General features: G+C 75.5%; 54 protein-coding genes and 3 tRNA genes (1 of these 57 only partly in view). 29 read left to right on the top strand and 28 right to left on the bottom strand.

From position 1 onward, the window contains the following. A protein-coding gene (locus ACI79F_RS09485; RefSeq protein WP_456544320.1) for an aminotransferase-like domain-containing protein crosses the window boundary here: on the top strand, positions 1-854 show its 3' portion. 556 nt of this gene lie to the left of the window's left edge; only the last 854 of its 1410 coding nucleotides appear in the window; its start codon lies beyond the left edge, outside the window; its stop codon occupies positions 852-854. Beyond that, entirely contained in the window at positions 851-1846 is a 996-nt protein-coding gene (locus ACI79F_RS09480; RefSeq protein ID WP_456544319.1) for a D-alanine--D-alanine ligase family protein, read from the top strand. The genes ACI79F_RS09485 and ACI79F_RS09480 overlap by 4 nt, the downstream gene beginning before the upstream one ends. Positions 1847-1959: 113 nt before the next feature. Here the strand turns inward: ACI79F_RS09480 and ACI79F_RS09475 are convergent, their stop codons facing one another. The 8 genes from ACI79F_RS09475 to rpmH form a co-directional block, all read right to left on the bottom strand. Beyond that, positions 1960-3000 (bottom strand): ParB/RepB/Spo0J family partition protein, encoded by a 1041-nt coding sequence (locus ACI79F_RS09475; RefSeq protein ID WP_456544318.1) that lies wholly within the window; start codon positions 2998-3000, stop codon positions 1960-1962. Beyond that, the gene (locus ACI79F_RS09470) at positions 2997-4082 is read right to left on the bottom strand and encodes a ParA family protein (protein WP_456544317.1); all 1086 of its coding nucleotides are present in this window, start codon (positions 4080-4082) and stop codon (positions 2997-2999) included. The genes ACI79F_RS09475 and ACI79F_RS09470 overlap by 4 nt, the downstream gene beginning before the upstream one ends. Before the next feature lie 91 nt (positions 4083-4173). Beyond that, the gene (rsmG, locus tag ACI79F_RS09465) at positions 4174-4845 is read right to left on the bottom strand and encodes a 16S rRNA (guanine(527)-N(7))-methyltransferase RsmG (protein WP_456544316.1); all 672 of its coding nucleotides are present in this window, start codon (positions 4843-4845) and stop codon (positions 4174-4176) included. After that, positions 4842-5429 carry a Jag family protein gene (locus tag ACI79F_RS09460; RefSeq protein ID WP_456544315.1) on the bottom strand — a complete coding sequence of 196 codons (588 nt, stop codon included), beginning with the start codon at positions 5427-5429 and terminating at the stop codon, positions 4842-4844. Before ACI79F_RS09460 ends, rsmG begins: the two co-directional genes overlap by 4 nt. Positions 5430-5510: 81 nt before the next feature. Beyond that, entirely contained in the window at positions 5511-6599 is a 1089-nt protein-coding gene (gene yidC / locus ACI79F_RS09455) for a membrane protein insertase YidC (protein ID WP_456544314.1), read from the bottom strand. Then, entirely contained in the window at positions 6592-6978 is a 387-nt protein-coding gene (gene yidD, locus ACI79F_RS09450) for a membrane protein insertion efficiency factor YidD (protein ID WP_456544313.1), read from the bottom strand. The genes yidC and yidD overlap by 8 nt, the downstream gene beginning before the upstream one ends. Next, complete coding sequence (gene rnpA / locus ACI79F_RS09445) at positions 6975-7343, bottom strand: ribonuclease P protein component (RefSeq protein ID WP_456544312.1); 369 nt, start codon at positions 7341-7343, stop codon at positions 6975-6977. The genes yidD and rnpA overlap by 4 nt, the downstream gene beginning before the upstream one ends. A 1-nt stretch (position 7344) precedes the next feature. Then, positions 7345-7482, bottom strand: coding sequence for a 50S ribosomal protein L34 (gene rpmH / locus ACI79F_RS09440; RefSeq protein ID WP_089305879.1), 138 nt, complete (start codon positions 7480-7482; stop codon positions 7345-7347). Between the two features lie 701 nt (positions 7483-8183). Here rpmH and dnaA point away from each other — a divergent pair. From dnaA to ACI79F_RS09405, 7 genes are all read left to right on the top strand, one after another. Continuing rightward, positions 8184-9929 carry a chromosomal replication initiator protein DnaA gene (dnaA, locus tag ACI79F_RS09435; RefSeq protein ID WP_456544311.1) on the top strand — a complete coding sequence of 582 codons (1746 nt, stop codon included), beginning with the start codon at positions 8184-8186 and terminating at the stop codon, positions 9927-9929. Between the two features lie 959 nt (positions 9930-10888). After that, positions 10889-12040 (top strand): DNA polymerase III subunit beta, encoded by a 1152-nt coding sequence (dnaN, locus tag ACI79F_RS09430; RefSeq protein WP_456544310.1) that lies wholly within the window; start codon positions 10889-10891, stop codon positions 12038-12040. 112 nt (positions 12041-12152) lie between these two features. Continuing rightward, positions 12153-13088, top strand: a complete 936-nt coding sequence (gene gnd / locus ACI79F_RS09425) for a phosphogluconate dehydrogenase (NAD(+)-dependent, decarboxylating) (protein ID WP_456544309.1) — start codon at positions 12153-12155, stop codon at positions 13086-13088. Between the two features lie 87 nt (positions 13089-13175). Continuing rightward, a complete protein-coding gene (gene recF / locus ACI79F_RS09420) occupies positions 13176-14342 on the top strand; it encodes a DNA replication/repair protein RecF (protein WP_456544308.1) in 1167 nt (388 codons plus the stop codon). Continuing rightward, positions 14339-14839 (top strand): DUF721 domain-containing protein, encoded by a 501-nt coding sequence (locus tag ACI79F_RS09415; RefSeq protein WP_456544307.1) that lies wholly within the window; start codon positions 14339-14341, stop codon positions 14837-14839. The genes recF and ACI79F_RS09415 overlap by 4 nt, the downstream gene beginning before the upstream one ends. Before the next feature lie 81 nt (positions 14840-14920). After that, positions 14921-15910 (top strand): hypothetical protein, encoded by a 990-nt coding sequence (locus ACI79F_RS09410; protein WP_456544306.1) that lies wholly within the window; start codon positions 14921-14923, stop codon positions 15908-15910. A 9-nt stretch (positions 15911-15919) separates the two neighbouring features. Continuing rightward, entirely contained in the window at positions 15920-17734 is a 1815-nt protein-coding gene (locus tag ACI79F_RS09405; RefSeq protein ID WP_456544443.1) for an ABC transporter ATP-binding protein, read from the top strand. 133 nt (positions 17735-17867) lie between these two features. On the opposite strand, the gene ACI79F_RS09400 is transcribed toward ACI79F_RS09405, so the two are convergent. Continuing rightward, a complete protein-coding gene (locus tag ACI79F_RS09400; RefSeq protein WP_456544305.1) occupies positions 17868-19409 on the bottom strand; it encodes an SDR family oxidoreductase in 1542 nt (513 codons plus the stop codon). 129 nt (positions 19410-19538) lie between these two features. On the opposite strand from ACI79F_RS09400, the gene ACI79F_RS09395 reads away from it, so the two are divergent. From ACI79F_RS09395 to ACI79F_RS09365, 7 genes are all read left to right on the top strand, one after another. Further along, complete coding sequence (locus ACI79F_RS09395; protein WP_456544304.1) at positions 19539-20963, top strand: APC family permease; 1425 nt, start codon at positions 19539-19541, stop codon at positions 20961-20963. 249 nt (positions 20964-21212) lie between these two features. Then, the gene (gene gyrB / locus ACI79F_RS09390) at positions 21213-23261 is read left to right on the top strand and encodes a DNA topoisomerase (ATP-hydrolyzing) subunit B (RefSeq protein ID WP_456544303.1); all 2049 of its coding nucleotides are present in this window, start codon (positions 21213-21215) and stop codon (positions 23259-23261) included. Positions 23262-23374: 113 nt separating this feature from the next. After that, positions 23375-25843, top strand: coding sequence for a DNA gyrase subunit A (gene gyrA, locus ACI79F_RS09385; protein ID WP_456544302.1), 2469 nt, complete (start codon positions 23375-23377; stop codon positions 25841-25843). 164 nt (positions 25844-26007) lie between these two features. Beyond that, the gene (locus ACI79F_RS09380; protein ID WP_456544301.1) at positions 26008-26583 is read left to right on the top strand and encodes a DUF3566 domain-containing protein; all 576 of its coding nucleotides are present in this window, start codon (positions 26008-26010) and stop codon (positions 26581-26583) included. A gap of 59 nt (positions 26584-26642) precedes the next feature. Next, positions 26643-26716, top strand: a tRNA-Ile gene (locus ACI79F_RS09375). An 83-nt stretch (positions 26717-26799) separates the two neighbouring features. Next, complete coding sequence (locus ACI79F_RS09370; protein WP_456544300.1) at positions 26800-26943, top strand: DLW-39 family protein; 144 nt, start codon at positions 26800-26802, stop codon at positions 26941-26943. A gap of 37 nt (positions 26944-26980) precedes the next feature. Then, positions 26981-27053 (top strand) — tRNA-Ala (locus ACI79F_RS09365). Positions 27054-27219: 166 nt separating this feature from the next. On the opposite strand, the gene ACI79F_RS09360 is transcribed toward ACI79F_RS09365, so the two are convergent. Further along, positions 27220-27966: an ANTAR domain-containing protein gene (locus ACI79F_RS09360; protein ID WP_456544299.1), complete on the bottom strand. Its 747-nt coding sequence runs from the start codon at positions 27964-27966 to the stop codon at positions 27220-27222. Between the two features lie 295 nt (positions 27967-28261). Further along, complete coding sequence (locus tag ACI79F_RS09355) at positions 28262-29590, bottom strand: alpha/beta hydrolase domain-containing protein (RefSeq protein ID WP_456544298.1); 1329 nt, start codon at positions 29588-29590, stop codon at positions 28262-28264. Positions 29591-29885: 295 nt separating this feature from the next. On the opposite strand from ACI79F_RS09355, the gene ACI79F_RS09350 reads away from it, so the two are divergent. Both ACI79F_RS09350 and ACI79F_RS09345 read left to right on the top strand, forming a co-directional pair. Beyond that, positions 29886-30422: a peptidylprolyl isomerase gene (locus ACI79F_RS09350; protein ID WP_456544297.1), complete on the top strand. Its 537-nt coding sequence runs from the start codon at positions 29886-29888 to the stop codon at positions 30420-30422. A 50-nt stretch (positions 30423-30472) separates the two neighbouring features. Continuing rightward, entirely contained in the window at positions 30473-31327 is an 855-nt protein-coding gene (locus ACI79F_RS09345; protein WP_456578897.1) for a rhomboid family intramembrane serine protease, read from the top strand. 13 nt (positions 31328-31340) lie between these two features. Here the strand turns inward: ACI79F_RS09345 and ACI79F_RS09340 are convergent, their stop codons facing one another. Continuing rightward, the gene (locus ACI79F_RS09340) at positions 31341-31748 is read right to left on the bottom strand and encodes a PH domain-containing protein (protein ID WP_456544295.1); all 408 of its coding nucleotides are present in this window, start codon (positions 31746-31748) and stop codon (positions 31341-31343) included. Between the two features lie 418 nt (positions 31749-32166). After that, positions 32167-32433 (bottom strand): cell division protein CrgA, encoded by a 267-nt coding sequence (gene crgA, locus ACI79F_RS09335; protein WP_456544294.1) that lies wholly within the window; start codon positions 32431-32433, stop codon positions 32167-32169. A gap of 150 nt (positions 32434-32583) precedes the next feature. Between crgA and ACI79F_RS09330 the strand changes: the two genes are divergently transcribed. Then, a complete protein-coding gene (locus tag ACI79F_RS09330; RefSeq protein ID WP_456544293.1) occupies positions 32584-33375 on the top strand; it encodes a DUF881 domain-containing protein in 792 nt (263 codons plus the stop codon). Between the two features lie 40 nt (positions 33376-33415). After that, entirely contained in the window at positions 33416-34066 is a 651-nt protein-coding gene (locus tag ACI79F_RS09325; RefSeq protein WP_456544292.1) for an aminodeoxychorismate/anthranilate synthase component II, read from the top strand. 71 nt (positions 34067-34137) lie between these two features. Here the strand turns inward: ACI79F_RS09325 and pknB are convergent, their stop codons facing one another. The 7 genes from pknB to ACI79F_RS09290 all read right to left on the bottom strand — a co-directional run bounded on the left by pknB (position 34138) and on the right by ACI79F_RS09290 (position 43656). Next, entirely contained in the window at positions 34138-36096 is a 1959-nt protein-coding gene (gene pknB, locus ACI79F_RS09320; RefSeq protein ID WP_456544291.1) for a Stk1 family PASTA domain-containing Ser/Thr kinase, read from the bottom strand. Between the two features lie 109 nt (positions 36097-36205). Then, positions 36206-37975 (bottom strand): serine/threonine-protein kinase, encoded by a 1770-nt coding sequence (locus ACI79F_RS09315; RefSeq protein ID WP_456544290.1) that lies wholly within the window; start codon positions 37973-37975, stop codon positions 36206-36208. After that, positions 37975-39417: a peptidoglycan D,D-transpeptidase FtsI family protein gene (locus tag ACI79F_RS09310; RefSeq protein ID WP_456544289.1), complete on the bottom strand. Its 1443-nt coding sequence runs from the start codon at positions 39415-39417 to the stop codon at positions 37975-37977. Before ACI79F_RS09310 ends, ACI79F_RS09315 begins: the two co-directional genes overlap by 1 nt. After that, positions 39414-40847, bottom strand: a complete 1434-nt coding sequence (locus ACI79F_RS09305) for an FtsW/RodA/SpoVE family cell cycle protein (protein WP_456544288.1) — start codon at positions 40845-40847, stop codon at positions 39414-39416. Before ACI79F_RS09305 ends, ACI79F_RS09310 begins: the two co-directional genes overlap by 4 nt. Continuing rightward, complete coding sequence (locus ACI79F_RS09300; protein WP_456544287.1) at positions 40847-42232, bottom strand: PP2C family protein-serine/threonine phosphatase; 1386 nt, start codon at positions 42230-42232, stop codon at positions 40847-40849. The genes ACI79F_RS09305 and ACI79F_RS09300 overlap by 1 nt, the downstream gene beginning before the upstream one ends. Positions 42233-42329: 97 nt before the next feature. After that, positions 42330-42791 carry an FHA domain-containing protein FhaB/FipA gene (locus tag ACI79F_RS09295; protein WP_456544286.1) on the bottom strand — a complete coding sequence of 154 codons (462 nt, stop codon included), beginning with the start codon at positions 42789-42791 and terminating at the stop codon, positions 42330-42332. Between the two features lie 40 nt (positions 42792-42831). Next, positions 42832-43656 (bottom strand): FhaA domain-containing protein, encoded by an 825-nt coding sequence (locus tag ACI79F_RS09290; protein ID WP_456544285.1) that lies wholly within the window; start codon positions 43654-43656, stop codon positions 42832-42834. 167 nt (positions 43657-43823) lie between these two features. On the opposite strand from ACI79F_RS09290, the gene ACI79F_RS09285 reads away from it, so the two are divergent. Beyond that, positions 43824-43909 (top strand) — tRNA-Leu (locus ACI79F_RS09285). 58 nt (positions 43910-43967) lie between these two features. Here ACI79F_RS09285 and ACI79F_RS09280 read toward each other — a convergent pair. The 8 genes from ACI79F_RS09280 to ACI79F_RS09245 all read right to left on the bottom strand — a co-directional run bounded on the left by ACI79F_RS09280 (position 43968) and on the right by ACI79F_RS09245 (position 50902). After that, positions 43968-44363, bottom strand: a complete 396-nt coding sequence (locus ACI79F_RS09280) for a universal stress protein (RefSeq protein ID WP_456544284.1) — start codon at positions 44361-44363, stop codon at positions 43968-43970. A gap of 29 nt (positions 44364-44392) precedes the next feature. Further along, positions 44393-45037, bottom strand: a complete 645-nt coding sequence (locus ACI79F_RS09275) for a response regulator (protein WP_456544283.1) — start codon at positions 45035-45037, stop codon at positions 44393-44395. After that, a complete protein-coding gene (locus ACI79F_RS09270; RefSeq protein WP_456544282.1) occupies positions 45034-46992 on the bottom strand; it encodes an ATP-binding protein in 1959 nt (652 codons plus the stop codon). The genes ACI79F_RS09275 and ACI79F_RS09270 overlap by 4 nt, the downstream gene beginning before the upstream one ends. 32 nt (positions 46993-47024) lie before the next feature. Then, positions 47025-47735, bottom strand: coding sequence for a hypothetical protein (locus ACI79F_RS09265; RefSeq protein WP_456544281.1), 711 nt, complete (start codon positions 47733-47735; stop codon positions 47025-47027). 113 nt (positions 47736-47848) lie between these two features. Further along, positions 47849-48244 (bottom strand): universal stress protein, encoded by a 396-nt coding sequence (locus ACI79F_RS09260; protein ID WP_456544280.1) that lies wholly within the window; start codon positions 48242-48244, stop codon positions 47849-47851. Between the two features lie 64 nt (positions 48245-48308). Further along, positions 48309-49124 (bottom strand): universal stress protein, encoded by an 816-nt coding sequence (locus ACI79F_RS09255; RefSeq protein ID WP_456544279.1) that lies wholly within the window; start codon positions 49122-49124, stop codon positions 48309-48311. A gap of 13 nt (positions 49125-49137) precedes the next feature. Beyond that, positions 49138-49644, bottom strand: coding sequence for a DUF1707 SHOCT-like domain-containing protein (locus ACI79F_RS09250; protein ID WP_456544278.1), 507 nt, complete (start codon positions 49642-49644; stop codon positions 49138-49140). A 94-nt stretch (positions 49645-49738) separates the two neighbouring features. After that, positions 49739-50902, bottom strand: coding sequence for an acyl-CoA dehydrogenase family protein (locus ACI79F_RS09245; protein ID WP_456544277.1), 1164 nt, complete (start codon positions 50900-50902; stop codon positions 49739-49741). Positions 50903-50999: 97 nt separating this feature from the next. Between ACI79F_RS09245 and ACI79F_RS09240 the strand changes: the two genes are divergently transcribed. The 8 genes from ACI79F_RS09240 to ACI79F_RS09205 all read left to right on the top strand — a co-directional run bounded on the left by ACI79F_RS09240 (position 51000) and on the right by ACI79F_RS09205 (position 56832). Beyond that, positions 51000-51605 carry a TetR/AcrR family transcriptional regulator gene (locus tag ACI79F_RS09240; RefSeq protein WP_456544276.1) on the top strand — a complete coding sequence of 202 codons (606 nt, stop codon included), beginning with the start codon at positions 51000-51002 and terminating at the stop codon, positions 51603-51605. A gap of 10 nt (positions 51606-51615) precedes the next feature. After that, positions 51616-52095 carry a GNAT family N-acetyltransferase gene (locus ACI79F_RS09235; protein WP_456544275.1) on the top strand — a complete coding sequence of 160 codons (480 nt, stop codon included), beginning with the start codon at positions 51616-51618 and terminating at the stop codon, positions 52093-52095. Positions 52096-52218: 123 nt separating this feature from the next. Next, the gene (locus tag ACI79F_RS09230; RefSeq protein WP_456544274.1) at positions 52219-52617 is read left to right on the top strand and encodes a DUF3224 domain-containing protein; all 399 of its coding nucleotides are present in this window, start codon (positions 52219-52221) and stop codon (positions 52615-52617) included. A 29-nt stretch (positions 52618-52646) separates the two neighbouring features. Then, entirely contained in the window at positions 52647-53576 is a 930-nt protein-coding gene (locus tag ACI79F_RS09225; protein ID WP_456544273.1) for an aldose epimerase family protein, read from the top strand. Continuing rightward, positions 53576-54295, top strand: coding sequence for an MOSC domain-containing protein (locus ACI79F_RS09220; RefSeq protein WP_456544442.1), 720 nt, complete (start codon positions 53576-53578; stop codon positions 54293-54295). Before ACI79F_RS09225 ends, ACI79F_RS09220 begins: the two co-directional genes overlap by 1 nt. Beyond that, positions 54292-54516: an RNA-binding S4 domain-containing protein gene (locus ACI79F_RS09215; protein ID WP_456544272.1), complete on the top strand. Its 225-nt coding sequence runs from the start codon at positions 54292-54294 to the stop codon at positions 54514-54516. The genes ACI79F_RS09220 and ACI79F_RS09215 overlap by 4 nt, the downstream gene beginning before the upstream one ends. Further along, a complete protein-coding gene (locus ACI79F_RS09210; protein WP_456544271.1) occupies positions 54513-56045 on the top strand; it encodes an RNB domain-containing ribonuclease in 1533 nt (510 codons plus the stop codon). Before ACI79F_RS09215 ends, ACI79F_RS09210 begins: the two co-directional genes overlap by 4 nt. Positions 56046-56067: 22 nt before the next feature. Next, positions 56068-56832, top strand: a complete 765-nt coding sequence (locus tag ACI79F_RS09205) for a nitrilase-related carbon-nitrogen hydrolase (protein WP_456544270.1) — start codon at positions 56068-56070, stop codon at positions 56830-56832. Positions 56833-56985: the final 153 nt, after the last annotated feature.

The raw sequence follows: 56985 nt of genomic DNA, 5'->3' as shown, positions 1-56985 counted from the left end.
AGGCGCTGCTCGAGTGCCGGGCCAACGGCGACCGGGTGAAGTTCCTCTACACGGTGCCGAACTACCACAACCCGGCCGGCGTGACGCTGTCCGAGCCGCGGCGCGAGCAGATCATGGCCATCGCCGACCGGTACGACCTGCTGGTCGTCGAGGACAACCCGTACGGCCTGCTCGGGTTCGACCGCGAGCCGATGCGGGCGCTGCGGGCGCGCAACGCCTCCCGGGTCGTGTACCTGGGCTCGTTCTCCAAGACCTTCTCCCCGGGCCTGCGGGTCGGCTGGGTGCTGGCGCCGCTCGCCGTCCGGGAGAAGCTCGTCCTCGCCACCGAGGCGCAGGTGCTCTGCCCGCCGTCGCTCACCCAGTACGCGGTCGCCCGGTACCTGGACACCCAGCCGTGGCGGGAGCAGATCAAGCTGTTCACCGAGCTCTACCGCGAGCGCCGCGACGCCACCCTGGAGTCGCTGGCCGCGCTCATGCCGGCGGGGACGACGTGGACGCGCCCCGACGGCGGCTTCTACGTGTGGCTGAAGCTGCCGCACGGCCTGGACGCCAAGCTCATGCAGCCGCGCGCGGTGAACGCGCACGTCGCCTACGTGCCGGGCATCGGCTTCTACGCCGACGGCGGCGGCCGCGAGTACATGCGGCTGTCCTACTGCTACCCCGAGCCCGACCAGATCCGCGAGGGCGTGCGCCGCCTGGCCCGCGTCATCGAGGCCGAGCTGGACCTGCACTCCACCTTCGACTCCGTCGACACCGGCGCCTTCCGCGCCGTGACCCGGCCCGTCCCCGGGCACGAGGCCGAGAACATCGTCGGCCCCGCCAACGGCAACCGCTTCGAGGACGGCCGAGCATGACCGAACCCACCGCAGCCCCCACCGCGGACCCCGCCGCCGCGCCCGACCCGCTGCGGGTCGTCGTGCTGGCCGGCGGCCTGACCTTCGAGCGGGAGGTCAGCCTCTCCTCCGGCACCCAGGTCGCCGAGGAGCTCACCCGCGCCGGCGTCGACGCCGAGCTGCGCGACGCCGACGCCGAGCTGCTGCCGGGCCTCGCCGCGGCACCGGCCGACGCGGTGTTCATCGCGCTGCACGGGGCCACCGGCGAGGACGGCTCGCTGCGCGCGGTGCTGGACCTGGCCGGCGTCCCCTACGTCGGCTCGCCCGCCGCCGCCTGCCGGCTGGCCTGGGACAAGCCCGCCGCCAAGTCGGTGGTGCGCAGCGCCGGGGCGACGACGCCGGACTGGGTGGCCCTGCCGCACAGCACCTTCCGGGAGCTGGGGGCCGGCGCCGTCCTCGACCTGATCGTGGCGCGCCTGGGCCTGCCGCTCATGGTGAAGCCGGCCTCGGGCGGGTCGGCGCTGGGCGTGCAGAAGGTCGGCCGCGTCGAGGACCTGCCCGCCGCCATGGTCAGCTGCTTCGCCTACGGCGACACGGTCATGGTGGAGCGGTTCGTCGAGGGCACCGAGCTGGCGATCTCCGTCGTCGACACCGGCGAGGGGCCGCGGGCGCTGCCGGCGGTCGAGCTGGCGCCGGCGTCCGGCGTCTTCGACTACACCGCGCGCTACACCCCGGGGCTGACCGAGTACCACACCCCGGCCCGCATCCCGGACGACGTCGCGGCCCGCGCCGCCGACCTCGCCGTCACCGTGCACCGCGAGCTCGGCCTGGCCGACCTGTCGCGCACCGACGCGATCGTCGACGCCGACGGCGAGGTCCACTTCCTCGAGGTGAACGTCTCCCCGGGGCTGACCGAGACGTCGATGTTCCCGATGGCCGTCGAGGCCGCCGGCCACGACCTGGGGGAGCTGCTCGCCGCGCTGCTCACCCGCCGGGCGCAGACCGCCCGCTGAACGAGGACCCCCTGCCCCCCGCCACTCGCGAGCTCGCGGCGGGACCCTGCAGGGGGCCCAGAAGGCCCGGGATTCCGCTGTGACGGAATCCCGGGCCTGTCCGCGTCCGGGAGTCAGGAGTCGGTGCGGCGGCCCGTGATGTCCGGCGCCATGTGACCGATGATGCGCTGGAGGTCGTCGACCGAGCCGAACTCGACGACGATGCGCCCCTTGGCCCGGCCGATCTGGATCTTCACCTTCGTCTCGAAGGCGTCGGAGAGCCGGCTGGCGAGGTCCTCCACCCCGGGCGCCATGATCCGGCGGGCCCCCCGGGTGGCGGCCGGCTGCTCGGCGGCGGCCATCGCGACCGCCTCCTCCGTCGCCCGCACCGACAGGCCCTCGGCGACGATCCGGGTGGCCAGCGCCTCCTGCGCGTCGGCGTCGGCCAGGCCGAGCAGCGCCCGGGCGTGCCCGGCGGAGATGACCCCGGCCGCGACGCGGGTCTGCACCTTCACCGGCAGCTTGAGCAGCCGGATCGTGTTGGTGACCTGCGAGCGGCTGCGCCCGATCCGCTGCGCCAGCTCCTCGTGGGTGGCGCCGAACTCCTCCAGCAGCTGCTGGTAGGCGGCGGCCTCCTCCAGCGGGTTGAGCTGGACCCGGTGGATGTTCTCCAGCAGGGCGTCCCGGAGCAGGGCGTCGTCCTCGGTGTCCCGGACGATCGCCGGCACGGTCTCCAGCTCGGCGGCGCGGGCCGCGCGCAGCCGGCGCTCGCCCATGATGAGCTCGTAACCGACCCGCCCGTCGTCCAGGGTGCGCTCGCGGACGACGATCGGCTGCAGCAGCCCGAACTCGCGGACCGAGTGGGTGAGCTCCTCCAGGGCCTCGTCGTCGAAGACCTGCCGCGGCTGCTTGGGGTTGGGGACGACGTCGCCGACCGCCACCTCGCGCAGCTGCGCGCCGGGGACGCCGACGGTCTCCTCGACCTGACGGGCGACGGTCTCCGCCACGCTGTCCGCGGCCTGGGCGGCCTTGGGCAGCAGCTGGACCGGGGGCGTCTCGGCCGCCCCGGCGGCGGGCGGCTCCTCCCCGCCGGGCAGCGTCGGCTGCTCGACCGGCGGGGCGCTGGTCGGGATGAGCGCCGCGAGACCCCGGCCCAGACCGCCACGCTTGTTCATCGGGGGGACTCCTCGGAGGACGGGGCCGGCACGGTGGCCGCATCGGTGTCGGGGAAGGCGCGGGGCGGCAGCGGCGGGGGATAGGCGCCGGAGGCGCCGGCCGGCCGGTCGTCCGCCTGGGGCGTCATCGAGACGCCGCGCTCGGCGAGCTCCCGGGCGGCGTCCACGTAGCTGGTCGACCCGCGGGACCCCGGGTCGTAGGTGAGCACGGACTGCCCGTATCCCGGCGCCTCGCTGACACGCACGTTGCGGGGGATGACGGTGGTGAGGACGAGGTCACCGAAGTGGCTGCGCACCTCGTCGGCGACCTGGTCGGCGAGCTTGGTCCGCGCGTCGTACATGGTCAGCAGGATGGTGCGCACCGAGATCCCCGGGTTGAGGTGCGCGCGCACCAGCTCGATGTTGTTGAGCAGCTGCCCCAGGCCCTCCAGCGCGTAGTACTCGCACTGGATGGGGATGAGCACCTCGTCGCCGGCCACGAGCGCGTTCAGCGTCAGCAGGCCGAGGGACGGCGGGCAGTCGACGAGGACGTAGTCCGGCCGCTCCTCCTCGGGCAGGGACTGCAGGTAGCCCTCGATCGAGCGGCGCAGCCGGTACTCGCGGGCGACCACGGACACCAGCTCGATCTCCGCGCCGGCCAGGTCGATGGTCGCCGGCACGCAGCGCAGCTTCGGGCTGGCCGACGTGGGGTGGACCACCTCGGCCAGCTCCCGGTCGCCGACGAGCGCGTCGTAGATGGACGGCGTCCCGACCGTGTGCTCGACGCCCAGGGCGGTGCTCGCGTTGCCCTGCGGGTCCAGGTCGATCACCAGCACCCGGAGGCCGTACAGCGCCAGGGCCACCCCGAGGTTCACCGTGGACGTCGTCTTGCCGACGCCGCCCTTCTGGTTGGCGATCGTGATGACCCGGATCCGGCCGGGCCGGGGGAAGGGGTCCTGGTTCGCCGCGTGCAGCACGCGGGTCGCGCGCAGCGCCTCCATCGCGATCGGGCTGTCGAACTCCTCGCCCGACGCGGAGAACTGGGCCATGGCCGCCTTGTCGGCGGCGAGACTGCTCCGCAGCCGCTGGCCCGGGTCACTCATCACGGGTCCTTCCTGCGTTCCGTTCCACGTGGAACACGCGTGTCCTCACGCTCCGGGTTCCACGTGGAACGGTGGGTCTCCGCAGCCGACGTCACCGTCGCCCGCGCGTCATCACCACCACGGTAGTGGCAGCGTCCCCCCACTCCGCGCCGACGGCCCGCGGGTGGACGTCGCGCATGCCCGCGGCCTCGAGGTCGGGCACCATCCCCGGCAGGTCCTCCAGCGCGCGGGCGCCGACGAGGGCCACCAGGGAGGCCCCCGGCCGCAGCAGGCCGCGGCACCAGGCGACCAGCCGGGGCAGCGGCGCGACGGCCCGGGCGGTCACCACGTCGACGGGGCCGACGGCGGCGATCACCGACCGCTCCTCCGCCCGGCCGCGGACCACCCGCCAGCCCGTCCCCAACTCGGCCACGGCCTCGGTGAGGAAGTCCACCCGGCGCGCCATCGGCTCGACCAGGGTCAGGGTGACGTCGGGCCGGGCCAGGCCGAGCGGGATGCCGGGCAGGCCCGCGCCGCTGCCGACGTCGACCACCCGCGCCCCGGGCGGCACCGCCTCGGCGACCGCCGCGCTGTTGAGGACGTGCCGCTCCCACAGCCGGGGCACCTCGCGCGGCCCGATCAGCCCGCGGGTCACCCCGTCGCCGGCCAGCCGGGCCACGTAGGCCTCCGCCCGCGGCAGGGCCTCGCCGAACACCTCGGTCGCCAGCCGCGGCGCCGCGGGGGGGGCCGCCGGGGCGGGAGTGGCGTGCGGTGCCTCGCTCACCGGTCCGGCAGGACCACGACCCGGCGGTTGGGCTCCTCGCCCTCCGACTCGCTGTGCACACCCGCCACACCGGCCACGACGTCGTGCACGACCTTGCGCTCGAAGGGGTTCATCGGCGCGAGCCGCTCCGGCTGCCGGCTCTGCGCCACGCGGGCCGCGGTGTCCGCCGCCAGGCTGGTCAGGTCGGCCCGGCGCTTGGCCCGGTACCCGCCGACGTCCAGCATCAGCCGGCTGCGCACGCCCGTGGACTGGGCGACCGCGAGCCGGGTGAGCTCCTGCAGCGCCTCGAGGACGGCGCCGTCGGCGCCGATCAGGTCGTCGAGCTGGCCGCCGACGATGGCGACCGAGGCCCGGTCGCCCTCGACGTCGAGGTCGATGTCCCCGTCGACGTCGAGGATGTCGAGGAGCCGCTCGAGGTAGTCCCCGGCGACGTCGCCCTCGCGGACCAGCAGGTCGTCTCCGTTCCCGGCGTCGTCGGTGTCCGCGGGCTCGACCAGCGCGTCGGCGTCCGCGGGACCCGGGTCGGGCAGCTCGGCGTCGACGGGGCCGGCGGTGTCCGTCGCCGAGGAGTTGGGGGCGCTCATGGAGGTTCCTCCCTGTGGGTGCAGGCGGCCGGGGCGTCCCCGGTGGTCTGGGTGCGCCGGCGGAGGGCCGGCGCGGGCGGCTCAGCGGCGCTTGCGCTTGCCCCGGTTGGCCGGCGTGGTGCTCCCGCCGCCGGACCGGTTGCCCGTCCCGCCGGCGGCGGCGCCGGACGCACCGGACGCACCGGACGCGCCGTTCGCGGCGCCCGATGCGCCGTTCGCGCCGGCCGGGGGTGCGGCTCCGTCACCCGTGCCGCCGGGTGCCGCGGGCGCGGCCGGCGGAGCGGCCGGCCGGCCGCCCTTGCCGCGGACCGGCTTGGCGCCGGGCTTGGGCGCCAGCGCCTTCGGGTCGATGGCCGGCTTCTCCGCGGCCTTCTTGGCCAGCGCGGCCGGGGAGTTCGGCGGGGGCAGCTTGCGCAGGATGTAGAACTGCTGGCCCAGGGTCCACAGGTTGTTGGTGAACCAGTACAGGAGCACGCCGATGGGGAAGAAGAAGCCGGTGACGAAGAGGCTGATCGGCATCCCGTAGAGCAGCAGCTTCTGCACCATGGCGGCCTGGCCCTCGACCGGGCCGGAGCGCCGCATGATCTGCTTCTGGGTGAAGAAGGTCGTCGCGCACATGATCACCATCAGGGTCAGCGCGACGATCCTGATGTTGAGCATCGTGACGCCGGGCAGCGCCAGCAGGGCGTCGGCCTTCTCGCCCGACATGTTGAACGAGGAGGAGATGGGCGCCCCGAACAGCTCGGCCTTCGCGGCCTGGTCGGTGAGCTCGTCGCTCCAGCTGTAGAGCCCCTCGGCACCCGGCCGGAGCCGGCGCAGCACGTGGAACAGCGACAGGAAGATCGGGATCTGCGGCAGGATCGGCAGGCAGCCGGCCAGCGGGTTGACGCCACGCTCCTTCTGGAGCTTCATCATGGCCTCGCTGAAGCCCTGCCGGTCCGACCCGTACTGCTTGCGCAGCTTCTGGATCTCCGGCTGGATCTCCTGCATGGCCCGCTGGCTCTTCACCTGCCGGACGAACAGGCGGAAGAGCAGGACCCGGACCGTGACGACGAGCATCACGATCGACAGGGCCCAGGTGATGCCCGCCGCCGGGTCGAGGAACGTGGAGAACAGTGCGTGCCACTGCTTCATCACCCACGCGATCGCGGTGTACAGCCAGTCAAGCAACGCGGGCCTCCTGCTGCGCTGACCGGCCCGGGGCCGGCGGGGACGTCGGGTCGCGGCGCGACCGGTCGGGTCCGGCGGCGGGCGCCGGGACGGGCACCGCACTGCCCGACGACCGGTGGTCGTCGGGGGTTCCGCCGCCGCGCCGCGGGGGCACGGGGTCGAAACCGCCGGGGTGCCAGGGGGCGCACTTCAGCAACCGCCGCAGCGCGAGCCAGCTGCCGCGGGCGGCGCCGTGCACGGCGATCGCCTCGGCCGCGTAGGCGCTGCAGGTCGGCGCGAAGCGGCAGCGCGGCGGGAGGGCCGGGCTGATTGCCCGGGAGTAGAAGCCGACGGCGGCCAGCAGGGCGCGCGCGGCCCACCCCCGGCGGGGCGGCGTCATCGGCGGCGGTCCCGCGGGTCCAGGACCCGGTCGAGGCCGGCGACGAGGTCGGCCCGCAGCCGCTGCGAGGAGGCCTCGGCGGCCTCCGGGCGGGCCCGGACGACGAGGTCGGCCGTCGGCGGCACCCGGTGCAGCTCCTCGCGGACGACGGCGCGCAGCCGGCGGGTCACCCGGTGGCGGACCACCGAGTTGCCGACGGCCCGGCCCACGACGAAACCCGCCCGGGGGCCGGCCCCCTCGGGCGCCGGCTCCGGGCGTTCCGGGAGCAGGTGGAGCACCATGGTCGGCCGCCCGGCACGCCGGCCCGACCGGACGACCGCGGTGAACTCCGGACGCCGGCGCAGGCGTGCCTGCGCGGGCAACACCTCAGGCGGAGAGCTTCTCGCGACCCTTGCGCCGACGGCCGGCGATGATCGCCCGGCCCGCGCGGGTGCGCATCCGCAGCCGGAAGCCGTGGGTCTTGGACCGACGACGGTTGTTCGGCTGGAACGTGCGCTTGCTCACGGAGTACTCCCACTACACGACATCGACGGTGCACACCCGCCGGCGGGCGGGCACGCGCGGGGCGACACCGGCGCGGCGCTCGGCCGCTCCGGGTGCCCCGGAAGCTGGTCGACCGCGGTGGCCCACGGGCACTCCCGGCGCGAGGGCGCGCCGAGGTGCCGCGGACGTGCCACGGACTCGGACCAGCATAACCGAGGACGGCGACCGGCCGGGCGGCCGGTTCGACCCCGACTGACCATGGTCCCCCACACCCCGGTGCGGACGGCGACGACGCGCCGGACACCGCGGGGCGACACGCCCTGCGACGCGCCGGGGAACCGCCCGACGGTCGTTGCCCGCCTGTGGACACGGCTGTTAGCGTCGCCGTCGCTCCGGCCCGGTCCGACCGGTCCGGCCGCAGGGCCGACACCTCGGCCCGTCGATCGCCGCACCCGTCCGCCCACCCCTCTTCTCAGCCCTGACCAGCGGGGATCCCTGTCCCCGGAGGCGACTCCGGCGACCGGGTCGCCGTCCGCTGCCGGTCGTGCACAGCCTGTGGACACCGGTGTGGAACCGTTGTGTCCAGATGTCCACACCCCGGACCGGCAGGGCAGGGTGGGTCTTCCGTTCCCGGGAGGCGGCACGCCGGTGCCGCATCGCCGGGGGACCGGGCCGCGGAGGAGCGGCACACGGGGACGACACAGCTGGAGGAGGACACGGCCATGGCCGATGCCACGGTGGACCTGGCCACGGTCTGGGACCAGATCCGCGGGCGACTGGCCGCGAGCCTGTCCCCCCAGCAGAACGCGATGCTCAACCTGACCCGGCCGCTGGGGCTGTTCGACAACACGATGGTGCTGGCCGCGCCCAACGGGTTCACCCAGGCGGTGCTCGAGTCCCGCATGCGCCGGGTCCTGGCCGAGGCGCTGTCCGAGCAGCTCGGCCGCGACATCCGGGTCGCCGTCCAGCTGGAGGACGCCCCCGCCGACAGCGGGCGCGACCCCGAGCCCGAGGAGGTCCCCACCCGGCGGCCGTGGGCCGCCGCCGAGGCCTCGCGGCTGGAGGAGGACCAGCAGTCCCGCGACCGCGACGACGACGGGCGCAGCGCGTTCGGCGTGCGCGCCGACGCGCCGCCGGCCTGGGAGCGGGAACCGGCGCCCGCGTGGGACCGGGACGAGGCGCCGCCGGCCTGGGACCGCGAGCCGGCGGCCCCGGCCGTCGAGCGCCCGCCGAGCCGGCCCCCGGCGCGGCGCCGGCGCGCGGCCGAGCGGGACTGGGGCGGCGGTGACGAGGCCGCCGTCCTCCCCTTCGAGTTCGACGAGCCGGCCGGGGCGGACGGGGCCGCCGAGGCCGCGTCCCCCGCGCAGCGCGCCGGACGGGGCGGCGGCGAGGCGGTCGCGCTGTTCGGCGGGGACCGGCGGGCCACCGGCTCGGACCCGGGCCTGAACCCCAAGTACGTCTTCGACAGCTTCGTCATCGGCAACAGCAACCGGTTCGCCCACGCCGCGGCCGTCGCCGTGGCCGAGGCGCCGGCCCGCGCCTACAACCCGCTGTTCATCTACGGCGACTCCGGCCTGGGCAAGACCCACCTGCTGCACGCGATCGGGCACTACGCGGCCCGGATGTTCCCCAACGTGCGGGTGCGCTACGTCAGCACCGAGGAGTTCACCAACGAGTTCATCAACCTGGTGCACTCCGGCCGGGCCGAGGAGTTCCGCCGCCGGTTCCGGGACATCGACTTCCTGCTGATCGACGACATCCAGTTCCTCGAGCGGGCCGAGCGCACGCAGGAGGAGTTCTTCCACACGTTCAACACGCTGCACAACGCCAGCAAGCAGATCGTCATCACCTCCGACCGGGCGCCGAAGAAGCTGACGACGCTGGAGGACCGGCTGCGGACCCGGTTCGAGTGGGGCCTCATCACCGACGTCCAGGCCCCCGACCTGGAGACCCGCATCGCGATCCTGCGGAAGAAGGCCTACGGCGAGCGGCTGCAGGTCCCCGACCCCGTGCTGGAGTTCATCGCCAGCAAGGTGCAGACCAACATCCGCGAGCTCGAGGGCGCGCTGATCCGGGTCACCGCGTTCGCCAGCCTCAACAAGCAGCAGGTCGACCTGCCCCTGGCCGAGCTGGTGCTCAAGGACCTGATCAGCGACGAGCAGGGCCCGCAGATCACCGCGGCGATCATCATGGCCGCGACCGCGGAGTACTTCTCCGTGACGATGGAGGAGCTGCAGGGCTCCAACCGCAGCCGCACGCTGGTCAACGCCCGGCAGATCGCCATGTACCTGTGCCGCGAGCTGACCGAGCTGTCGCTACCGCGGATCGGCGCCTCCTTCGGCGGCAAGGACCACACCACGGTCATGCACGCCGTCAAGAAGATCACCAACCTGATGAGCGAGCGACGGGCGACGTACACGCAGGTCACGGAGCTGACCGCGCGCATCAAGAGCCGCGCCCGATCCTGAGTCGAGATCCGCTCCCCGGGGATCAGGAACACGGCACGACACCGCCGCGACGGGACGGGTCCGCGTAGCCGGGGTGGACCGGTCGCGGGGGTCCGGAGGACCTCCCGAGCGGGACACGGGCAGCGGCTCATCGGCGGCCGGGACGGCACGTGGCCGCGGTGCGGTCCGGAGGACCGCGATGTCGTGGCTCCCCCACTTCTCCACAGGTCTGGGGACGCGGCTGTGCGGTCGTCGGCCGCGCCGGAGGCGGTCATCGGCGGGCGCGGGGCGGTGACCTCGGTCGACTCGTCGATCAGTTGTCCCCAGGGATGTGCACAGGTTGGGGAATCCGGGACGGGGACGGTCGCGGGGCACCCGTCCGGGTGACGCCGGCCGCGGCGGCGGCCGGGTCTGTCCACCGGGGTGGAAAAGCCTGTTGACCAGCGGCTTCGTCATCCCCGCGTCACCTCGGCGACGGCCGCGGTCCACGCCCCGGGCGACGGGCTGGGGGGATGGCTGGGGACGGACCGTGGGCAGCAGGGGGACAGGTCGTGGACGAGGACGGGGGACGGTTGACAACCCGCTCGTTGTCCACGTGTCGACATCGGCTGTGCAGTCACCGCGCACAGCGGGCCCACATGTCGACTTCGGCGCTGACCTGCGCGGACGGCCTCGATCCCCAGGTTCCACACCAGTGATGACGAGGATGAGGGAGTTATCTCGAGGAGTTCTCGAACCACACTCTGGGTGGGGACGGCCCGCTGGCAGGGCCTCGCGGGCCGTCCAGGAGCACCTGCACAGGAGGAGACCAGAGGGGTCCGACGGTTCCCACCGATCCACGATCGCGGGACAGCGGTTTCCCCCCGACCCGGTACGCACGGCACGATGGGGGACCGCACCGCCGTCCGGCTCCCGCCGGTCGCCGCGGTGGCACCACAGTGGACGACGAGCAGGGGTGGGTCAGGGTCATGGAGTTCCGGGTGGCGCGTGAGGTCCTCTCCGATGCCGTCGCGTGGACGGCACGCAGCCTGCCGCCCCGGCCGTCGGTGCCGGTGCTCGCCGGGATCCTGCTGGAGGTGGACGGCAGCCAGCTGTCGGTCTCGGGCTTCGACTACGAGGTGTCCGCCCGCGCGGAGGTCGACGTCCAGGCCAGCGAGAGCGGGCGCACGCTCGTCCCCGGCCGGCTGCTCGCCGAGATCACCCGGGCGCTGCCGCCGCACCCGGTCGACGTCCGGGCCGAGGGGCCGCGGCTGGCGATCACCTGTGGCAACGCCCGGTTCAGCCTGCCGACGCTGCCGGTGGAGGACTACCCCTCCCTGCCGTCCATGCCCTCGGCGGCCGGCGTGGTGGAGAGCGACGTCTTCGCCGAGGCGGTCGGGCAGGTCGCCGTCGCCGCCGGCCGCGACGACACCCTCCCGATGCTCACCGGCGTCCGGCTCGAGATCGACGGCGACCGGGTGACGCTGGCCGCGACCGACCGCTACCGGCTCGCGGTCCGCGAGTTCACCTGGCGGCCGGAGACCCCGGGCCTGTCCGCCGCCGTCCTGGTGCCGGCCCGCACGCTCGCCGACGCCGCCAAGACCCTGACCAGCGGGCCGGAGATCGTCGTCTCGCTGTCCTCGAGCGGGGCCGGCGAGGGCATCCTCGGCCTGTCCGGCAAGGACCGGCAGACCACGACCCGCCTGCTCGACGCCGAGTTCGTCAAGTACCGCGCGATCATGCCCAGCGAGTCGCACGCCCACGCCACGCTGCCGGTCGGCCTGTTCACCGACGCCGCGAAGCGCGTCGCGCTGGTCGCCGAGCGGGGCACGCCGCTGCGCTGCGAGTTCACCCCCGGCCAGGTCACGCTGCGCGCCGGCGGCACCGACGACGAGGGTCAGGCCGAGGAGCGCTGCGACGTCGAGTTCGAGGGCGAGCCGCTGACGATCGGCTTCAACCCCTCGTTCCTGCTCGACGGGCTGGCGGCGGTGCACACCTCACGCGCGCGGATGGACTTCACCAGCCCGCTCAAGCCCGCCGTGCTCTCCGGCGTGGCCGAGCCGGCCGCCGACGACGAGGAGCCCGCGGCCCGGGCCGCCGAGAAGGGCGCCGAGTACCGCTACCTGATCATGCCGGTTCGCCTGCCAGGCTGAAGGATGGAGCCCGGCCCCCGCTGATGCGGGCCGTGAGCGGCCGTCCTGCGCCGGCCCCGCCGCGCGTGGTGGGGGCGGGAGGGCCTTCGACGCGAGAGTGAGGACAGCAGCCGTGCAGCTGGGGCTTGTTGGGCTGGGCAAGATGGGCGGCAACATGGCGGAGCGCCTCCGCCGGGCCGGGCACGAGGTCGTCGGGTACGACCGGCACTCGGACAAGCGGGACGTGACGAGCCTCGAGGAGCTCGTCGGCGCACTCCAGGCCCCGCGGGTGGTCTGGGTGATGGTGCCCGCGGGCGACGCGACGCGGTCGACGGTCAAGGCGCTGGTCGACCTGCTCGAGGCCGGCGACGTCATCGTCGACGGCGGCAACTCGAAGTACACCGACGACCAGGTGCACGACGTGATGTGCCGCGAGAAGGGCGTCGGCTACATCGACGCCGGCGTCTCCGGCGGGGTGTGGGGCCTGGAGAACGGCTACGCGCTCATGGTCGGCGGCACCAAGGACGACGTCGCCAAGGTCCAGCCGGTGTTCGACGCGCTGAAGCCTCCGTCCCCCACGGACGAGTCCGGCCAGGAGCTGCCGGGCGACGCGGGCTTCGTGCACGCGGGGCCGGTCGGCGCCGGGCACTTCAGCAAGATGGTCCACAACGGCATCGAGTACGCGCTGATGCAGGCGTACGGCGAGGGCTACGAGCTGCTCGAGGCCGTGGACCTGATCGAGGACGTCCCCGGCGTCATCAAGTCCTGGACGCAGGGCACCGTCATCCGGTCGTGGCTGCTGGACCTGCTGGTCCGCGCGCTGGAGGAGGACCCGCGCCTGGACCGGATCCGCGGCTACGCGGAGGACTCCGGCGAGGGCCGCTGGACCGTGGAGCAGGCCATCGAGAACGCCGTCCCCATGCCGACCATCGCCGCCTCGCTGTTCGCCCGCTTCTCCTCCCGGCAGGAGGACTCGCCGACGATGAAGGCCGTCGCCGCGCTGCGGAACCAGTTCGGCGGGCACGCGGTGCAGGCGGTGCGGGCCCAGGAGGTCGAGCGGCCCGCATGAGGGAGGACCCCCCTGCCCCCCACGCCTCGCACGCCCGGCGCGGGGCCCTGCAGGGGGGCCGTCCCGGTCCCTCGACCCGGGGCTGACGTGTACGTCCGGCATCTCCAGCTCGGGTCGTTCCGCAACTGGGAGCGGGTCGACCTCGCGCTGCGCCCGGGCCCGACGGTGTTCGTCGGCCGCAACGGGGAGGGCAAGACCAACCTGGTCGAGGCCGTCGGCTACCTGGCGACCATGAGCAGCCACCGGGTCAGCTCCGATGCCCCGCTGGTCCGGCACGGCGCCGAGCAGGCCGTCGTCCGGGCGGCGCTGCGCCGGGAGGACCGCGAGCTGCTCGTCGAGATCGAGGTCAACCCCGGCCGGGCCAACCGGGTCCGGGTCAACCGGGCGCCGCTGCCCCGGCCGCGGGAGCTGCTCGGGCTGGTCAAGACGGTGCTGTTCGCGCCCGAGGACCTGGTGCTGGTCCGCGGCGACCCGGCCGAGCGTCGCCGGTTCCTCGACGACCTGCTCGTCAGCCGCACGCCGCGGCTGGCCGGCGTGCGCGGCGACTACGACCGGGTGCTCAAGCAGCGCAACGCGCTGCTCAAGACCGCCCGGCTGGCGCGCGGCGGGGCGCTGGCGACCCTCGACGTCTGGGACGGCCACCTCGTCGACCTCGGCAGCCAGCTGCTCGCCGCCCGGCTGCGGCTGGTCGCCGACCTCGTGCCGCACGTCGCCGCGGCGCACGCGCAGGTCGCCGGCCCCGACGCCCCGCCGGCCGGGCTCGGCTACACCAGCACCGTGCCGCTGGCCGGGGACGGGACGCCGATGGCCGCGGGCACGCCGCTGCCGGACGTCGCCGAGCTGGCCAACGCCCTGCGCGAGCGCGTCGCCGAGCGCCGCCAGGACGAGGTGGACCGCGGCATGACGCTGGTCGGCCCGCACCGCGACGACCTGGTGATCACGCTGGGCCCGGTGCCGGCGAAGGGCTTCGCCAGCCACGGCGAGTCCTGGTCGCTGGCGCTCGCGCTCAAGCTCGGCTGCCTCGCGCTCTTCCGGGCCGACGGCGAGGAGCCGATCCTGGTGCTGGACGACGTGTTCGCCACGTTGGACACCGACCGGCGCGCGGCGCTGGCCGAGGTCGCCCGGTCGGCGGAGCAGACGCTGATCACCGCGGCGGTGCTCGACGACGTGCCGGCCGAGCTGCGCGGCACGCGGGTGCAGGTCGCCGGCGGCGCGGCGTTCGTCGTCGACGAGAGCAGGGAGGGGGTCCCGTGACCGAGGAGCGACCGGGCCGGCCGAGCGACGTCGCCCGTGCCGCGCTGGAGGCGGCGCGCGCCGCGGCGGCCGCCCGGCCCCAGCCGACCCGGCGGCGGATCGCCGGCCCCCGGCGGCGCTGGACCCCGGCCGGCCCCAGCGCCGACGACCCGCAGCCGCTGGGCCGGCTGGTCGACTCGCTGGTCAGCGACCAGGACTGGACGGCGCACACGCGGGTCGGCACGGTCTTCGGCCGGTGGGACACGCTCGTCGGCCCGGACATCGCCGCGCACTGCCGGCCGGAGTCGCTGAGCGAGGGCGAGCTGCTGGTGGTCGCCGAGTCCACCGCCTGGGCGACCCAGCTGCGGCTGCTGGCGCCGACGATCCTGGGGAAGCTGCGCGCGGGCGTGGGCGGGGACGTCGTCACCCGGTTGCGCGTTGTCGGACCGACGGCCCCGAGCTGGAAGAAGGGTCCGCGGTCGGTCCGCGGCCGGGGCCCCCGCGACACGTACGGATAGGGACGCTCCGCCAGGAGCGGCCCGGGAGGACGGCGAGATGACGCGCGAGACGACGACGGGGCGCACGACCGGGGCGCGGCGATGAGCGACCCGCAGGACCGGGACCGGGACCGGGACGGCTTCGACGACCGCGACGGCAGCGGCTGGCGGGAGCCGGCGCACCTGGGCGAGGGCGCCCCCCGCGGCGGGGACGCCCCGCCGCCCGCGGGCCCGCCGGCCGAGCCGGACCGGCCGGCCGAGCGGCCCGCCGAGGGTGCCGGCTGGCAGCCGCCGGGCTGGGACCTGCCCGCGGCCGAGCCGGCCCGCCCCCGGGAGGGGCGGTCCGAGCCGCCGCGGGAGAGCCCGTACGAGCCCTGGCAGCAGGAGCAGGCCGGCCCGCAGGCGCCGCCGCAGGAGGCCCCCGGCCGCGGCGGCGGGCTGTTCGGGCCCCGCCGGCCGCGGCGGCCCAGCGACGTCGAGCAGGTGTTCGCCTACCAGGGCGACACCGTCGGCGCGCAGGGCTGGGCGCTGCAGCACGGCTGGGAGGTCTCCGACGGCACCGGGCCCGACGACGCCGGCCTGGCGGTGCTGCTGGCCACCGCGCCCACGCGGCTGACCCGGGACCACCGGCCGGCCGGGGTGATGCGCGGCCGCTACGGCCCGCTCGAGCTGGTCGCGTTCGACGTGGTGTACGCCGACAAGCGTCGGGTGGTGCCGGAGTACGCGATCACCGCCGCCCCGGTGCTGGCCACGGTGCCGGGCTTCCGGCTGTCGCCGGCCCGCTTCTGGAAGCACCGCACCGGCGGGCTGCTGCCGGTCCCCAGCGGCGACCCCGAGTTCGACGACCGCTGGGTGCTGCTCAGCAGCGAGGACAGCCCGCTGGTGCGCCGGCTCGTCGGCGACGCCACGGTGCGCGGCCTGCTGCTGGGCAGCGACGACGGCGACGAGTTCTGGTCCGCCCCGGCCGGCGCGGGCGGGATGTCCGGCGGCTACGTGGCCGCCATCCGGCCCGACGGGCATCGGCCCGAGCTGATCGAGCACCACGCGCGGCTGCTCGCGGCCGTCGTCGGCGCGCTCGCCGTGGCCGGCTAGGCGTCGGCCCTGGAGCCTCAGGCGGCCCCGGCGGCCCCGGCGGCCCCGGCGGCCCCGGAGCCCCAGCCGGCCCCGCCGCAGCGGCCGCCGGCGGGGCTCCGGCAGCTGCTGCCGCTGCTGCGGCCGCACCGGCGGGCGCTGGCCCTGGCCGCCGGGCTGTCGCTGGTCGGTGCGGCGGCCGCGCTCGCGCAGCCGGCGCTGGTGAGCCGGGTGATCGCGGCGGTCGGTGCCGGGGACGCGCTGCTCCCGGTGGTGAGCGCGCTCGTGCTGGTGCTCGTCGCCGGCGCGGTGCTGGGGGCGGCGCAGTCCTACGTGCTGCAGCGGGCGGCCGAGGGCGTCGTCCTCACCACCCGCCGCACCGTCGCCGACCGGCTGCTGCGGCTGCCGGTCGCCGAGTACGACCGCCGCCGCACCGGCGACCTCATGTCCCGGGTCGGCGCGGACACCACGCTGCTGCGCGCCACGGTCACCTCCGGCGTCGTCGAGGTGGCCGGCTCGGTCGTCGTCGGGGTCGGCGCGCTGGTCGCCATGGCGCTGGTCGACGTCTGGCTGCTGCTGGTCACCGTCGCCGCCGTGGCGGTCGGCCTCGCCGTCGCCGTCACCACCAGCCGCCGGGTGCGCCGGCTGTCCCAGCAGGCGCAGGAGGAGGTCGGCGCGATGAGCGCCGCGGTCGAGCGGGCGCTGTCGGCGGTCCGCACGATCCGGGCCAGCGGCGCCACCGACCGCGAGGTCGCCGTCGTCGACGCCGGCGCGACCCGGGCCTACCGGGCGGGCGTGGCCGTCGCCCGCCTGCAGGCGCTGGTCCAGCCCGCCGGCTCGATCGCCGTCCAGGGCGCGTTCCTGGCGGTGCTGGGCCTCGGCGGCTACCGCGTGGCGTCCGGGTCGATCGCCGTCGGCGACCTGGTGGCGTTCGTCCTCTACCTGTTCCTGCTGGTCATGCCGCTGGGGCAGGCGATCTCGGCGTACACCCAGCTGCAGACCGGGCTGGGGGCGCTGGCCCGGATCCAGGAGGTCCTCGCGCTCGACCCCGAGGACGACGCCCGTCCCGAGCGGGGCGGCGCCGTCGTCGCCGTCCCGCCGGTCCCGCCGGCCGGGACGCCGCTGCTCGAGCTGGACGAGGTGTCGTTCGGCTACCCGGACGGGACGCCGGTGCTGGACCGGGTGTCGCTGACCGTGCCGGCGGGCTCCCGGGTGGCGCTGGTCGGCCCCTCGGGCGCGGGCAAGTCCACGGTGCTGGCGCTCGTCGAGGGCTTCTACCCGCTCGGCGGCGGCGCGATCCGCTGGGCGGGCACCGACGTCCGCGACCTGCCGCGGGCGGCGCTGCGGGCCCGGCTCGGCTACGTCGAGCAGGAGGCGCCGGTGCTGGCCGGCACGATCCGCGACAACCTGCTGCTGGCCCGGCCCGACGCCCCGGAGCCGGAGCTGTGGGCGGTGCTCGCCGACGTGGGCCTCACCGGCGTCGTGCAGCGCTCCCCGCGGGGCCTGGACGTGCCGGTCGGCGACGACGGCGTGCTGCTGTCCGGCGGCGAGCGGCAGCGGCTGGCGATCGCGCGCTCGCTGCTGGCCCGGCCGGCGCTGCTGCTGCTCGACGAGCCGACCGCCAGCCTCGACGCCCGCAACGAGGAGCTGCTCCGGCGGACCCTGGCGGCGGCCGCGGCCGACCGGGCGCTGCTGGTCGTCGCGCACCGGCTGTCGACCGTGCTCGACAGCGACACGATCGTCGTCCTCGACGGCGGGCGGGTGGTCGCCTCCGGCACGCACGAGGAGCTCCTCGGGACCAGCTCGCTCTACCGGGAGCTCGCGGCCGCCCAGCTGCTGCTCTGAGCCGCGGCCACGATCAGCTCAGCTGATCGTGGCGCGTCCTCCCTCACGGTGTGCGGTGAGGGAGGACGCGCTGGGGTGAGGGAGGACGCGCTGCGGTGAGGGAGGACGACGGCGCGGTCCGGAGGACCGCCGATCACGCCGCGTCGGCGGCCGGCTGGGCCGGGTAGGCCTCGCCGTGCTCGGCGGCGCGGCAGATGTTGCGGATCATGCTGCCGAACACGAACCCGTGGAACGGCGCGACCGACCACCAGTAGGCGTGCCCGGCCAGGCCGCGCGGGTGGAACGTCGCCTTCTGCCGCAGCCGCGTCCGCCCGTCCTCGGCTCGTTCCACGTGGAACTCGAGCCAGGCGAGGCCCGGCACCCGCATCTCGGCGCGCAGCCGCAGCAGCCGGCCCTCCTCGAGCTCCTCCACCCGCCAGAAGTCCAGCGCGTCCCCGACGTAGAGGTCGGTCGGGTGCCGCCGGCCGCGCCGCAGCCCGACCCCGCCCACCGCCCGGTCGAGCAGTCCGCGCACCTCCCACGCGAGCGGGAACGAGTACCAGCCGGTCTCCCCGCCGATGCCCTCCACCACCCGCCACAGCGCCGCGGGCGAGGCCGCGGTCTCGCGGGTGCGCTCGTCCAGGTAGAGGCTGCCGCCGGACCAGTCGGGATCGGTGGGCAGCGGGTCCGACGGCGCCCCGGGCACCGACGCCGAGGACCAGCGGGTGGCGACCTGGTGGTCCTTGATCCGCTGGACGGCGAGCCGGACGGCGTCGTCGAAGCCGAGCAGCCCCTCGGGCGGGTCCGGCACGTACCGCGCGATGTCGTGCTCGCCGGCGACGACGGTGTTGCGCAGCGACTCCACCAGCGGCCGGGCGATCGACGCCGGCACCGGGGTGATCAGCCCGACCCAGTGGCTGGACAGCGACGGGCTGAAGAACGGCACCGGCAGGATCCGCCGCCGCGGCAGCCTGGCCACCTCGGCGTAGCGGCGCATCATCTCGGCGTAGTCCATGACGTCGGGGCCGCCGATGTCGAAGCAGCGGTGCACCTCGGGCGGCAGGCCGGTGCAGGCGACCAGGTAGCGCAGCACGTCGCGGATGGCGATCGGCTGGATCCGGCTGTGCACCCAGCGCGGGGTGACCATCACCGGCAGCCGCTCGGTGAGGTAGCGCAGCATCTCGAACGACGCCGACCCCGACCCCAGGACGACGGCGGCGCGCAGCACCACGGTCGGCACGCCGGAGCCCAGCAGGATCTCGGCGACCTCGGCCCGCGACCGCAGGTGCGGGGAGAGCTCCTCGTCCTGCGGCTCGAGGCCGCCGAGGTAGACCAGCCGGCCCACCCCCGCCTCGCGCGCCGCCCGGGCCATCACCGTCGCCGTCCGGCGGTCGGTCGCCTCGAACTCCGCGCCGGTGCCCAGGCTGTGGATCAGGTAGTAGACGACGTCGGCCCCCGCGCACGCGGCGGTGACCGCCCCGGCGTCGGCGGCGTCCCCGCGGGCGATCTCCACCCGGCCCGCCCACGGGTGGTCGCGCAGCTTCTCCGGGGAGCGGGTGAGCACCCGCACCCGGTGGCCGGCGGCCAGCAGCTCGGGCACCAGCCGGCCCCCGATGTAGCCGCTCGCGCCGGTGACGAGGCAGGTCCGCGGCGTCGGCGCGGGCTCGGGAGCGGGGGCGGCGGGGATCTCGGCCATGCGCCCGAGTGTCGGCTCCCGCGACGGCGTCCGCTCGACTCGCGGGCCCGGGCGGCCGCCCACATGATCGGGAACCGGCAGTCCGGCCGACGACGGTCGTCCCAGCACCGAGACGAGCAGGAGGCGGCGATGGCGAGCACGCAGGCGACCGAGGAGACGACCGGCAGCGGCCAACCGGCACTCAAGCGGGTGATGGGCCCGGGCCTGCTCCTCCTGTTCATCGTCGGCGACGTGCTGGGGACGGGCATCTACGCGCTGACCGGCACGGTCGCCGCCGAGGTCGGCGGCGTGGTGTGGCTGCCGTTCCTCGTCGCGTTCCTGGTCGCGCTCATCACGGCGTTCAGCTATCTGGAGCTGGTCACCAAGTACCCCCAGGCCGCCGGCGCCGCGCTGTACACGCACAAGGCCTTCGGCATCCACTTCGTCACGTTCCTCGTGGCGTTCGCGGTGATGAGCTCCGGGATCACCTCCGCCTCCACCGCGGCACGGGCGTTCAGCGAGAACGCCGCCGAGGTGTTCGAGGTCGACATCAACGGCTGGGGCATCACGTTCATCGGGCTGGGCTTCATGGCCCTGGTCGCCGCGGTGAACCTGCGCGGCGTCGGCGAGAGCGTGAAGAGCAACGTCGTCCTGACCTGCGTGGAGCTCTCCGGTCTGCTCATCGTCATCGGCGTCGGCGCGTGGGCGCTGTTCGGCGGGGACGGCGACTTCGGCCGGGTCACGGAGTTCGACACCGGCGACAAGGGCGTGCTCGCCGGCGTCATCGCCGCCACCGGCCTGGCCTTCTTCGCGATGGTCGGCTTCGAGGACTCGGTCAACATGGCCGAGGAGTGCAAGGAGCCGCGGCGGATCTTCCCCAAGGTGCTGCTCACCGGGCTGCTGATCACCGGCCTGATCTACGTGCTGGTGTCGATCTCGGCGATCGCACTGGTGCCCGCCGACCAGCTCAGCGACCCCGACACCCCGCCGCTGCTGCGGGTGGTCGAGGCCGGGGCGCCGGACTTCCCGCTGGACCTGTTCGGCGTCATCACGATGTTCGCCGTCGCCAACACCGCGCTCATCAACATGCTGATGGCCAGCCGGCTGGTCTACGGCCTGGCCAGGGAGCGGGTGCTCCCGCCGCTGCTCGGCCGGGTGCTGCCGGGCCGCCGCACCCCGTGGACGGCGATCCTGTTCACCAGCCTGCTCGCGTTCGGGCTCATCACGTTCGTCGGCGAGGTCCCCGCCCTCGGCGGGACGACGGCGCTGCTGCTGCTGGTCGTCTTCACCGTCGTCAACGTCGCCGTGCTGGTGCTGCGCCGCGACCCGGTCGACGCCGACCACTTCCGGACGCCGACGATCCTGCCCGTCGTCGGGGCGCTGGCCTGCGGTTTCCTGGCGACGCCGTTCTCCGGCCGGGCCGCCGAGCAGTACCGGATCGCCGGGATCCTGCTGGCCATCGGCGTCGTCCTGTGGCTGGTGACCGTCGCCGTCAACCGGCGCAGCGGCGGCACGCCGGCCCACCTCGACCCGGCGCACCTGAGCGGCGAGGCGCCGCACGGCCCGCGCAACTGACCCCGGCCGCAGGGCCCCAGCGGCCCGAGGACGGCGTGTCGACCCCCGGGGCTGTCCCGGTGGTGGCGGAGGTGCCGGGAGTGGCGCAGGAACGCGCTGAGGGCGTGGACGGCGGAGTTCCTGTCGGTGGACCCGGTACTCTGGAGGGCGAACACCCCCAGCAACCGGCTCAGCGCCTCCCTGCGCCCCCGAGGGCCCCCACGGCAGTGGGCCGCCCGGGCCCCCGGTTGCGCGACAGAAGGGTCCCACGTGGTCGCACGACCGAAGACGGACAGCACCACCGACAACGGCTACTCCGGTTCCTCCATCACGGTCCTCGAGGGCCTGGAGGCGGTGCGCAAGCGCCCCGGCATGTACATCGGCTCCACCGGTGAGCGCGGCCTGCACCACATGGTGTGGGAGGTCGTCGACAACGCGGTCGACGAGGCGCTGGCCGGCTACTGCGACACGGTCAGGGTCACGCTGCTGGCCGACGGCGGCGTCCGCGTGGAGGACAACGGCCGCGGCATCCCGGTCGACATGCACCCGGTGGAGAAGCGGCCCACCGTCGAGGTGATCATGACCGTCCTGCACGCGGGCGGGAAGTTCGACGGCAAGAGCTACGGCGTCTCCGGCGGTCTGCACGGCGTCGGCGTCACGGTCGTCAACGCGCTGTCCACCCGGCTGGAGGTCACGGTCTGGGCGCACGACGGCGTCGAGTGGCACCAGGAGTACGACCGGGCCAAGCCGGGCCCGCTGGAGCGGGTCGGCCCCACGAAGAAGCGCGGCACCGCGATCACCTTCTGGGCCGACGGCGACATCTTCGAGACGACGAACTACTCGTTCGACACGATCAACCGCCGCCTGCAGGAGATGGCCTTCCTCAACAAGGGCCTGACCATCGTCCTGCGCGACGAGCGGCCCGGGCACGGCAAGGCCGACACCGGCCTCTCCGACGAGGTCTCGGTCGCCGAGGAGGCGACGAGCCCCGGGCACGAGGCCGAGGCGTTCGAGCCCACCGAGATCACCTACCGGTACGACGGCGGCCTGATCGACTACGTCACGCACATCAACCGCCGCAAGACGCCGATCCACCGCTCGGTGATCAGCTTCTCGGCCGAGGGCACCGGCAAGAACGACACCGCCATGTCGCTGGACGTCGCGATGCAGTGGTCGGACGCCTACTCCGAGTCGGTGCACACGTTCGCCAACATCATCAACACGCACGAGGGCGGCACCCACGAGGAGGGCTTCCGCGCGGCGCTCACCTCGATCGTGAACCGGTACGCCGTCGAGAAGAAGCTGCTCAAGGAGAAGGACGAGAAGCTCACCGGCGACGACATCCGGGAGGGCCTGGCCGCCATCGTCTCGGTGAAGCTCGGCGACCCGCAGTTCGAGGGCCAGACCAAGACCAAGCTCGGCAACACCGAGGTCAAGGGCTTCGTGCAGCGCGTCTGCAACGAGCAGATCGGCCACTGGTTCGAGGCCAACCCGACCGAGGCCAAGACGATCATCACCAAGGCCTCGTCCGCCGCCCGCGCCCGCCGCGCCGCGCAGGACGCCCGCAAGCTGGCCCGCAAGAGCCTGCTGTCGGTCAGCGGCCTGCCCGGCAAGCTGGCCGACTGCCGCTCCACCGACCCGCGCAACTCCGAGGTCTACATCGTCGAGGGCGACTCGGCCGGCGGCTCGGCGAAGTCGGGCCGGGACTCGATGTACCAGGCGATCCTGCCGATCCGCGGCAAGATCATCAACGTCGAGAAGGCGCGCATCGACCGGGTGCTGAAGAACACCGAGGTCCAGTCGATGATCACGGCGTTCGGCACCGGCATCCACGACGAGTTCGACATCACCAAGCTCCGCTACCACAAGATCGTGCTGATGGCGGACGCCGACGTCGACGGCCAGCACATCAGCACCCTGCTGCTGACCCTGCTGTTCCGCTTCATGCGGCCGCTGGTCGAGGGGCAGTACGTCTACCTGGCCAAGCCTCCGCTGTACAAGATCAAGTGGGGCGGGAAGGTCGGCGACGAGTACGCCTACAGCGACAAGGAGCGCGACGCCCTGGTCAAGGCCGGCGCCGAGGCCGGCCGCAAGATCAAGGACGAGTCGATCCAGCGGTTCAAGGGGCTCGGCGAGATGAACGCCAGCGAGCTGTGGGAGACCACGATGAACCCCGAGACCCGGATCCTGCGCCAGGTCACGCTGGAGGACGCCGCGGCCGCCGACGAGCTGTTCAGCATCCTCATGGGCGAGGACGTCGAGGCCCGCCGCAGCTTCATCACCCGCAACGCCAAGGACGTCCGCTTCCTCGACATCTGAGGAAGGACCCCCGTGCCCCCCACCGCTCGCGAGCTCGCGGCGGGCCCCTGCACGGGGACCGGGGCGAGCGGCGACCACACGACTGAGCACTGCGACACCGAGAGAGCTGAACCGTGACGGAGACACCCTTCCGCGACCGCGTCGAGGCGGTCGACCTCCAGCAGGAGATGCAGCGCAGCTACATCGACTACGCGATGAGCGTGATCGTGGGCCGCGCGCTGCCCGAGGTCCGCGACGGCCTCAAGCCGGTGCACCGCCGCGTGCTGTTCGCGATGTACGACCAGGGCTTCCGTCCCGACCGCGGCTACGTCAAGTGCGCCCGTCCGGTCGCCGAGGTGATGGGGAACTACCACCCCCACGGCGACTCGGCGATCTACGACGCCCTCGTCCGGCTGGCCCAGCCCTGGTCGATGCGCTACCCGCTCATCGACGGCCAGGGCAACTTCGGCTCCCCGGGCAACGACCCGCCGGCGGCCATGCGGTACACGGAGTGCCGGCTCACCCCGCTGGCGATGGAGATGCTGTCGGGGATCGACGAGGAGACCGTCGACTTCCAGGCCAACTACGACGGCCGCACCCAGGAGCCGCTGGTCCTGCCGGCGCGCATCCCGAACCTGCTGGTCAACGGCTCCGCCGGGATCGCGGTCGGCATGGCCACCAACATGCCGCCGCACAACCTGCGCGAGGTGGCCGAGGCCGTCTACTGGGTGCTCGACCACCCCGACGCGGAGCCCGAGGAGGCGCTCACCGCGTGCATGGAGCGGGTGCTCGGGCCGGACTTCCCGACCCACGGCCTGATCGTCGGCCGCGAGGGCATCGAGGACGCCTACCGGACCGGCCGCGGCTCGGTGCGCATGCGCGCCGTCGTCACCGTCGAGGAGGACTCCCGGGGCCGGGTGCAGTTGGTCGTCACCGAGCTGCCCTACCAGGTCAACCCGGACAACCTGGCCGAGTCGATCGCCGAGTCGGTCAAGGAGGGCCGTCTCCAGGGGATCAGCGAGATCGCCGACGAGTCCTCCGACCGGGTCGGCCGCCGGCTGGTCATCACGCTGCGCCGCGACGCCGTCGCCAAGGTCGTGCTGAACAACCTCTACAAGCACACCCAGCTGCAGACGTCGTTCGGCTGCAACATGCTCTCGATCGTCGACGGCGTCCCGCGGACGCTGCGGCTGGACGAGCTGGTGCGCCTGTGGGTGCACCACCAGATCGAGGTCATCCAGCGGCGGACGCGGTACCGGCTGCGCAAGGCCGAGGAGCGCGCGCACATCCTGCGCGGCTACGCCAAGGCCCTCGACCAGCTCGACGCGGTCATCGCCCTCATCCGCAACAGCCCCTCGGCCGACGCCGCGCGCACCGGCCTCATGGAGCTGCTCGAGGTCGACGAGATCCAGGCCGTCGCGATCCTGGACCTGCAGCTGCGCCGGCTGGCCGCCCTCGAGCGGCAGCGGATCATGGACGAGCTCGCCGAGATCGAGGCGCGCATCGCCGACCTGCAGGCCATCCTCGAGTCCCCCGAGCGGCAGCGTCAGATCGTCCGCGACGAGCTCGCCGAGATCGTGGAGAAGTACGGCGACGACCGGCGCACCAAGTTCGTGGCGAACGAGGGCGACGTCTCCATGGAGGACCTCATCGCCGAGGAGGAGGTCGTCGTCACCATCACCCGCACCGGGTACGCCAAGCGGACGAAGAGCGACCTCTACCGGTCGCAGCGCCGCGGCGGCAAGGGCGTGATGGGTGCCCAGCTGAAGCAGGACGACATCGTCGACCACTTCTTCGTGGGCTCCACCCACGACTGGATCCTCTTCTTCACCAACAAGGGCCGGGTGTACCGGGCCAAGGCCTACGAGCTGCCCGAGGCCAACCGCACCGCCCGCGGCGCGCACGTGGCCAACATCCTGGCGTTCCAGGCGGACGAGAAGATCGCCCAGGTCATGCAGATCAAGGACTACGGGGTCGCCCCGTACCTGGTCCTGGCCACGGCGAAGGGCCAGGTCAAGAAGACCCGGCTGAGCGACTTCGACTCCCCGCGCAGCGGCGGCGTCATCGCGATCAACCTCCGCGACGGCGACGAGCTGGTCGGCGCCGCGCTGATCGACCCGGAGCAGGACCTGCTCCTGGTGACCCGCAAGGCCATGTCGATCCGGTTCAAGGCCGACGACGCCACGCTGCGGCCGATGGGCCGGGCCACCGAGGGCGTCCGCGGCATCTCGCTGTCCGCCGACGACGCCCTGCTGTCGATGATGGTGGTGGAGGAGGGCGTCGACGTCCTCGTCGCCACCGAGCGGGGCTTCGCCAAGCGCACCGGCATCGAGAACTACCCGCCGCAGGGCCGCGGCGGCAAGGGCGTGCTCACCGCCGACCCGAAGGCCCGCAAGGGCAACCTGGTCGGCGCGCTGGCGGTGCGGCTCGGCGACGAGCTGTACGCCATCACGTCGGGCGGCGGCGTCATCCGGACGCCGGTCAACGGGGTGCGGCACAACAAGGACCGCGCCACGATGGGTGTCAAGCTCATGAACTTGCCCGAGGACGTCTCCATCGTGGCGATCGCGCGTACGACGGACAACGACGAGCCCTCCGCCTAGTCTGGACGGCAGGGCAGGAGTCCCCGGGGGCCGCGCGTGCGCGGGCCCCGGGGCGTCCGGCCCCGTGATCACGATCTGACCGGTGCTCCCGGCGCCTCCGGGCGCCTCTCGGAGCGTGCCGGGCGCGGAGCAGCGGCGAGGGCCGCTGGGGAGCGGAGACCAGCATGAGCGACCGGACGCAGGGTGCGGTGCAGACCGGCACCCGGCCCGGTGAGGCCACCGACGCCCCGACCGCCGGGGTGCCCACAGGGGCGCCGGCACCCGGGGGCGCTCCGCTCGTGGCCGGCCCGGCGACCGGGGCCGGTGCCCCGCCGGCCGGGCGCAACGGCGCCACCCGCCCCGCCGGCGGCGGCGGCAAGGCCAAGGCCCGCGGTCCCCGCCGGGCCCGGCTGCAGCTGCGGCACATCGACACCTGGTCGGCGCTGAAGATCTCGCTGGTCCTGTCGATCGCGATGTTCTTCATCTGGATGGTCGCGGTCGGGATCCTCTACGGCGTCCTGTCCGGGCTCGGCGTCTTCGACACCCTCAACGACCTGTTCGGCCAGCTGGGCAGCTCGTCGGGGGAGGAGGAGGTCGTCAGCGAGGCGATCACCCCGGGCATCGTCTTCGGCGGCGCGGCCGTGATCGGCGCCATCAACATCGTGCTGATGACCGCGCTGTGCACCGTGGCCGCCTTCATCTACAACATGTGCTCCGACCTCGTCGGCGGCCTCGAGGTCACCCTCTCCGAGCGCGACTAGGACGCAGCACCCCCCTCGTCGGCGCCCTCCTGCGGGCAGGTACGCTGGTCGAGGTCCACGGGCCTGTAGCTCAGGCGGTTAGAGCGCATCCCTGATAAGGATGAGGCCGGAGGTTCAAGTCCTCCCAGGCCCACCCGTGTGCCGGTCCGCCGGCGACCACCGGTCCCCGCGGCCCCTGCCGGACAGGGGCCGCGGCGTCCTGCGAGGAGGAGCCGCGTGATCAAGAAGCTCGCCCTGGCCGCGGCGGCCGCCGCCGCGCTCGCCGCCGTCCGCCGGCGCTCCGCGGGGAGGACCGAGGCCGACCTGTGGGCGGAGGCCACGTCCGGCCCCCAGGCGGTGAGCACCCCCACCGACCGCTGAGCCCCGGCCGGTGCGGCGACCGGCCGCCGGCCCCTCGGGGGACGTAGCTCAATTGGCAGAGCACCGCCTTTGCAAGGCGGGGGTTAGGGGTTCGATTCCCCTCGTCTCCACTCCTCCTCCACCATGGTCGACCGGCGGTTCCACCGTCTCGAACCGAGGAGCGGTCCGGATGGGACTCTCCTGTGACGACGGGACGCCGCCCCCTGTCGGTCAGCCCGGGCGCTGAGCGCTGCGCAGCTCACCACTGATGCGCACAGCCGTCGCGGGAACTGCGCGTCAGGTGCCCGAGGGGTCCTCCGACGTCCCACCGACGCCGTCGACGAGCGCCTGGGCGATGTCGCGGAGCTTGCGGTTGGACCGCTGGGACGCGGCGGCGAGCAGGTTGAAGGCCTCCGCGGCGTTGCAGCGCCGCTGGCACATCAGGATGCCCTTGGCCTGCTCGATGACCGCTCGGGTGCGCATCGCGGTGTCCAGGTGCTCGGCCAGCTCGCGGGTGCTCTCGTAGAGCTGCCGGTTCTGGACGGCGATCGCGGCGTAGGAGGCGAACTCCGCCGCGACGGCCTTCGCCCGGTCGCCGAACGCGTGCGCGTCGGTCGCGTAGAGGTTCAGGGCACCGTGCACCGATTCCCTGACCGGCAGGGGAACGGACATGGAGCTGAGCGAGCCCCGCTCGACGCACTCGCGAGCGTGGCCCGGCCAGCGGGTCTCCTCGCGTGCGTCGGTGATCTCCTGGATCTCCTGGCCCACGGCGGCTTCCAGGCAGGGACCCTGACCGCGGCTGTACTGCGACTCGTCGAGCTGGATCGACAGCGGGCCGGTGAAGGCGGCACTGGCCGCCTTGTGGTGGCTGACCAGGGTGACGGAGGCCTCGGCGACGCCGGGAGTGACCTGCTTGGCGAGCTCGGCGATGTGGAGCAGCAACACGTCCATCGAGGTGTCCGCGAACGACAACCGGCCGAGCTCCGCGAACGCGCCCCGGACGTCGAACGGTTCGGGGGAGCGCCGAGGAGGCGTGGGGCTCATGGGTGGATCCGGTCCGTCGGGTCCGGCTGGTCGACGGAGGCGATCGACCCCGGAGTGAGCCCTGCTCGAGAGGAAGACCCTGGGCTGGCAGGCCGCGTCATGACCCGTCAGGTGCCGCAGTGCGGCGCGGAGCCCAACGTACTCGCCCGGCTCAGTCGACAGCCGAGGAGTGTCCCGCCACCCGCGCCCTCCGATCGCGCGGCGCCGGCGCGAGGGTGAGCCGCAGGCCCGTCCCGCACGGACGCGAGCCTCTCGTTCCTCGGCCACGCCTCGGCGATGCGGGACTCCGAGCACCTCACGGCAGGGGCAGGGCGGCCGCCACGTCCGTGCCCCGGGCGTGCATCGCCGGGGCGTCCTCGGGCAGGACGACGCCCGTGGCCACCAGGCCGGCCACGGCGTCGTCCCACAGCCCGGCGTACTCCTCCCGCGACCGGTAGAGCTGCGCGAGCAGCGCCGCGGAGTAGGCCCGCCGGCCGCCGAACACCGGCGCCGTGCCGGTGCCGCCCTTGCGCCCGCGGTGCTCGGCGACCGGCGCCGCGAGCTCGGGCAGCCGGATGCCGCCCCAGGCGTTGCCGCCCTCGTCGCGCACGATGCGGGTGGTCGGCCGCCCGGCCAGCGTGATCCGGGGCTGCGCCGGGGGCGGGGCGCCGTCGGCGAGCCACCGGTGGGTGGCCCGCAGCGCCGCCTCGTGCACCGGCCGCCAGCTCACCGGGTTGGGGCCCCACTCGCCGTCCGGGGGTGGCAGGAACGTGCGCCCGACGCCGTGCGGGGTGCCGGTGACCTCCCACACCCGGCGCAGCGGGGTGTCGGCCAGCGGCACCTGCGCGGTGGCGGTCACCTCGAACTCGCTGTTCACCACGAGCACGGGCACGTCGAGGTCGTCGCGCACGGTGGTGCGCCGGTACATCGGGTCGTCACCGGCGTCCAGCTGGGGGGCGCGGCCCTCCCACACCGAGAGCAGGAAGGCGTCGACCACCCGGTGCCGGGGGTGCACGGCGTCGGCGTAGGCGCACAGCCGCATGGCCGACTGCGAGCCGCCGAGGGCGACCACCCGCGCGACGGGCAGCCCGCCGAGCGGGTCCACGGCACCCGAGCGCCGGGGGCCCACCACCTCGGCGGCCGCGGAGAAGATGTCGAAGCAGGCCGGCTCCCCGGGGTGCAGCAGCCCGGCATAGCGGTCGGGATCGGCGTCGAGCAGCGGCGCGTGACGGGAGGCGCGGGCCCGCCGACTCGGGGAGCCGTACAGCCCGGCGATCTGCGCGCTCACGCCGACCCACGCGTGTCCGCGGTAGACCTCCCCCTCGGTGGGTGCCGGCTGCTCGACGCCGGCCGAGACGTTCTGCCACTCGAGGAACACCGTCCCGCTGAACGCGGCGGCCCCGGCGGGGCGGACGACGAGGATGCGCGTCCGGTACGGGGCGGTGCCCACGGTCTCGGCCTCCCACCGCCCGTCCGGGCTCGGGGGTGCGCCGTCGGGGTGCGCGTAGGCCGTGGCCTCGCCGTCGAGCAGGTACTCCTCGCAGACGTATCCGTGCGCCGCGAGCACCTCCGGGGGCGGCGCGCCGTACGGCGGCCGGGCGCCGTCCACCGGGCCGGCGACCTCTGCTCCGAGAACGGCGCGCATGCGGGGCAACATACGTCCGCCGTGGCTCCCCGGCTCCCCCGAGCGGGGCGGGATCGGCCTCCCCCGGGGCGCTGCGGTACGGGGGCGCTGCGGTCAGGAGCGCGGCCTCGGCCGGCGCGCGGTCGGGCCGGGCGCCGAGGGCCTGGTCCACCGTGGAGAGGGCCACCTGCGGCGCCGCGGGGAGGGTCGGCGCGCCGTCGTCGCGCGCTCGCCCGCGACGGTGGGGGCGCACGGCGGGCACCGGCATCCCGCCCGGGTGCCCCGCGACCTGCGCGTCGGTGGGAGAGTGGAGGTCGTGACCGAAGCGACCGCTCCCGCCCGGCGTGCCGTGCTGCACACCAACCACGGCGACATCACCGTCGACCTGTTCCCCGACCACGCGCCCAAGACCGTGGCCAACTTCGCCGACCTGGCCGAGGGCCGGCGCGAGTGGACCCACCCCGCCACGCGCGAGAAGACGACCGACCCGCTGTACAACGGGACGATCTTCCACCGGGTGATCTCCGGCTTCATGATCCAGGGCGGCGACCCGCTCGGTCAGGGCTTCGGCGGCCCCGGCTACCAGTTCGGCGACGAGTTCCACCCCGAGCTCGTCTTCGACAAGCCGTACCTGCTCGCCATGGCCAACGCCGGCCCGGGCACCAACGGCTCGCAGTTCTTCATCACCGTCGGCCCGACGCCGCACCTGAACCGCAAGCACACGATCTTCGGCGAGGTGGCCGACCAGTCCAGCCGCGACGTGGTCGACCGGATCGCCACCGTGGCGACCGGCCGCCAGGACCGCCCGGTGGAGGACGTCGTCATCGAGTCGGTCGAGGTGCAGCGCAGCTGACCCGGCCACCCGTCCCCGGGGGTGCGGGCCGGGGCGAGGAGCCCCCGCCCGTGCCCCCGCCGGCCAGTTGCTACCGGCACCCGGGCCGGCCCACCGGCGTCTCCTGCGTCCGCTGCGGCCGGCCCATCTGCCCGGAGTGCATGACCTCGGCCTCCGTCGGCTTCCAGTGCCCGGAGTGCGTCCGCGCCGGGCAGGCGTCCGTGCGCGCCCCGCGCCGCCCGCCGGCGGTCCGCTCGGCCGGGCGGCGCTGGGGCGTCGTCACCCTGACGCTGATCGCCCTCAACGTGGCGATGTTCGTGGCCACCGCCGTCTCCGCGGCGGTCGACGGCGCCGACCCGCTGGACAACCAGCTCTCCCCGCTGTTCGCCGACCTGCAGCTCGCGCCCGTGCTGGTGCAGGTGTTCGGCGAGGACTGGCGGCTGATCACCGCCGCCTTCCTGCACATCGGCATCACCCACCTGGCGCTCAACATGCTGGCGCTGCTGCTCTTCGGCTCCGAGCTGGAGCGCGCGCTCGGCTGGTGGCGCTACCTGTCGGTCTACCTGCTGTCGGCGCTGGGCGGCTCGGTGGCGATCCAGCTGTTCGGCGACCCCGCGCGGCCGGTGGCCGGGGCGTCCGCGGCCATCTACGGGCTGCTGGGCGGCATGGCGGTCGTGCTGCTGGCCGCCCGGCAGGACCTGCGCGGCCTGCTCACCCTGCTGGCGATCAACGTCGTCATCAGCTTCCTGCCCGGCGTCTCGCTGCTGGGCCACCTCGGCGGGCTCGTGGTCGGCTTCGTCGCCGCCGGGATCGTCGTCCTGGCCCGCCGCCGCACCGAGCTGCAGGTGCTCGGGCTGCTGCTGCTGGCCGGCGTCCTCACGGTCACCGCGCTCACCGTGCCGACGCTGTTCGTCCTCGACCTCTGAGGGCCGGCGCCCCTCAGCGCGGGCGCCGGGCCTCCAGCGCCCGCGCGACGTCCTCGGGGTCGCTGCCCAGCTCCCAGGCGGCGAGCAGGACGAGCTGACCCACGTCGTCCGGCCCGGCGGCGGTGTCCAGCTCCAGCAGCCGCGAGCGCATCCCCCAGCGCCGGATCTGCCGCACCTGCACCCGCAGCCCCGCCCAGGGCAGTTCCGCCCGGCGGGTGAGGGTGCGGACGACGACGCCGCCCGGGCCGGCCGCCAGGCGGGGCCGCAGCAGGACCGTGCGGGCCGCCAGGGCGAGCAGCAGGATCGCCGCGGCGCCGACGAGGACCCGGCCGACGGGCTCGAGCAGCAGCGCCGCCGTCCCCAGAACCAGGCCGGCGCCCGCCAGCGCCGCGGCGATCCCCGGACGTGCCGACCACTCCACAGCCCCAGCTTGCACGTCCGGGGCCGCCGTGCGTCCGGCCGGGTGTCCACAGGGGCACTGTGCGTGACCGTTCCTTCGCAGGTCAGCGGCCCGTCGGCCTCGCCATGTCGACTTCTCCACAGCTGGGTACACAGCTGGGGACAGAAGCACAGGGGTGTAGTTACGCGGGCGTCCTCCTCGTCCCATCCGCCTCAGCGGCGACGAAAGCCCAGGTCAGCGACGTCCCCTCGAACACCCGTACTCCACATCCGGTGGACAACCCTGGGTATTCAGCGCCGAGTCGACCTGTGGACAGCGACGGTGACTGTGCACAGTGGGGACGGGTCCTCGACCGGTTCTCCCCAGCCCCCGGAACGCACGAGGCCCCCGTCCCCAGGGGGACGAGGGCCTCGAGGTGGCTGCGCGGCGGGGCCGGCGATCAGCGCCAGCGCATCGACATGACCAGGCCGGCGACCATCGCGCCGAACCCGATCGCGAAGTTCCACGCGGACAGGTCGCGCATGAACGCGATCTCGTCGCCGGCGACGTAGTAGACGACGATCCACAGCAGGCCCAGGACCATGAGGGTCACCATGACCGGCGCGTACCAGCGCGGGCTCGGGGCGGCGGCACGGGCGGAGCCGGGCTGCAGGACGGTCGGCGGCGGCGTGTACGCCGACTTCTTGCGCACCTTGGACTTCGGCACCGCTGCTGCTCCCTCCGGGCACCGGTCGGTCTCCACCGGCCGGATCTCCCTCCAGCCTAAGCTGCAGGGGGCGGGCGGTGGGCCACCGACGCCGGGGAACCGCCCCGCCGGGGGTACCCCGCTCCCGCCCCGCCCGGTCAGGAGGTGCCCGTGCCCCGCGACCGCCTGCGCGCCGCGCTGGGCCGCCTGTCGCGGCCGTCCGGCCGCCCGTGGGGGCGCCGCACGGCCTGGGCCGCCCTGGTGCCCGTCGTGGCGCTGGCCGCCGGCCTGCTGTTCGCCACCTCGGGGCAGACCGCCCGCGGCACCGACCTGCGCGGCGGCGAGGTCCTCGAGCTGTCCGGGCTGATCGCCCAGCGGCGGGCGGCGCTGGCCGAGCAGACGGCGGAGGCCGCGGACCTGCAGGCGCAGATCGACCGGCTCACCGACGACGTGGCGGCCCAGAACGGCGAGGTCGGCGCGCAGCAGTCCGAGGGTGACGGGCTCACCCTCTCCGCCGGGATGGTGCCGCTGACCGGGCCGGGGCTGCGGATCGTCCTGGACGACGCCCCGCGCCGGCCGGACGGCTCCCTGCCGCGCGGCGCCCGGCCCGACGACGTCGTCATCCACCAGTCCGACGTGCAGGCCGTGGTCAACGCCCTGTGGGCCGGCGGGGCGGACGGCGTGGCGATCATGGACCAGCGGCTCATCGCCACCAGCGCCGTCCGCTGCGTCGGCAACGTGCTGCTGCTGGAGGGGCGCACCTACTCCCCGCCGTTCCAGATCGCCGCCGTCGGCGACGCGGAGGCCTTCCTCAACCAGCTGGCCGCCTCCCCGCAGGTCGGCGTCTTCCAGGAGGCGGTGGCCGCCTTCGGGCTGACCTTCTCGGTCCGCCGGGCCGAGACCGTGGCGCTGCCGGCGCACAGCGGCATCCCCACCATGGAGCACGCGACCCCCGTCGACTGACCGGGACGCCGGGCGCGGGCCCGGCTGGTACACAGGACCGGTGAGCAGGCCGGTCCTCGTCGTCGACAACTTCGACAGCTTCGTCTACAACCTCGTCCAGTACCTCGGGCAGCTGGGGGTGCGCTGCATCGTGCGGCGCAACGACGCGGTGACCGTGGACGAGCTGCCCGACCTCGACGCGGCCGGCGTGCTGCTCTCCCCCGGGCCGGGCACCCCGGCTCAGGCGGGGGTCACCGTGCCGATGGTGCGCGCCGCCGCCGAGGCCGGGACGCCCGTGCTCGGTGTCTGCCTGGGCCACCAGGCCATCGCGGAGGCCTTCGGCGCCGAGGTGGTGCGCGCGCCCGAGCTGCTGCACGGCAAGACCAGCCCGGTGGTGCACGACGGCGTCGGCGTGCTCACGGGCCTGCCCTCGCCCTTCACCGCCACCCGCTACCACTCGCTCGCCGTGGACCTGGCCACCGTGCCCGACGAGCTGGAGGTCACCGGGCACACCCCGTCCGGCGTCGTCATGGCGCTGCGCCACCGCGAGCTGCCGATCGAGGGCGTGCAGTTCCACCCGGAGTCGGTGCTCACCGAGGGCGGCCACCAGATGCTCGCCACGTGGCTGGCCACTTGCGGGCAGGCCCCCGACCCCGCCCTCCTCGAGGCCGCCGCCGCGGGCGCCCGCCGGCTGTCGACCGTCAGCGCCTAGCGTCCCCCGGACGCACAGAGGGGCTCCACCCGGCCGGGTGGTGCCCCACTCCGCGTCTACAGGGGACGGCGTCAGTTGCCGCCGCCACCGCCACCGCCGCCACCGCCGCCGCCACCGCCGGGGCCGCTGCCGGTGGTCGGCTGGACGATCAGCAGGATCCGGTCGCCCGGCTCCACCTCGGTGCCCGCCGGCGGGTCGGTGCGGATCACGGTCGCGTCGTCCGGGGTCGCCTCGGCGCCGCTCGCGTCGACCACCGCGATGTTGGTGAAGCCGGCGTCCTGGAGCACCGCGTACGCCGCGTTGGCGGGCGCGCCCTGGGTGACCGACGGGACCGCGACGGTCTCCGGCTCGGCCGGGCCCGTCGACACCCGCAGCACGATCTCGGTCTCCGCGGTGGCCTGCTGGCCGGCGGCGGGGGTGGTGCCCAGGACCGTCCCGGCGGGCTGGTCGGACTCCTCCTCCTGCGGCGTGACGTTCGTGAACCCGGCCGCGCGCAGCGCCTGCGTCGCCGCGGCCTGGTCGCCGGACACCGGGGGGATGGGCGCGTCGCCGTCGGACACGGACAGGGTGACGTCGGTGTCCGGCGGGACCGCGGCGCCCACCTCGGGGTCGACCGCGACGACGGTGCCCTCGGGCGCCAGGTCGTCGATGCTGTCGGTGTTGACGTTCCCCGTGAAACCGGCGTCGTCGAGCTGCGTGCGGGCGGTGTCGACGGTCTGGTTGACCACCGGCGGCACGGTGACGGTGTCCGGGCCGACGCCGACGACCAGGTCGACCTCGCTGCCCTCGTCGACCTCCGCCCCGCTCGCCGGGTCGGTGCTCTGCACGAGGCCCTCCTGCGCCTCGTCCGAGACCTCCTGCGGGGTCACCTCGTCGACGACCAGCCCGGCCTCCTCGATCGCCGCCCGGGCGTCGGCCTCGGTCATCCCCACCAGCCCGGCCGGCACGGCGACGGCGGTGGCGGCCGGCGGGGTGTCGTCGTCCCCGCCGCCGAGCAGCAGGGCGACCGCCACGACGGCGCCGACCAGCACCACCGCCGCCACGACGGCGGCGATGATCCGGTTGCGCTTGCGCCGGCGGGCGGCCTCGTCGTCGTCCCAGTCCCGGCCCGCGGCACCCGGCGCGGCCGGGATGCCGCCGATGACGGCGGTCCGCTCGCTGTCGCCCAGGACCGGGGTCGCCTCGACCTGCTGGCCGGCCAGGGCCCGCAGCAGGTCGTTGCGCATCTCCGCGGCCGACTGGTAGCGGTTGGCCGGGTTCTTGCTCATGGCCTTGAGCAGGATCGCGTCCAGCTCCGGCGGGACGGCCGGGTTGATCGACGACGGCAGCCGCGGGTCCTCGCGGACGTGCTGGTAGGCCACCGACACGGGGGAGTCGCCGGTGAACGGCGGCGCCCCCGTCACGAGCTCGTAGAGCAGGCAGCCCAGGGAGTACACGTCGGAGCGGGCGTCCACGCCCTCGCCGCGGGCCTGCTCGGGGGAGAGGTACTGCGCGGTGCCGATGACGGCCGCGGTGGAGGTCATCGTGGCCGCGGAGTCCGAGACCGCGCGGGCGATGCCGAAGTCCATGACCTTGACCGACCCGGCCGGCGTGATCATCACGTTCCCGGGCTTCACGTCCCGGTGCACGATGCCGTTGCGGTGGCTGAAGTCCAGGGCGCCGCAGATGTCGGCGGCCAGGCTCATCGCGCGCTGGGGCGCCAGCACGCCCTCCCGGCGCAGCACGTCGCGCAGGGTCTCGCCCTCGACGTACTCCATGACGATGTAGGGCGTGTTCCCCGTCGGACCGCGGTCCTCGCCGGTGTCGTAGACGGCGACGATCGCCGGGTGGTTCAGCGACGCGGCCGCCTGCGCCTCGCGGCGGAACCGCACCTGGAACGACGGGTCGCGGGCCAGGTCGCTGCGCAGCACCTTGACGGCCACCTCGCGGCCCAGCCGCAGGTCGCGGCCGCGGTGCACCTCGGCCATGCCGCCGCGGCCGAGCACCCCGCCGATCTCGTAGCGCTCTCCGAGCACCTGGGGGGTGGTCATCGCAGGTCCTCTCGGGCGGGGCAGGCGTGCAGACGGTGCGGGTGGACGGGTCCGCCGGGCAGCGTACTGAGCGGGACGGAGGGGTTCGGGACGGCGCGAGGGAGCCCGCTCACCCGCCCGCACCCTGGGCCACAGGCGACTCGGCAGCCCCGCCCTGCGGCGCGGCCGTCGTCTCCGGCGGCAGGGTGGTACCCGGGGCCGTGGGCGTCGGGGTGGGGGTCGGCGTGGGGGTCGGCGTGGGGGTCGGCGTCACGCTCGAGGGCGTCGTGACGGAGGTCGACGGGGCGCTGGGCGTGGGCGCATCCCCGCCGCCCGTGTCGCCCTCGTCCCCGCCGCCGGTGTCCCCCTCGTCGCCGGTGTCGCCCTCGTCCCCGCCGGTGTCCGGCTCGGCCGGCGACCAGTCCTCGGGGGTGTAGAAGAGCGTGATCGGCGTGTCCGCCGGCACCTGCCCGGCGGCCGGGGTGAAGGCCGCGACCTCGTCCGCGTTCAGCTCCTGCCCGTAGGCGGCCAGCTGGTCGGCGGAGGCCTCCTCGCGGGTCACGTTCGTGAACCCGAGGCCCTGCAGCCCGGCGGTCACCTCGTCGACGTCCTCGCCGAGGATGGCGTCGGCGTCCAGCGGGAGCGTGGCCACCGGCGCGGCGGAGCTGGCCGACGTCGAGGTCGCCGCGCTGCTGCGCGAGCCGCCGCCGCCGTCGCCGTCCCCGCCGCTGAACACGATCCAGGCCAGGCCGGCGAGCAGCGCGACCAGCACGAGCGCCGCGACCACCCACAGCCACCGCTTGCGGCCGCCGGCGCGCTCGGCCGGCCCGTCGTCGTGCCACCCGCCGCCGTCGGTCGGCGGCCCCTGCAGCGGCGGCAGCGGCCGGGCGGAGGTCTGCGCCCCGGTCGCGGCGGCGGCCGGGGCCGCGTCGAGCACCTGGGTGCTCGGCTCCTCCTCGGGCGCCGCCCCGGCCGCCCCGGCCCCCTCGGGCATGGCGACGACCTGGGTCGCGGCCACCGCGGCGGCGGCCACGCCCGTCCCGGCCGGCGCCCGGCTGCCGACGGCCGCGGCCACCGCGCGGATGGCGGCGGCGAACGCCGCGCCGTCGGAGAACCGGTCCTCGGGCTGCTTGTGCAGCGCCCGCTCGAGCAGCTGCCGGACGGCGAGCGGCACGTCGGCCGGCAGCGGCGGCGGCGGCCGGTTGATGTGCGCCAGCGCGATGGCGACCTGGGAGGTGCCGTCGAAGGGGCGGACGCCGGTGAGGCACTCGTAGCCGACGACGCCGAGGGAGTAGACGTCGGAGGCGGCGGTGACCTCGAAGCCCTGGGCCTGCTCGGGGGAGAGGTACTGGGCGGTGCCGACGACCATGCCGGTGCGGGTCAGCGGCGTCGCGTCGCGCGCGCGGGCGATGCCGAAGTCGGTCAGCTTCACCACGCCGTCGGGCCGGACGATCAGGTTGCCCGGCTTGATGTCGCGGTGAACGACGCCGGCGGCGTGCGCGGCGGACAGGCCGTCGGCGGCCTGGCCGATGACGTGCAGCGTCCAGTCGACGGGGAGCCGGGTCTCCTCGTGCAGGATCGTCACCAGCGGCTGGCCCTCGACCAGCTCCATGACGAGGAAGGCCAGGCGCTGGCCGGGGTTGCGCTCGTCGTCGGCCTCGCCGTAGTCGTAGACCGAGGCGATGTTCGGGTGCGACAGCGCCGCGGTGTGCCGGGCCTCGTTGCGGAACCGGGCGACGAAGCTCGGGTCGCCGGTGAACTCGCTGCGCAGCACCTTGGCGGCCACGACGCGGTCCAGCACCCGGTCGCGGGCCCGCCAGACCTCGCCCATGCCGCCCGTGGCGATGGGGGAGGTGATCTCGTACCGCCCGGCGAGGACGGTGCCCGTGGAGAGCGCCATCAGTCGCCCTGCCCCTCGAGGTAGGCCTGCATCACCTGGCGGGCGATCGGCGCGGACACGTCGCCACCCGTACCCCCGCCGTTGGCCACGAAGACCGCCACGGCGATCTGCGGGTCCTCCGCCGGGGCGAAGCCGATGAACCAGTTGTGGTCGGGCCCGGCGTTCTCCGCCGTCCCGGTCTTCCCGGCGACCTCGAAGCCGGAGATGCGGGCGGCGCGGCCGCTGCCGTTCTCGACGACGCTGACCATCATCTCGGTCAGCTGGTCGGCGACCTCGGGCGTGACCGCCTCGGACAGCTCGTCGGGGTCGGTCTGCTCGATCACCGTGAGGTCCGGCGCCCGCAGCTGGTCGACCAGGTACGGCCGCATCACCGTGCCGTCGTTGGCCACCCCGGCGGCCACCATGGCGGCCTGCAGCGGGGTCATCCGCACGTCCTGCTGGCCGATCGAGGCCACGCCCAGCTGGGCGTCGTTCTCGGGGTCGCCGATGCTGCTGCCCGCCGTCTCCAGCGGGATCTCCAGCCCCTCGCCGTCCATGCCGAAGGCCTCGGCCATGTCGCGGACCCGGTCCTCGCCCAGCTCGATGCCCAGCAGCGCGAACGCCGTGTTGCAGGAGATGGTGAGGGCGTCGATCAGCGGCTGCTGCTCGCTGCTGCTGCACCGCGAGCCGCCGAAGTTCTCCAGCGTCGTGGACGTGCCGGGCAGGGTCAGCACGTCGGGGGCCGGGATGACGGTGTCGGGCGTGTACTCGCCGCTGGCCAGCGCCGCCGCCGACACGACCACCTTGAACACCGAGCCGGGCGGGTAGTTGTCGTTGATCGCCCGGTTGAGCCGCGGGTCCTGGTCGGCGGCCTCGAGCTGCGCGGCGTAGTCGCGGATCGCCGCCCCGTCGTGGCTGCTGAGCAGGCTCGGGTCGTACGTCGGCGTGCTCGCCAGCCCCAGCACGGCGCCGGTGGAGGGGTCGAGCGCCACGACGGCGCCGGTGACGCCCTCCAGGCCGGCCATGGCGGCCTCCTGCACGCCGGCGTCCAGGGTGAGGACGACGTCGCCGCCGGAGGGGTCGCGCCCGGTGAAGATGTCGGCCAGCCGGCGGGTGAACAGCCGGGCGTCCTCGCCGGTCAGCACGTCGTTCTCGGCCTGCTCGATGCCGCTGGCCCCGTACAGGAACGAGTAGTAGCCGGTGACCGCGGCGTACAGCGGGCCCTGCGGGTACTGCCGCAGGTAGGTCAGGTCGTCGTCCGTGGCGACCGACGTGGCGACCTCCGTGCCGTCGACGACGATCGAGCCCCGCTGCCGGTCGTACTCCTCCACGATCACCCGGCGGTTGCCCGGGTCGGAGCGCAGCTCCTCGGAGCGGACCACCTGGATGTAGTTGACGTTGACGATCAGCAGCGTGAAGAGGACGAGCACGCTGATCGCGACGCGCCGCAGGGGTGCGTTCACGGCCGCACCACCTCCGTCGGGGCCTCGCCGATCGTCGCGCGCGGCGGCGCGCCCGGCGGCACCGGCGGGGTGGCCGGACGGCGGGCGGCGTCGCTGATCCGCACGAGGATCGCCAGCAGGGCGAAGTTCGCGACCAGCGACGAGCCGCCGTAGGCCACGAACGGCGTCGTCAGGCCCGTCAGCGGGAGCAGCCCGGTGACGCCGCCGAGGACGACGAACACCTGCCAGGCGATCGCGAACGACAGACCGGCGGCGAGCAGCTTGCCGAAGGCGTCGCGCACGATCAGCGAGCTGCGCAGCCCGCGCTCGACCAGCACCAGGTAGACGATGATCACCGCGACCAGCCCGAACAGGCCGAGCTCCTCGCCGATCGCGGCGGCGATGAAGTCGCTCTTGGCCACCGGGACCTCGTCCGGCCGGCCGCCGCCGAGGCCGGCGCCGAACAGGCCGCCGGTGCCGAGGCCGAACAGCGACTGGACCAGCTGGAAGCCGCCGGTGTCGCGGTAGGCGAAGGGGTCCAGCCAGGTGTCGACGCGGACCCGCACGTGCCCGAACAGCTGGTAGGCCAGGAAGGCGCCGGCGGCGAACAGCCCGACGCCGATGACCAGCCAGCTCGCCCGTTCGGTGGCGATGTACAGCATCACCACGAAGATCCCGAACAGCAGCAGCGAGCTGCCCAGGTCGCGCTCGAAGACCAGCACGAGGATCGACAGGCCCCAGGCGACCAGGACCGGGCCGAGGTCGCGGCCGCGGGGCAGCTCCAGCCCCATCACCCGGCGACTGGCCAGCGCCAGCACGTCGCGCTTGTCGACCAGGTAGGCGGCGAAGAAGATGATCAGGCAGATCTTGGCGAACTCGCCCGGCTGGATGCTGAAGCCGGCCACCCGGATCCAGATCTTGGCGCCGTTCACCGAGGAGATGGACGCCGGCAGGAGCGCGGGCACCGCCATGAGGAACAGGCCGACCAGCGCCAGGGTGTAGGCGAACCGGGCCAGCAGGCGGTGGTCGCGCACCACGAGCAGCACCGCGACGAACAGGCCGACGCCGAGGGTCGCCCAGACCAGCTGGACCGGGGCGTCCTCGCGGGTCGCGGCGGCGCCGACCTGGTCCCCGGCCAGGTCCAGCCGGTGGATCATCGTCAGGCCCAGCCCGGTGAGCAGCGCCACGGCGGGCAGCAGCAGCGGGTCGGCGTAGGGCGCGAACCGCCGCACCACCAGGTGCATCACCACCCACAGGGCCGTGAACCAGCCGCCGAAGGTGGCCAGCTCCGGGCGCAGCGAGCCGGTGAGCGTGATGTCGACGACGGACTGCGCCGCCAGCGTGATGACGACGGCGAACGCCAGCATCACCAGCTCGGTCCCGCGCCGCGTCGGCACCGCGCCGGGGGCGCCCGAGCCGGCCGACCGGGGGTCGGTGGTCGGGCCGCCCATCACTCCGCCTCCCGGCAGTCCCGTCCCGGGCCGGACGACCGCGAGGTCCCGTCCGCGGAGGACGACGACGAGCTGGTGTCGAGGGACTCCCCGAAGGCACCGGGGGAGGACGGGGACGGCAGGAGCGGGGACGGCGCGGCCGGCGTCTGGCTCGGGGTGGGCTCCGGCTCCTCCTCCTCGCACTTGGGCAGCGTCTGCTCGCGCAGCATGTCCACCCGGTCGTCGGCGGCCTGGCGGTCGTCGACGGTGATGCCGTCGGTGACCTTGCCGGCCAGGTCCTGGCTGAGGTCGGACACCGCGATGCCGGAGTCGGACTCCTCGCGGTACAGGTCCAGGCCCAGCACCGAGGCGTTGATGCCGCGGAAGACGGCGACGGTGTCGGTCTCCTCGTCCACGCCGACGAACCAGTGGTCGAACACCCACACGTAGGCGCCGACCGCGGCCGCGGCCAGCACGACCAGGGCGGCGAGGGCGGCCCACCAGCGCCGCCGGGTCCGCCGGCGGTCCGGCGGCGGGGCGCTGGACATCGGCGTGGCGGCCGCCGGCGGCGTCGGCGGCGGGTCGTGCAGGGCGGCGCGGCCCGCCGCGGAGTTCGGGTCGACGGCGCGCTGGCCGACGTTGGCGCCGGCGGCGCCGTCCACGACCGGCTCGGTGTAGGCGCCGGTGCCGTCGTCCTCGACGACGTCGGCGACGATCACCGTGATGTTGTCCGGCCCGCCGCTGCGCAGCGCCAGCTCGACCAGCCGGTCGGCGCAGGACTGCGGGTCGGGGTCGGCGAGGGTGATCGCGATGGTCTCCTCGCTGACCACGCCGGACAGGCCGTCGGAGCACAGCAGGTAGCGGTCGCCGGCGCGGGCCTCGCGCATGGAGAGGTCCGGGTCGACGTCCTGGCCGTTCAGCGCCCGCAGCAGCAGCGACCGCTGCGGGTGGTGGTTGGCCTCCTCCTGCGTGATCCGGCCGTCGTCGATCAGCGTCTGCACGAACGTGTCGTCGTGGGTGATCTGGGTCAGCTCGCCGTCGCGCAGCAGGTAGGCGCGGGAGTCCCCGACGTGGCACAGCGCCAGTCGGCCGCCGGCGAACAGCACGGCGGTGAGGGTGGTGCCCATCCCCTCCAGCTGCGGCGACTCGCGGATGACCTCGCGCAGGTGCTCGCTGCCGTCGAAGACCGCCGCGCGCAGGGCCGCGAGCATGTCGCTGGGCGGGGCGTCCTCGTCCAGGTGCTCCAGCGCCGCGATGACCACCTTGCTGGCGACGTCACCGGCGGCGTGCCCGCCCATGCCGTCGGCGACGGCGAGCAGGCGGGGGCCGGCGTAGACGGAGTCCTGGTTGTTGCCGCGGACCAGACCGCGGTCGGACCGGGCCGCGTAGCGCAGCGCGAGGGTCATCGGAGCGGGCTCCCCTTCACCATGTCCACCGGTTCGCTCCCGCGGGCCGCTCCGCTCCCCGCTCGTCCCTCGCTGCGATGTCCACGCCCCTGCCCGCTCACGACCGCAGCTCCAGGGCGGTCTGGCCGATGCGGATCGGCTGGCCGGGGGCCACCAGCAGCGGCCCCTGCACCCGCTGCTGGTCCAGGAAGGTGCCGTTGGTGGAGCCCAGGTCCTCGACGTACCACTGGCCGCCCCTGTTGGTCAGCCGGGCGTGCCGGGAGCTGGCGAAGTCGTCGGTGAGCACGAGGGTCGAGTCGTCGGCCCGGCCGATGAGGATCGGCTGGTCGCCGAGCGTGATCCGCGTACCCGCCAGCGGGCCGGCGGTCACCACGAGCGCCTTGGGGCCCTTGCTCTTCCGCCTGCCCGGCGCCGCGGCGCGCGGGGGGACGGCCGCCACCCGGCCGGCCCGGCCGCCGAAGAGGTCGGCGCGGACCACGCGGAACGCCGCGAAGATGAACAACCAGAGCAGCAGCAGGAAGCCGAACCGGAAGATCTGCAGGACGATCTCGGCCGTCACGGCGTCGCCGTCCCGCCGGGGTGGGAGTCCGAGGCCCGCGTCACGAGCCGTCCTGCCGGTACACCAGCACGGAGTGGCCGATGCGGATGACGTCGCCGTCGGCCAGCGCCTGGCGGGTGATCCGGCGTCCGTTCACCAGGGTTCCGTTGGTGGAGCCGAGGTCCTCGCAGTGGGCGACGCCGCTCTCGAGGACGACGTCGACGTGCTTGCGGCTCACCCCGGTGTCGGGCAGCCGGATGTCGGCGTCGGTGCCCCGGCCGATCACGTTGCGGCCGGTGGTCAGCTCGTGCCGGGTGCCCGGGCCGTCGACGACCAGCACGTGCGTGACGCCCGGCCGCGACCCCGCCCGCCCGACGACGGACGACGGGTGCTGGCGGCCGGTGTCGGTGGCCATCCGCCCGGGCAGCGGCGGCAGCGGCGGCACGCCCTCGGCGGCCAGCGGCGGCGCGGCGGGCGCCACGCCCAGGGCGTCGGCGCGCGAGGCGGGGCGGGCCGGGTCGGCCACGTGCGAGCCGACCTCGAAGACGCCGGTGCGCAGCGACTCGTCCAGCTGCAGGCGCACCTGCACCTCGCCGAACAGCTGGTACCCCTCGCCGGCGACGTGCTCGGCGACCATGTCGGCCAGCTCCGCGGCCAGCTGCTCGGACCACTCGGCCAGGTTGTCGAAGTCGGCCCGGCCCAGCCGCACGTCGTAGACGTTGGGCGCCAGGACGCGGCCCTCCCCGAGGACGGAGCGCTGCTCGTCGGCCTCGCGGGTCAGGGCCTTGGCGATCTCGGCGGGGTGCACCTTGCCCTTGAAGAGCCGGGCGAAGGCCAGCCCGACCATCCCCTCCAGGCGCCGCTCGAAGCGCTGCAGCACACCCACAGTCGCTCCTCCAGAGTCGTTCGGCGCCGACGTCGGTCCACCCGTGATCGTAGCCGGGCGCGCAGCGCGGGACCGATCAGGAACGCACGACTCCCCGGGCCGACCCGGCGGGGACCACCCCCTGACCAGCCCCCTCGAGCCGGGCTGCTAATGTCGTCGACGCGTCCGGGCAAGTGGCGGAATGGCAGACGCGCACGGTTCAGGTCCGTGTGTCCGAGAGGACGTGGGGGTTCAACTCCCCCCTTGCCCACCAGCACGAACGAGCCGGCCCCTCCGGGGGCCGGCTCGTCCGTCGTTGCGGGGGGTCCGGCTCAGCCGCCGGCCTTGACCGCCAGCACCGGGCAGTCGGCGTCGAGCAGGATGCGCTGGGCCTGGCTGCCGAACAGCAGCTTGCCGGTGGGGGAGCGGCGGCGCAGGCCGATCACGACGAGGCTGGCGCCGAGCCGGTCGGCGGCGTCCACGACCTCCTCGGCGGCGTCCCGGCCGCGCACCAGCTGCTCGACCTCGAAGTCGACCCCGGCCGAGCGCAGCCGCGTGCCCAGCCGCTCCACCTCCCCCTCGTCGAGGAACTTGGGGTCGTTGCTCGCATCGCTCTGGCCCACGTTGACCAGGTGCAGCCGCTCACCCCGGCGACGGGCCTCCTCGAGGGCCGCGTCCAGGGCGGCCTGTCCTTCAGCACTCGGCACGTAGCCGACGACGACGGTCATGCGGCGCAGCATAGGGACGACGACCGGGCTCACCCCCCTCGCGCGACGCCCAGCCCGGCCTCCCGGGCGCGCACGACCGCCTCGGCCCGGTCGCGGACGCCCAGCTTCGCGAACACCGAGGTGATGTGGTTGCGGACGGTCTTCTCGGAGAGGAACAGCCGCCGGGCGATCACCGCGTTGGGCAGCCCCTCGGCGATCAGCCCGAGGACCTCGCGCTCGCGGTCGGACAGCTCGGGGAACGGCCGGGCGACCACGCCCGCCCCGGCGGCGAAGAACGCCCGGAGCCGTTGCGCCACCCCCGCCCCGTAGACGGCCTGACCGTCGGCCACCGCGGCCAGCGCGCGGCCGATCTCCGCCTGACCGGCGCCCTTCAGCACGTAGCCCAGGGCGCCGGCCTGCACCGCGGCGAAGACGGCCTCGTCGTCGGCGACCATGGTGAGCACCAGCACCCGGACGTCGGGGTCCGCGGCCACCAGCTGCCGGGTGGCCTCGATCCCCGACAGGCCCGGCATCTGCACGTCCATGAGGACGACGTCGGGCCGCTCCCGCCGAACGGCCGCCACGGCCCCCTCCCCGTCGGCGGCCTCGGCGACGACCTCGACCCCGAGGTCCTCCAGCAGCACCCGCAGGCCCTGGCGGAAGACCGGGTGGTCGTCGGCGACGACGGCCCTCACGACCGCGCCCCCGCGAGCCCGGGTGCTTCCGCCGCCGCCGGCCGCGGCAGGGTCGCGCGCACGCGGGTCCCGCCACCGGGGCCCGGCCCCACGTCGCAGCGGCCGCCGAGCTCGGCCGCCCGCTCGCGCATCGACGCCAGCCCCACGCCCGCCGTCCGGCCGGCGGACAGCCCGGCCCCGTCGTCGGTCACCTCGACCACCACCCCCTCCTCCGAGGCGGAGACCGCCACGTGCACCGCGCCGGCCCGGGCGTGCCGGACGGCGTTGAGCACCGCCTCCTGCGCGATCCGGAACACCGCCACCTCCAGGGCCGCCGGCAGCCCGGCCAGGTCGCCGTCCCCGCTCACCGTCACCTCGGGGGCGCCGTCGGGCAGCACGCCCGCGCCGGCGCGCAGCGCGCCCAGCAACCCGAGGTCGTCCAGGGCCGGGGGCCGCAGCCCGTGCACCAGCCGCCGGACGTCGTCCACGGCCCCGGCCGCCTGCGTGCCGGCCAGCGCGACGAGCCGCCCGGCCCGGTCGGCGTCCCCGCGGCGCAGCGCCGAGCCCGCCGTGTCCAGCGTCATCACCACCGCCGACAGCTGCGGGCCCAGGCCGTCGTGCAGGTCGCGGCGCAGCCGGCGGCGCTCCTCTTCGCGCGCGGTGACCAGACGCTCCCGGGACTCGGCCAGGTCGCCGGTGAGCCGCAGGGCGTAGGCGGCCGCCGCGAGCCGCCCGGCCAGGGCGGCCAGCAGCCGGTCGTCGGCCGGGTCGAGGGCGCCGGCCCCGGCGCGGGGCGCCGCCTGCAGCCGGCCGACCTGCTCGCCGTGCAGCACCAGCGGCACGTCGGCGGCCACCGGCGCGGCCCGCCCGGCCTCCTCGCGGACAACGCCGCCGCCGGGCAGCCGGACCTCCACCGCGGCGCCGCGCAGCCGCAGGCCCGAGGCGATGGCCGCGGCGCCGGCGTGCAGGGCCTCGCGGGGGTCGGCGGCGGTGCGCAGCGCCTCGTCGACGCGGGTGAGCAGCGCGTACGGCTCGCCGCGCTGGCCGTGCAGCAGCCGGTCCACCAGGCGCTGCACCCGCGCGCGGGCCGGGGCGAAGGCCAGCGCCACCGCGAAGGCGGCGACGAACGGCGCGGCGTCGCGCCGCTCGCCCAGCAGCGCGCCGGCCCACCCGACGACCGCCGCGTAGACCAGGGCGGTGAGCCCGAACAGGAGGCCGGCGACCAGCGTCCGGTCGACCAGCACGTCGATGGCGTAGAGCCGGTACCGGAACGCGCCGACGGCCAGCCCGGCCGGCACCAGCAGGACGGCGACCGAGACGCCCCACCCCGGGGTGAGGAAGGTGGTCGCCACGGTGGCCACCACCCCGTAGGCGGCCCAGGCCAGCTGCCGGCGGGCGACGCCGTCGGAGCGCCGGACGCGGACGGCGAGCGAGGCCAGCCCGGTGGCGACGAGCGCGGCAACGAGCAGCGGGAAGCCCGGCAGCTCGAACGGGTCCCCGGTGTCGAGCGGCAGGGCGAGCAGGAGCGTCGTCCCGGCGGTGACGGCGAGCGCGGCCCCGACCGTCCAGCGCCACGGGCCCGGCAGCGGTGAGCCGGTGGGCAGCACCTGCGGCAGCACGGTGACGGCCAGCAGCAGCGCCGGCGCCCACGACCAGCCGCGCAGCCAGCCGGCCATCCCGCCGTCCCCCGTCCACTCCGACCACGAGGTGGCGAGCACGTAGCCGGCCGCCGAGACCCCGATGGCCAGCAGCAGCCAGCCGAGCCGGCGGGCGGCCGGGAGGCCGACCAGGAGCGCGCCGGCTACGGCGAACGAGGGCGCGGCCACCGGCTCCGGCGTGCGGAACAGGTCGGCCAGCCAGTCCCCGCCCGTCGCCACCGGCAGCACGACCGCGGTGGCGGCGGACAGGACCGCCGCGACGGCGAGCAGCCGGGCGGCCCCGAGGGCCACCCGGCTCCCGCCAGGGCGCTGCAGCACGACGGCAGAACCTACTGCGCCGGGGCCGCCGGTCAGGCCGTTCGCGCGACGACGTCGTCCGTCCGGGGGGACCGGAGCAGGTGGGCGGCCAGGCCGAGGGCGCCGGCCAGCCACAGCCAGTGCGGGTCGACCGGGCCGACGGCGCCCACCGAGAAGTCGAGCAGCACGAAGACGAGCCACGCAGCGGGGATCCAGCGGGGCACCGCGCCGGTCACCAGCAGGCCGACGGTCAGCACGACCATCCCCAGGAGGGAGCCGGCCAGGAAGGGCAGCAGGAACAGCAGCAGGAACAGCGGCGACGCCTCCACGTCGGTGAGCAGCGCGGCGGCCGCGGCCGGGTCGTCCGCGGCGGACGCCGGGACCTGCAGCAGACCGAGCAGGTGGACACCGACGAACCCCCACATGCCGGCCGCGAGCAGGGTCCCCGCCACCGCGGCGGCGCGCCGGGCGCGGGTGGCCAGCAGCCGGGCGGCGGCGAGGAAGGCGATCACCATGAACGGGATCGCGAGCGTGCCGGCGACCAGCCGGGTGGTGAACAGCGGCAGGTGGTCGGCCACCAGGGGCAGCTGGTCGGCGACGTCCTCCGGCCGCTCGGGCAAGAACTGCAGGAGCACCGCCTCCGCGGTGTTGAGGACCGCGCCGACGACGAGGCCGGCCACCGCCAGGCGACGGCCGGGCAGGGCGGCGGGGGCCGGCGCGGGCGGCGCCGGCAGCGGGCGGACGGGGTGGGTCGTGCTCGTCACGGGGAGACCTCCGGTACGCGGCGGGCTCCTCCCGCCGGGGTGCACCGACCCTCGCCGGGGAGCGGTCCCGGGCGGATGGGAGGACGGTCCCCTCCTGACCGGGACCCCCGGCGTCAGCGCGGGGCCTTCACCGCCAGCACCGGGCAGTCGGCGTTCAGCAGGACGCGCTGGGCCTGGCTGCCGAACAGCAGCTTCCCGGTGGGCGAGCGGCGGCGCATGCCGATGACCAGCACGCTGGCGCGCACCCGCTCGGCCTCGGCCACCAGCTCCTCGGCGGCGTCCCGGCCGCGCACCAGCTGCTCGATCTCGAAGTCGGCGCCGGCGAACAGCAGCCGGTCGGCCAGCCGGACCCGCTCGCCCTCGTCGAGGAACCGGGGGTCGTTCGCCGCGTCCGGCTCGCCGACGTTCACCACGAGCAGCGACTCGCGACGGCGGTCGGCCTCGGCCAGCGCCGCCTCGAGCGCGGCCTCCCCGACCGGCCCCGGCACGTACCCGACGACCACCGTCACGGTCGGAGCATAGGAACGCCGGGACGGCGCCGCACGGGCCCGCGCCGGCCGGCCCCGGCGCGGCTCACCCGGCCGCCAGGTCGGCCGGGTCCGGGCGGCGGGCCACCAGCACCGAGCAGGCCGCGGAGGCGGTGATCGCGTCGGCGGTGGCGCCGAGCGTCCGCCGCCGGAGGGGACCGGCGCGGCCCGCGCTGCCGATGGCGACGAGGTCGGGCCGCTCCTCGTCCAGGGCCCGGAGCAGGCTGGTGCGCACGTCGGCGCCGGGCTGGGTGACCCGGCGGACGACGTCCCCGGCCGGGGCCACCACCGCGGCGGCAGCGTCGACGGCGGCCTCCGGGTCGACCCCGCGCTCGCACACGGCGAGCACGGTGACCCGGACGTCGCCCAGCCACGGCAGCCGGGCCAGCGCCTCGGCGGCCGCCTGGGCGTGGCCCGAGCCGTCGACGCAGAGCACCACCTGCCGGACGGGGCGGGCCGACCGGACGATGACCAGCGGCACCAGCGGCCGGTGCGCCGACAGCAGCCAGTCGACCGTGCTGCCCAGGTGCATGCGCTTGAGGAAGTGCCGCCCGCGCGGCCCGACGGCCATGAGGGCCGCGCCGGTGCAGGAGTCGAGCACCACGCGGGGGTCCCCGTCGGCCTCCAGGTGCTCCACCGTCGTGCCCGGGCCGGGCGTGAACAGCTGCCGGCCGGGCACCGGGGGCGCCGGCCGCAGGCGCCCCCGCTCGCCCGGCGGCGGGCCGCTGGTCACCGGGTGGGCGCAGACGACGGAGATGCGCCAGCCCGGCCACCGGTGGTTGTTGACCCACAGCCAGACGACGTCGCACGGCGGTGACCCGTCGTCGCCGACGACGAGCTGCGGACGAGGGTCGCTGTCCACGGCCGGCTCCCGCTCAGGTGGTCAGGCCGCGGCGGCCGTCGGGGTCCTCCGGACCGCGGCGCCCCTCGGTCAGGGTCTGGGCCAGCAGGACCGCACCCCAGGGGCCGACCACCCAGATCGGCCACGGGTAGATCCAGTCGCCGGAGGCCAGCGAGGTGACCAGCCAGATCGTGACGACGACGACCGCGGTGGACGCCCAGCTGGTCCAGGCGGCGGCGCGGGTGCCGCCCCACGCCGCCCAGCCCCAGCCGCCGGCCCCGCACTGCCCCCAGCCGACGGGTCCGGCGGCGCGGGCCGGCGCCGGAGCGGCGGGCCGGGGCGCGGACGGCGTCGCCGGCTGCAGCGGCGGCAGGTCGGCGGTCAGCTCGTCGAGCTCGCCGTAGGTGCGGGACGCGTAGGCGCGCGACAGCCGGTCCTCGTACTCGGCGACCGTGAGCCGGCCGGCGGCCATGTGCTCGCCCAGCAGGCCGGCCAGCGCGGCACGGTCGGCGTCGGCGGCGCGGAGGTGCGGCTCGGGCATGCCGCCAGTCTCGCCGTCGAGGGCGCCGGCTGACCACTGACGGACGTCACGGATCCCCCGTGCGGAACCGCCCCATCGCCCGGGCTCGCGGGGGTCAGCCCGCGGCGGGGGCGGCCTCCCGGGCCAGGTGCCGGCCGATCACCATGCGCTGGATCTGGTTGGTGCCCTCGAAGATCTGCATGACCTTGGCCTCGCGCATGTACCGCTCGGCCGGGTGGTCGCGGGTGTAGCCGGCGCCGCCGAGCACCTGGACGGCGTCGGTGGTCACCTTCATCGCCGCGTCGGTGGCGACCAGCTTGGCGATGCTCGCCTGCCGGGCGTAGTCCTTGCCGGCGTCCCTGCGGCGGGCGGCGGCCAGGTAGGTGGCGCGGGCGGACTCCACCGCGGCGGCCATGTCGGCGAGCAGGAACGCCACGCCCTGGTGGTCGACGATCCGCCGGCCGAACGCCTCGCGCTCCAGCGCGTAGGCGACGGCGACGTCGAGGGCGGACTGGGCCAGCCCGACGGCGACCGCGCTGACGCCCAGGCGGCCGGAGTCCAGCGCGGCCAGGGCGATGCCCAGCCCGCGGCCGGGCTCGCCGACCAGCCGGTCGGCCGGCACCGGGACGCCGTCCAGCCGGATCGCGGCGGTCGTGGAGCCGGTGAGCCCCATCTTCTCCTCGGGCCGCGCCGCGGAGAACCCGGCGAGGTCGGGGGTGAGGTGGAAGCAGGAGATGCCCTGCTCGCCGTCGTCCGGCGTCCGCAGGAAGGTCGAGTAGAAGTCGGCGTGCCCGCCGTGGGTGACCCAGGCCTTCTCGCCGGTGGCGGTCCAGCCCTCGTCGGTGGCCTTCGCCTGCGCCCGCATCGCGGCGGGGTCGGAGCCGGCGTGGGCCTCGGAGAGGCAGTAGGCGCCGAGCAGCCGGCCGCCGACCATCTCCGGCAGCCACTCCCGGCGCTGGGCCTCGGTGCCGAACCGGTCGACGGGGAAGCAGGCGAGGGTGTGCACGCTGACGCCGAGCGCGACGCTGGCCCAGCGGGCGGCCAGCTCCTCGACGACCTGCAGGTACACCGCGTAGGGCTGGCCCCCGCCGCCGACGTCCTCGCCGAACGGCAGCCCGAGCAGGCCGGCCTCGCCGAGCAGCGCGAAGACCTCGCGGGGGAAGCGCTCCTCCCGCTCGTACCGCGCCGCCCGCGGCGCGAGCTCGCCGTCGGCGATCTCCCGGGTGAGGGCGATGAGGTCGGCGGCCTCGGGGGTGGGCAGCTCGCGGTCGACGGGCACGGAGGCCTCCGTCCGGGTGGTGGGACAGTACTGCGGACGGTACCGCAGTACTGTCCGCCGTCCTGGGGGATGCTGTCGCGCCGAGCCGGGAGGTGGCATGAGCGCAGAGGCCTCGACGACGGCCGAGCCCGCGGAGGGCCGGGTGCTCACCGCCCGCCAGGCCCAGTTGCTCGACCAGCTCGAGGAGCTCTTCCTGGCCGAGGGCTTCGCCGGCTTCACCCTCGACGACCTCGCCGTCCGCCTGCGCTGCTCCAAGAGCACCCTCTACACGCTCGCCGGGAGCAAGGAGCAGCTGGCCGCGCGGGTCGTCCGGCACTTCTTCCGCAAGGCCGCGGCGGCGGTGGAGGCGCAGGCGGTGGACGAGGACGACCCGGCGCTGCGCGTCACCGCCTACCTCGGCGCCGTGGCCGGGGCGCTGGCGCCGGCCGGCCCGGCCTTCCGCCGGGACCTCGACGGCTTCGCGCCCGGGCGCGCGGTCTACGAGCGGCACACCGCCCTGGCCGCCGAGCGGATCCGCGAGCTGGTCGCCGAGGGGGTGGCCGCCGGCCGGTTCCGCCGGGTGCACCCCGCGCTGGTCGCCGACACCGTCACCACGCTGATGTTCCGCATCGGCCGCGGCGACACCGGCCGCGCCACCGGGCTGAGCGACGCGGCCGCCTACCGGGAGCTGGCAGCCCTCCTGCTGCACGGGATCACCCTGTGAGGATGCCGGCGTGACGACCTCGACCTGCGCCATCGGCCCGGCCGCCTGGGACGACCCGGAGGTGCGCGCGCTGACCGCCGCCCAGCAGGTGGAGCTGCGCGCCCGCTACGAGGGCGACACCGAGCCCGGGACGCCGCCGTCGGCCGCCGACGTGGCCGTGGTGCTCGTCGCCCGCGACGCCGGCGGGACGGCGATCGGCTGCGGCGCGCTGCGCCCGCTCGAGCCGGGCGCGGCCGAGCTGAAGCGGATGTACGTCGTCCCGGCGGCCCGCGGCCGCGGGGTGTCGCGGCAGCTCCTGGCGGCGCTGGAGGCGGCGGCCCGCGACCGCGGCTGGACCACGCTGCGGCTGGAGACCGGCCCCCGGCAGCCGGAGGCGATCGGCCTCTACGAGAGCGCCGGCTACCGGCCGGTCGGCGCGTTCGGGGTCTACGTCGACGAGCCCGACGCCGGCTGCTCGCTGTACTACGAGCGGGTGCTCGGCCCCGCCTGACGCCCGGCGAAGCCTGCACAGTCGTCAGCATCGCGGCCTGACGGCGACGAGTGTGCAGATCTCGCCGGCGGGGTGCGGGAGGCTGACCCGCACCCCACCCTCGCCCGAGCACCGGAGGTCCCCGTGGGCACCGTCGTCCGCATCCCGTTCGAGGTCACCGGCTGGGAGCCCGAGCCGCTCGCCCTCGGCGGGCCCGGCCCGGTCGCGTTCGGCCGGGTCACCCTGCGCAAGACGTTCACCGGCGCGCTGACCGGCACCAGCGTGGTCGCGATGACCTCGACGGCGGTCGGCACCGACCCGGCCGGCTACGTCGCCGTCGAGCTGGTCACCGGCACGCTGGAGGGGCGCGGCGGCACCTTCGTGCTCCAGCACGCGGGCGTGGTGGACGGCGCCGACTCCCGGGCGTCCGGCGTCGTCCTGCCGGGCACCGGCACCGGCGAGCTGACCGGGCTGCGCGGCACGGTCGAGCTGACCCACGAGGAGGCCGGGGCGGTCCTGACCCTCGACTACGAGGTGGGCTGAGCCGGCGCGGGTGTGGTGGGCTGGCCGCCATGAGCGTGCCGACCCACACCACCTGGCCCCCACTCGAGCCGGTCGACGTCGAGCTGGTCAGCGGCGACGCGCGGCTGGCCGTCGACCTGCGCGGCGGCGGGATCCGCGCGCTGGCCGTGGCCGGCTGGGACGTCGTCGACGGCTACCGGGCCGGGACCGTGCCGGCGGGACGCCGCGGCGGGCTGCTGCTGCCCTGGCCCAACCGGCTGCGCGGCGGCCGCTGGAGCTGGGCCGGCCGCGACCTGCAGCTCGACGTCGTCTCCGCCGGCACCCCCACCGCCATGCACGGCCTGCTGTCGTGGCAGCCGTTCGCCGTCCTCTCCCGGTTCTCCGACGCGGTCACCGTCGGCACCACGCTCGAGCCGCGGTCGGGTTATCCGTTCCGGCTGCTGGTCGCGCTGGACTACGCGCTGGGGCCGGACGGCCTGACGGTCACGCTGCGCGTCCGCAACGCCTCGGCCGAGCCCGCGCCGTTCGGCGCCGGGATGCACCCCTACCTGGCCGTCGGGGCGCGGGAGGACGGCGACGTCGGCGCCGCCGAGCTGACCCTGCCCGCGCGCACCGAGCTGGTCACCGACGGCGGCCTGCCCACGGGGGAGCGGACGCCGTTCGACGGCGCAGTGGGCCGGCTCGGCGACCGGGCGCTCGACACCCCGCTCACCGACCTGGACCGCGACGCCGACGGCTGGGCGCGCGTGCGGCTGCGCGGGCCGGCCGGCGAGGTGGAGCTCGCCGTCGACCGGTCCTGGCCGTGGCTGCAGGTCTTCACCGGCGACACCCTGCCGACCGGCCAGCGCCGGCGCAGCGTCGCCGTCGAGCCGATGACCTGCCCGCCGAACGCCCTCGCCGACGGGGCCGACCTCGTCGTCCTCGAGCCGGCCGCCACCTGGTCGGGCAGCTGGACGCTGGCCTGGACGCCGGCGGCGTGATGCGGGTCGCCGAGCTGTGGCGGTACCCCGTCAAGTCCCTGCAGGGCGAGCGGGTGGCCGCCGCCGACGTCGGGCCCGAGGGCCTGGCCGGCGACCGGCGGTGGGCGCTGTTCGACACCGCCACCGGCATGGGCCTGACCGCCCGCCGGGTGCCCGACCTGCTGTTCGCCTCCGCCCGGCTGGCGCTCGACGGCGGGGTGCGGGTGGTGCTGCCGGACGGCACGGTCGCCGCCGACGACGCCGCCCTGTCGGCCTGGCTGGGCCGGCCGGTGACGCTGCGCGCGGCGGCCGAGGCGACCGGCGCGCGGACCTACGAGAACCCGTTCGACGTGCGGGACGACGGCGAGTACGGCTGGGACGCCTTCGACGGCGCGGGCGGCGCGTTCCACGACAGCAGCCGCGCGCGGCTCTCGCTGGTCTCGACCGGGACGCTGGGCGGCTGGGACCGGCGGCGCTTCCGGGCCAACGTCGTCCTGGCCGGGGCGGGGGAGGACGAGCTGGTCGGCCGGCGGGTGATCCTGGGGACCGCCGAGCTGGACCTCGTGCAGCCGATCCCCCGCTGCGTCATGGTCACCCGGCCGCAGCCGGGCGGCATCGGCCGCGACACCGGGGTGCTCAAGGCCGTGCACCGCGAGCGCGGCGGCGACCTGGCCGTGGCGGCGCTGGTCGCGGTGCCGGGCACGGTCGCCGTCGGCGACGAGCTGACTGCGCGAGGATGAGCCGCGTGCGCACCGTCTCCCTGCGGCCCGGCGAGGAGTCCATCCGGCTCGGCCAGCTGCTCAAGCTCGTCGACGCCGTGCCCACCGGCGCCCAGGTGAAGGACGTGCTGGTCACCGGCGCGATCCGGGTCAACGGGGAGGTCGAGGACCGGCGCGGGCGGCAGGTCCGGCGCGGCGACGTGGTCTCGATCGAGGGGGCCGAGGACGTGCACGTCGGGTGACGGCCTCGGGAGCACCGCAACGGGGAACGAGCGAGGAGCGGGACCCCACCGGGAACGGAGCGGCCGGGTCGGCGCCCGGGCCCGGTTCCACGTGGAACCGGGTCGGGACGGCGCCGTGGCGCGCGCCGCGCTGGCCGGCCGGGGCGCCCGCCGGCCCCGACTTCGCCGCGATCCGCGCCGAGTTCGACGTCCCGGAGGACTTCCCGCCCGAGGTGCTGGCCGAGGCGGCGGCGGTGGCGGCCGGTCGGCCGGCGCCCGGCCTCGACGCGACCGGCCTCCCCCTGGTCACGGTCGACCCGGCCGGCAGCCGCGACCTCGACCAGGCGGTGCACCTGCGCCGCGACGGCGACGGCTACCGGGTCTCCTACGCGGTCGCCGACGTCGGCGCCGCGGTCGGCCCGGGCGGGGCGCTCGACGCCGAGGCCCGCCGCCGCGGCCAGACGCTGTACACCCCGGACCGGCGGGTCCCGCTGCACCCGCCGGTCCTGTCAGAGGGCGCGGCGAGCCTGCTCCCCGGCGAGGACCGCGCCGCCGTCCTCTGGACGATCCGGCTGGACGCCGACGGCGAGGTGCGCGCGGTCGACGTCCGCCGCGCGCGGGTCCGCAGCCGGGCCCAGCTGGCCTATCCGGACGTGCAGCGCGCCGCCGACGCCGGGACGCTCCCCGAGCCGATCGCGCTCCTCCCCGAGCTCGGCCCGCTGCTGCAGCGGCGGGCGGTGGAACGCGGCGCGGTGGAGCTGGGCACGCCGGAGCAGCAGGTCGAGCGCGGCCCGGACGGCGGCTGGACGCTCACCACCCGCGGCGACCTCCCGGTCGAGGGCTGGAACGCCACGATCTCGCTGCTCACCGGCCGGTGCGCCGCCGCGTTGATGCTCGACGGCGGGGTCGGCCTGCTGCGCACCCTGCCGCCGCCGGCGCCCGAGGCGGTGGCCGCCCTGCGCCGCCTCGCCCCCGCCCTGGACGTCGACTGGCCGCGCGGCGCGAGCCCCGGCACGGTGGTCGCCGGGCTCGACCCGGCCCGCCCCGGGCACGCCGCCTTCCTGGAGGAGGCCGCCGCGCTGCTGCGGGGCGCGGCCTACACGCCGTTCGACGGCGCGCCGCCGGAGCAGCCCGGGCACGGCGGCGTCGGCGCGCCCTACGCGCACGTCACCGCCCCGCTGCGGCGGCTGGTCGACCGGTTCGGCACCGAGGTCTGCCTGGCGCTCGCCGCCGGGCGGGAGCCCGACCCCGCGGTGCGCGCCGCGCTGCCCGAGCTGCCCGGGCTGATGACCGCCTCCGACCGCCGGACCCGGGCCGTGGAGCGGGCGGTGGTCGACGCGACCGAGGCCTGGCTGCTGCGCGACCGGGTCGGGGAGGTGTTCGACGCGGTGGTCGTGGACTCCGAGGGGACCCGCGGCACCGTCGTCCTCACCGACCCGGCGATCCGGGGGCGCTGCACCGGGCCCCTGACCCCCGGCACCCGGGTCCGCGTGCGCCTGGCCGAGGCGGACCCCGGCCGGCGGTCGGTCCGGTTCGAGGCGCTGCTCTGACGCCGTCGGGCAGGATGGGCCGGTGAGGATCGCCGTCGTCCAGCACGACATCGTCTGGGAGGACCGGGACGCCAACTTCGCCCGGCTCGCGCCGCAGGTGGCCCGCGCGGCCGCCGCCGGCGCCGAGCTGGTGCTGCTGAGCGAGACGTTCTCCACCGGCTTCTCCATGACCCCCGGCATCGGGGAGCCCGAGGGCGGCCCGTCCGCGGGCTTCCTGCTCGAGCAGGCCGCCGCGCACGGCGTCTGGGTCGCCGGGAGCTGCCCCGAGGTCGCGCCGGGCGGGGACCTGCCGTTCAACTCGTTCGTGCTCGCCGGACCCGACGGCACGGTGCACCGCTACCGCAAGCTGCACCCGTTCACCCACGGCGGCGAGCACGAGCGGTTCCGGGCCGGCGACGGGCCGGTCACCGTCGAGATCGGCGGCCTGCGGATCACCCCGTTCGTCTGCTACGACCTGCGCTTCGCCGACGTCTTCTGGCGGGCGGCGCCGGAGACCGACGTCTACCTGGTGACGGCGAACTGGCCGGCCGCCCGCCGGCTGCACTGGCAGACCCTGCTGCAGGCCCGCGCCATCGAGAACCAGGCCTACGTGGTCGGCTGCAACCGGGTGGGCGCGGCGGGCGACGGCACCGAGCACGCCGGCGACAGCCGCATCGTCAGCCCGATGGGCGAGCTGCTGGCCACCGCGGCGGGGGTGGAGACCGTCGTCCTGGCCGACGTCGACGCCGGCGAGGTGGCCGCCACCCGCGACCGGCTGCGCTTCCTCCCCGACCGCCGCACCTGGTAGCGCCGCACCTGGTAGCGCCGCACCTGGTAGCGGGGTGGGGGGGGGGGGGGGGGGGGGGGGGGGGGGGGGGGGGGGGGGGGGGGGGGGGGGGGGGGGGGGGGGGGGGGGGGGGCGGGGCGGGGCGTCGGGCGCGGGGGGCGCGGGCGGGGGGGG

Source organism: Blastococcus sp. SYSU D00868 (assembly GCF_054050575.1).
This window is presented reverse-complemented; position numbering and strand designations above follow the sequence as displayed.

Bases quoted from the DNA above. Each gene is read 5' to 3' on its own strand.
- ACI79F_RS09410 (WP_456544306.1), top strand. From the start codon at position 14,921: ATGAGCGACCCGCAGGACCGGGACCGGGACCGGGACGGCTTCGACGAC.
- ACI79F_RS09380 (WP_456544301.1), top strand. From the start codon at position 26,008: ATGAGCGACCGGACGCAGGGTGCGGTGCAGACCGGCACCCGGCCCGGT.
- ACI79F_RS09480 (WP_456544319.1), top strand. From the start codon at position 851: ATGACCGAACCCACCGCAGCCCCCACCGCGGACCCCGCCGCCGCGCCC.
- ACI79F_RS09475 (WP_456544318.1), bottom strand. From the start codon at position 3,000: ATGAACAAGCGTGGCGGTCTGGGCCGGGGTCTCGCGGCGCTCATCCCG.
- ACI79F_RS09300 (WP_456544287.1), bottom strand. From the start codon at position 42,232: ATGACCCTCGCGCTGCGCTACGCGGCCCGGTCCGACCGCGGTCTGGTC.
- ACI79F_RS09315 (WP_456544290.1), bottom strand. From the start codon at position 37,975: ATGGCGCTCTCCACGGGCACCGTCCTCGCCGGGCGGTACGAGATCACC.
- ACI79F_RS09250 (WP_456544278.1), bottom strand. From the start codon at position 49,644: ATGCCCGAGCCGCACCTCCGCGCCGCCGACGCCGACCGTGCCGCGCTG.
- ACI79F_RS09470 (WP_456544317.1), bottom strand. From the start codon at position 4,082: ATGAGTGACCCGGGCCAGCGGCTGCGGAGCAGTCTCGCCGCCGACAAG.
- ACI79F_RS09215 (WP_456544272.1), top strand. From the start codon at position 54,292: ATGAGCCGCGTGCGCACCGTCTCCCTGCGGCCCGGCGAGGAGTCCATC.
- pknB (WP_456544291.1), bottom strand. From the start codon at position 36,096: ATGACCACCCCCCAGGTGCTCGGAGAGCGCTACGAGATCGGCGGGGTG.
- ACI79F_RS09305 (WP_456544288.1), bottom strand. From the start codon at position 40,847: ATGGGCGGCCCGACCACCGACCCCCGGTCGGCCGGCTCGGGCGCCCCC.
- ACI79F_RS09220 (WP_456544442.1), top strand. From the start codon at position 53,576: ATGCGGGTCGCCGAGCTGTGGCGGTACCCCGTCAAGTCCCTGCAGGGC.
- ACI79F_RS09355 (WP_456544298.1), bottom strand. From the start codon at position 29,590: ATGCGCGCCGTTCTCGGAGCAGAGGTCGCCGGCCCGGTGGACGGCGCC.
- ACI79F_RS09240 (WP_456544276.1), top strand. From the start codon at position 51,000: ATGAGCGCAGAGGCCTCGACGACGGCCGAGCCCGCGGAGGGCCGGGTG.
- ACI79F_RS09400 (WP_456544305.1), bottom strand. From the start codon at position 19,409: ATGGCCGAGATCCCCGCCGCCCCCGCTCCCGAGCCCGCGCCGACGCCG.
- ACI79F_RS09360 (WP_456544299.1), bottom strand. From the start codon at position 27,966: ATGAGCCCCACGCCTCCTCGGCGCTCCCCCGAACCGTTCGACGTCCGG.
- ACI79F_RS09395 (WP_456544304.1), top strand. From the start codon at position 19,539: ATGGCGAGCACGCAGGCGACCGAGGAGACGACCGGCAGCGGCCAACCG.
- ACI79F_RS09280 (WP_456544284.1), bottom strand. From the start codon at position 44,363: ATGACCGTCGTCGTCGGCTACGTGCCGAGTGCTGAAGGACAGGCCGCC.
- yidD (WP_456544313.1), bottom strand. From the start codon at position 6,978: ATGACGCCGCCCCGCCGGGGGTGGGCCGCGCGCGCCCTGCTGGCCGCC.
- ACI79F_RS09460 (WP_456544315.1), bottom strand. From the start codon at position 5,429: ATGAGCGCCCCCAACTCCTCGGCGACGGACACCGCCGGCCCCGTCGAC.
- dnaA (WP_456544311.1), top strand. From the start codon at position 8,184: ATGGCCGATGCCACGGTGGACCTGGCCACGGTCTGGGACCAGATCCGC.
- ACI79F_RS09225 (WP_456544273.1), top strand. From the start codon at position 52,647: ATGAGCGTGCCGACCCACACCACCTGGCCCCCACTCGAGCCGGTCGAC.